Origin of the sequence: Candidatus Blastococcus massiliensis AP3 (assembly GCF_000582785.1) — a bacterium.
GTDB lineage: Bacteria > Actinomycetota > Actinomycetes > Mycobacteriales > Geodermatophilaceae > Blastococcus > Blastococcus massiliensis.
Window position 1 is genome coordinate 929,387 of record NZ_HG931173.1, and the last position, 56,581, is coordinate 985,967.

At 72.9% G+C, this 56,581-nt stretch carries 53 protein-coding genes, 1 other RNA gene and 1 pseudogene (1 of these 55 only partly in view); 19 read left to right on the forward strand and 36 right to left on the reverse strand.

The window, feature by feature from the left end; genetic code table 11:
- Positions 1–289, reverse strand: a pseudogene (locus BN344_RS20590) (M23 family metallopeptidase); the annotation flags it as partial.
- A 504-nt stretch (positions 290–793) separates the two neighbouring features.
- On the opposite strand from BN344_RS20590, the gene BN344_RS04605 reads away from it, so the two are divergent.
- From BN344_RS04605 to BN344_RS04620, 4 genes are all read left to right on the forward strand, one after another.
- Positions 794–2,329 (forward strand): mannitol dehydrogenase family protein, encoded by a 1,536-nt coding sequence (locus BN344_RS04605; protein ID WP_081788352.1) that lies wholly within the window; start codon positions 794–796, stop codon positions 2,327–2,329.
- Positions 2,330–2,364: 35 nt separating this feature from the next.
- Positions 2,365–3,120 (forward strand): HAD family hydrolase, encoded by a 756-nt coding sequence (locus tag BN344_RS04610; RefSeq protein ID WP_155858747.1) that lies wholly within the window; start codon positions 2,365–2,367, stop codon positions 3,118–3,120.
- Positions 3,117–4,244: a CDP-glycerol--glycerophosphate glycerophosphotransferase gene (locus BN344_RS04615; RefSeq protein WP_040337151.1), complete on the forward strand. Its 1,128-nt coding sequence runs from the start codon at positions 3,117–3,119 to the stop codon at positions 4,242–4,244. The genes BN344_RS04610 and BN344_RS04615 overlap by 4 nt, the downstream gene beginning before the upstream one ends.
- A gap of 79 nt (positions 4,245–4,323) precedes the next feature.
- On the forward strand, positions 4,324–5,055 hold the full coding sequence (locus BN344_RS04620; RefSeq protein WP_231486494.1) for a phosphocholine cytidylyltransferase family protein: 732 nt from the start codon (positions 4,324–4,326) through the stop codon (positions 5,053–5,055).
- 46 nt (positions 5,056–5,101) lie between these two features.
- Here BN344_RS04620 and BN344_RS04625 read toward each other — a convergent pair whose 3' ends face one another.
- From BN344_RS04625 to BN344_RS04640, 4 genes are read right to left on the reverse strand one after another with little or no spacing between them, the layout of a single operon-like run.
- On the reverse strand, positions 5,102–5,809 hold the full coding sequence (locus BN344_RS04625) for an SCO family protein (protein ID WP_231486495.1): 708 nt from the start codon (positions 5,807–5,809) through the stop codon (positions 5,102–5,104).
- A complete protein-coding gene (locus BN344_RS04630; RefSeq protein WP_040337152.1) occupies positions 5,806–6,537 on the reverse strand; it encodes a YcnI family protein in 732 nt (243 codons plus the stop codon). The genes BN344_RS04625 and BN344_RS04630 overlap by 4 nt, the downstream gene beginning before the upstream one ends.
- Before the next feature lie 37 nt (positions 6,538–6,574).
- The gene (locus tag BN344_RS04635; RefSeq protein ID WP_040337960.1) at positions 6,575–8,371 is read right to left on the reverse strand and encodes a copper resistance CopC/CopD family protein; all 1,797 of its coding nucleotides are present in this window, start codon (positions 8,369–8,371) and stop codon (positions 6,575–6,577) included.
- A complete protein-coding gene (locus tag BN344_RS04640) occupies positions 8,368–9,009 on the reverse strand; it encodes a zf-HC2 domain-containing protein (protein WP_040337153.1) in 642 nt (213 codons plus the stop codon). The genes BN344_RS04635 and BN344_RS04640 overlap by 4 nt, the downstream gene beginning before the upstream one ends.
- Positions 9,010–9,110: 101 nt before the next feature.
- Between BN344_RS04640 and BN344_RS04645 the strand changes: the two genes are divergently transcribed.
- The 3 genes from BN344_RS04645 to BN344_RS04655 all read left to right on the forward strand — a co-directional run bounded on the left by BN344_RS04645 (position 9,111) and on the right by BN344_RS04655 (position 12,490).
- A complete protein-coding gene (locus BN344_RS04645; protein ID WP_040337154.1) occupies positions 9,111–9,674 on the forward strand; it encodes a sigma-70 family RNA polymerase sigma factor in 564 nt (187 codons plus the stop codon).
- A gap of 156 nt (positions 9,675–9,830) precedes the next feature.
- Positions 9,831–11,246, forward strand: coding sequence for an MFS transporter (locus tag BN344_RS04650; RefSeq protein ID WP_040337155.1), 1,416 nt, complete (start codon positions 9,831–9,833; stop codon positions 11,244–11,246).
- A 236-nt stretch (positions 11,247–11,482) separates the two neighbouring features.
- Positions 11,483–12,490: a sulfite exporter TauE/SafE family protein gene (locus tag BN344_RS04655; RefSeq protein WP_040337156.1), complete on the forward strand. Its 1,008-nt coding sequence runs from the start codon at positions 11,483–11,485 to the stop codon at positions 12,488–12,490.
- On the opposite strand, the gene BN344_RS04660 is transcribed toward BN344_RS04655, so the two are convergent.
- The 5 genes from BN344_RS04660 to BN344_RS04680 all read right to left on the reverse strand — a co-directional run bounded on the left by BN344_RS04660 (position 12,487) and on the right by BN344_RS04680 (position 17,481).
- Positions 12,487–13,473 (reverse strand): NAD-dependent epimerase/dehydratase family protein, encoded by a 987-nt coding sequence (locus tag BN344_RS04660; protein ID WP_040337157.1) that lies wholly within the window; start codon positions 13,471–13,473, stop codon positions 12,487–12,489. The genes BN344_RS04655 and BN344_RS04660 overlap by 4 nt on opposite strands.
- A 58-nt stretch (positions 13,474–13,531) precedes the next feature.
- Complete coding sequence (locus BN344_RS04665) at positions 13,532–13,963, reverse strand: DUF5994 family protein (RefSeq protein WP_231486496.1); 432 nt, start codon at positions 13,961–13,963, stop codon at positions 13,532–13,534.
- A 308-nt stretch (positions 13,964–14,271) separates the two neighbouring features.
- Positions 14,272–16,164 carry a translational GTPase TypA gene (gene typA / locus BN344_RS04670; protein ID WP_040337159.1) on the reverse strand — a complete coding sequence of 631 codons (1,893 nt, stop codon included), beginning with the start codon at positions 16,162–16,164 and terminating at the stop codon, positions 14,272–14,274.
- A gap of 98 nt (positions 16,165–16,262) precedes the next feature.
- Positions 16,263–16,616 carry a hypothetical protein gene (locus BN344_RS04675; protein ID WP_040337160.1) on the reverse strand — a complete coding sequence of 118 codons (354 nt, stop codon included), beginning with the start codon at positions 16,614–16,616 and terminating at the stop codon, positions 16,263–16,265.
- Between the two features lie 304 nt (positions 16,617–16,920).
- A complete protein-coding gene (locus tag BN344_RS04680) occupies positions 16,921–17,481 on the reverse strand; it encodes a YceI family protein (RefSeq protein WP_040337161.1) in 561 nt (186 codons plus the stop codon).
- 86 nt (positions 17,482–17,567) lie between these two features.
- On the opposite strand from BN344_RS04680, the gene BN344_RS04685 reads away from it, so the two are divergent.
- Together BN344_RS04685 and BN344_RS04690 are read left to right on the forward strand one after the other, a co-directional pair.
- Entirely contained in the window at positions 17,568–18,080 is a 513-nt protein-coding gene (locus tag BN344_RS04685; protein ID WP_051515553.1) for a MarR family winged helix-turn-helix transcriptional regulator, read from the forward strand.
- An 82-nt stretch (positions 18,081–18,162) separates the two neighbouring features.
- On the forward strand, positions 18,163–18,819 hold the full coding sequence (locus tag BN344_RS04690; RefSeq protein ID WP_051515554.1) for a TetR/AcrR family transcriptional regulator: 657 nt from the start codon (positions 18,163–18,165) through the stop codon (positions 18,817–18,819).
- A gap of 4 nt (positions 18,820–18,823) precedes the next feature.
- Here BN344_RS04690 and BN344_RS04695 read toward each other — a convergent pair whose 3' ends face one another.
- A complete protein-coding gene (locus tag BN344_RS04695; RefSeq protein ID WP_040337162.1) occupies positions 18,824–19,675 on the reverse strand; it encodes a patatin-like phospholipase family protein in 852 nt (283 codons plus the stop codon).
- A gap of 95 nt (positions 19,676–19,770) precedes the next feature.
- Between BN344_RS04695 and BN344_RS04700 the strand changes: the two genes are divergently transcribed.
- Positions 19,771–21,510, forward strand: a complete 1,740-nt coding sequence (locus BN344_RS04700; protein WP_040337963.1) for a class I adenylate-forming enzyme family protein — start codon at positions 19,771–19,773, stop codon at positions 21,508–21,510.
- Positions 21,511–21,622: 112 nt separating this feature from the next.
- On the forward strand, positions 21,623–22,699 hold the full coding sequence (locus tag BN344_RS04705; RefSeq protein WP_081788354.1) for a potassium channel family protein: 1,077 nt from the start codon (positions 21,623–21,625) through the stop codon (positions 22,697–22,699).
- A gap of 36 nt (positions 22,700–22,735) precedes the next feature.
- Here the strand turns inward: BN344_RS04705 and BN344_RS04710 are convergent, their stop codons facing one another.
- Complete coding sequence (locus BN344_RS04710; protein ID WP_081788355.1) at positions 22,736–24,262, reverse strand: adenylate/guanylate cyclase domain-containing protein; 1,527 nt, start codon at positions 24,260–24,262, stop codon at positions 22,736–22,738.
- A 103-nt stretch (positions 24,263–24,365) separates the two neighbouring features.
- Here BN344_RS04710 and BN344_RS20130 point away from each other — a divergent pair, with 103 nt between their 5' ends.
- On the forward strand, positions 24,366–24,626 hold the full coding sequence (locus BN344_RS20130) for an amidase family protein (protein ID WP_040337163.1): 261 nt from the start codon (positions 24,366–24,368) through the stop codon (positions 24,624–24,626).
- 24 nt (positions 24,627–24,650) lie between these two features.
- Here the strand turns inward: BN344_RS20130 and BN344_RS04720 are convergent, their stop codons facing one another.
- Complete coding sequence (locus BN344_RS04720; RefSeq protein WP_040337164.1) at positions 24,651–27,041, reverse strand: ATP-binding cassette domain-containing protein; 2,391 nt, start codon at positions 27,039–27,041, stop codon at positions 24,651–24,653.
- A 113-nt stretch (positions 27,042–27,154) separates the two neighbouring features.
- Entirely contained in the window at positions 27,155–28,426 is a 1,272-nt protein-coding gene (locus tag BN344_RS04725) for a nucleotide disphospho-sugar-binding domain-containing protein (RefSeq protein WP_040337165.1), read from the reverse strand.
- A gap of 117 nt (positions 28,427–28,543) precedes the next feature.
- Here BN344_RS04725 and BN344_RS04730 point away from each other — a divergent pair, with 117 nt between their 5' ends.
- Positions 28,544–29,653, forward strand: coding sequence for an alpha/beta fold hydrolase (locus BN344_RS04730; RefSeq protein ID WP_155858751.1), 1,110 nt, complete (start codon positions 28,544–28,546; stop codon positions 29,651–29,653).
- Between the two features lie 28 nt (positions 29,654–29,681).
- Here the strand turns inward: BN344_RS04730 and BN344_RS04735 are convergent, their stop codons facing one another.
- From BN344_RS04735 to BN344_RS04740, 3 genes are read right to left on the reverse strand one after another with little or no spacing between them, the layout of a single operon-like run.
- Positions 29,682–30,347 carry an NADPH-dependent F420 reductase gene (locus BN344_RS04735; RefSeq protein ID WP_040337167.1) on the reverse strand — a complete coding sequence of 222 codons (666 nt, stop codon included), beginning with the start codon at positions 30,345–30,347 and terminating at the stop codon, positions 29,682–29,684.
- 48 nt (positions 30,348–30,395) lie between these two features.
- A complete protein-coding gene (locus BN344_RS19415; RefSeq protein WP_081788356.1) occupies positions 30,396–30,530 on the reverse strand; it encodes a methionine/alanine import family NSS transporter small subunit in 135 nt (44 codons plus the stop codon).
- Entirely contained in the window at positions 30,527–32,146 is a 1,620-nt protein-coding gene (locus tag BN344_RS04740) for a sodium-dependent transporter (protein WP_040337168.1), read from the reverse strand. Before BN344_RS04740 ends, BN344_RS19415 begins: the two co-directional genes overlap by 4 nt.
- Positions 32,147–32,243: 97 nt before the next feature.
- Between BN344_RS04740 and BN344_RS04745 the strand changes: the two genes are divergently transcribed.
- Together BN344_RS04745 and BN344_RS04750 are read left to right on the forward strand one after the other, a co-directional pair.
- Complete coding sequence (locus BN344_RS04745; protein WP_040337169.1) at positions 32,244–32,462, forward strand: hypothetical protein; 219 nt, start codon at positions 32,244–32,246, stop codon at positions 32,460–32,462.
- Between the two features lie 131 nt (positions 32,463–32,593).
- Positions 32,594–33,766 carry a serine hydrolase domain-containing protein gene (locus BN344_RS04750; protein WP_040337170.1) on the forward strand — a complete coding sequence of 391 codons (1,173 nt, stop codon included), beginning with the start codon at positions 32,594–32,596 and terminating at the stop codon, positions 33,764–33,766.
- Positions 33,767–33,795: 29 nt separating this feature from the next.
- Here BN344_RS04750 and pruA read toward each other — a convergent pair whose 3' ends face one another.
- From pruA to prfB, 15 genes are all read right to left on the reverse strand, one after another.
- A complete protein-coding gene (gene pruA, locus BN344_RS04755; RefSeq protein WP_040337171.1) occupies positions 33,796–35,424 on the reverse strand; it encodes an L-glutamate gamma-semialdehyde dehydrogenase in 1,629 nt (542 codons plus the stop codon).
- Between the two features lie 28 nt (positions 35,425–35,452).
- Positions 35,453–36,379: a proline dehydrogenase family protein gene (locus BN344_RS04760; protein ID WP_040337172.1), complete on the reverse strand. Its 927-nt coding sequence runs from the start codon at positions 36,377–36,379 to the stop codon at positions 35,453–35,455.
- A 164-nt stretch (positions 36,380–36,543) separates the two neighbouring features.
- Complete coding sequence (locus tag BN344_RS04765) at positions 36,544–38,634, reverse strand: M14 family zinc carboxypeptidase (protein WP_040337173.1); 2,091 nt, start codon at positions 38,632–38,634, stop codon at positions 36,544–36,546.
- Between the two features lie 226 nt (positions 38,635–38,860).
- Positions 38,861–39,236, reverse strand: a transfer-messenger RNA (tmRNA) gene (ssrA, locus tag BN344_RS19420).
- Positions 39,237–39,342: 106 nt separating this feature from the next.
- Positions 39,343–39,756 (reverse strand): protein-tyrosine phosphatase family protein, encoded by a 414-nt coding sequence (locus tag BN344_RS04770; RefSeq protein WP_040337174.1) that lies wholly within the window; start codon positions 39,754–39,756, stop codon positions 39,343–39,345.
- Positions 39,757–39,770: 14 nt separating this feature from the next.
- Positions 39,771–41,384, reverse strand: a complete 1,614-nt coding sequence (locus BN344_RS04775) for an SLC13 family permease (RefSeq protein ID WP_040337175.1) — start codon at positions 41,382–41,384, stop codon at positions 39,771–39,773.
- Positions 41,385–41,454: 70 nt separating this feature from the next.
- Positions 41,455–42,333 carry an SCO6745 family protein gene (locus BN344_RS04780; protein ID WP_155858752.1) on the reverse strand — a complete coding sequence of 293 codons (879 nt, stop codon included), beginning with the start codon at positions 42,331–42,333 and terminating at the stop codon, positions 41,455–41,457.
- A 10-nt stretch (positions 42,334–42,343) separates the two neighbouring features.
- Complete coding sequence (locus BN344_RS04785) at positions 42,344–43,342, reverse strand: GNAT family N-acetyltransferase (protein ID WP_040337176.1); 999 nt, start codon at positions 43,340–43,342, stop codon at positions 42,344–42,346.
- A gap of 20 nt (positions 43,343–43,362) precedes the next feature.
- Positions 43,363–43,740 (reverse strand): VOC family protein, encoded by a 378-nt coding sequence (locus BN344_RS04790; RefSeq protein ID WP_040337177.1) that lies wholly within the window; start codon positions 43,738–43,740, stop codon positions 43,363–43,365.
- Positions 43,740–44,639, reverse strand: coding sequence for an amidohydrolase family protein (locus tag BN344_RS04795; protein WP_040337178.1), 900 nt, complete (start codon positions 44,637–44,639; stop codon positions 43,740–43,742). Before BN344_RS04795 ends, BN344_RS04790 begins: the two co-directional genes overlap by 1 nt.
- A complete protein-coding gene (locus BN344_RS04800; RefSeq protein WP_040337967.1) occupies positions 44,636–45,559 on the reverse strand; it encodes an NADP-dependent oxidoreductase in 924 nt (307 codons plus the stop codon). Before BN344_RS04800 ends, BN344_RS04795 begins: the two co-directional genes overlap by 4 nt.
- Before the next feature lie 125 nt (positions 45,560–45,684).
- Positions 45,685–46,161, reverse strand: a complete 477-nt coding sequence (gene smpB / locus BN344_RS04805; protein ID WP_040337179.1) for an SsrA-binding protein SmpB — start codon at positions 46,159–46,161, stop codon at positions 45,685–45,687.
- 109 nt (positions 46,162–46,270) lie between these two features.
- Entirely contained in the window at positions 46,271–47,155 is an 885-nt protein-coding gene (gene ftsX / locus BN344_RS04810) for a permease-like cell division protein FtsX (protein WP_040337180.1), read from the reverse strand.
- 53 nt (positions 47,156–47,208) lie between these two features.
- Entirely contained in the window at positions 47,209–47,889 is a 681-nt protein-coding gene (ftsE, locus tag BN344_RS04815) for a cell division ATP-binding protein FtsE (protein ID WP_197022280.1), read from the reverse strand.
- 203 nt (positions 47,890–48,092) lie between these two features.
- Complete coding sequence (gene prfB / locus BN344_RS04820) at positions 48,093–49,202, reverse strand: peptide chain release factor 2 (protein ID WP_081788357.1); 1,110 nt, start codon at positions 49,200–49,202, stop codon at positions 48,093–48,095.
- A gap of 46 nt (positions 49,203–49,248) precedes the next feature.
- On the opposite strand from prfB, the gene BN344_RS04825 reads away from it, so the two are divergent.
- The gene (locus BN344_RS04825; RefSeq protein ID WP_040337182.1) at positions 49,249–49,536 is read left to right on the forward strand and encodes a DUF6343 family protein; all 288 of its coding nucleotides are present in this window, start codon (positions 49,249–49,251) and stop codon (positions 49,534–49,536) included.
- A 13-nt stretch (positions 49,537–49,549) separates the two neighbouring features.
- Here BN344_RS04825 and BN344_RS04830 read toward each other — a convergent pair whose 3' ends face one another.
- Positions 49,550–51,226, reverse strand: a complete 1,677-nt coding sequence (locus tag BN344_RS04830) for a putative bifunctional diguanylate cyclase/phosphodiesterase (RefSeq protein WP_231486497.1) — start codon at positions 51,224–51,226, stop codon at positions 49,550–49,552.
- A gap of 175 nt (positions 51,227–51,401) precedes the next feature.
- A complete protein-coding gene (gene cutA, locus BN344_RS04835; RefSeq protein ID WP_040337183.1) occupies positions 51,402–51,749 on the reverse strand; it encodes a divalent-cation tolerance protein CutA in 348 nt (115 codons plus the stop codon).
- 83 nt (positions 51,750–51,832) lie between these two features.
- Here cutA and BN344_RS04840 point away from each other — a divergent pair, with 83 nt between their 5' ends.
- Positions 51,833–52,069, forward strand: coding sequence for a hypothetical protein (locus BN344_RS04840; protein WP_040337184.1), 237 nt, complete (start codon positions 51,833–51,835; stop codon positions 52,067–52,069).
- 42 nt (positions 52,070–52,111) lie between these two features.
- On the opposite strand, the gene BN344_RS04845 is transcribed toward BN344_RS04840, so the two are convergent.
- Together BN344_RS04845 and BN344_RS04850 are read right to left on the reverse strand one after the other, a co-directional pair.
- On the reverse strand, positions 52,112–53,155 hold the full coding sequence (locus tag BN344_RS04845) for a hypothetical protein (protein ID WP_155858754.1): 1,044 nt from the start codon (positions 53,153–53,155) through the stop codon (positions 52,112–52,114).
- The gene (locus tag BN344_RS04850) at positions 53,152–53,607 is read right to left on the reverse strand and encodes a hypothetical protein (RefSeq protein WP_040337186.1); all 456 of its coding nucleotides are present in this window, start codon (positions 53,605–53,607) and stop codon (positions 53,152–53,154) included. The genes BN344_RS04845 and BN344_RS04850 overlap by 4 nt, the downstream gene beginning before the upstream one ends.
- A 188-nt stretch (positions 53,608–53,795) precedes the next feature.
- On the opposite strand from BN344_RS04850, the gene BN344_RS04855 reads away from it, so the two are divergent.
- A complete protein-coding gene (locus BN344_RS04855; protein ID WP_040337187.1) occupies positions 53,796–54,806 on the forward strand; it encodes a hypothetical protein in 1,011 nt (336 codons plus the stop codon).
- Positions 54,807–54,901: 95 nt separating this feature from the next.
- Positions 54,902–56,581 carry the 5' portion of an RNA polymerase recycling motor ATPase HelR gene (gene helR, locus BN344_RS04860; RefSeq protein ID WP_040337188.1) on the forward strand. It continues 462 nt past the right edge of the window, so only the first 1,680 of its 2,142 coding nucleotides appear in the window; it begins with the start codon at positions 54,902–54,904; its stop codon lies off the right edge, out of view.

A 56,581-nucleotide genomic window follows, 5' to 3' on the forward strand; every position in this document is an offset into this window, starting at 1 on the left:
CCTCGGCCTCGGCGACGGTCACGGCGGCCTGGGGCAGCACCTCGGGCTGCTCCTCCGCGCCGAGCATCTGCTGCTGGGCGACGAGGACCGACGTGTTGTCCGACGCGGCGCCCGCAGGGCCGGCGACGCCGAGCGCGGCGGCGGCGAGGCCACCGGCCAGCAGCGCACCGAGCAGCACTCCGGGGCGGCGGGCGGCTCCCCGTGGTGCCGCCGCGCGCCGGACGGCGGCGTGCCGACCGGACGGGGGGCCCACCGCGACCAGGAGATCGGTCGGGGCGTGGGAGCCCATCCGTGAATGCATGCATCTGCCCGTTCGCGCGAGGTGGTTCGGTCGCCGGTTCCGGCTCCGCCATCGAAACATTCCGTGACGTGTTCGTGACCGGCCGTCCGGCGGGTCGTCCGGGACACGCCGCGTGGGGCGCACCACTCGCCCCACGAGTCACAGGAGGAACTGACATCGATGTCATTCCGGACGCCACCACGCCCGTTCGAGCCCGCCGGCACAGGTCCCGCGAGGAGACCTTCAGCACTCCGGCGCGCGTGCGGAGCGTGGCACGGCCACACGAGCGGGCGACGCCGGTTTGGAGGAGTCCGATCCGGGCAACCATGCTCCTCTCGGCGTGGAACATCACGCGCCGGCCGAACGTCTTGAGATCCGGTTGCGACCTGGATACATCGACGCCGGAACCATTGCGCGGCTCGTGCCGCACCCGTGTACTGCAGCTTCAGCACCGGTCCTACGCGGGTCGGCCGCCGGAGTCGGCAGCACGGACGCAGACGTTGGAGGGGTGTGATGACGCAGGTCGAGATCCGCCCGCTCTCCACGACCGCTCCCAGCGTGCCGTCGGAGGAGATCCGCCCGCTCACCGAGCAGTCGCTCGGCCAGTACGGCGACCAGCTCGTCGTCCCCACCTACGACAGGTCGGCGCTGACACCCGCCGTCGTGCACTTCAGCGTCGGGGGCTTCCACCGCTCCCACCAGCTCCTGTACTTCGACGAGGTCGCCGAGCGCCGCATCAGCTCCGACTGGGGCGTCGTGGGCGTCGGCCTGCACAGCCGCACCATGAAGGACGCGCTGGCCCCCCAGGACCACCTCTACACCGTCGTGGAGCGCAGCCCCGACGGCGAGCGCGCCCGCGTCGTCGGGGTGATGATCGACTACCACTTCGCGCCCGACGACCCGGCACGCGTGCTCGACCTGCTCACCGACGAGCGCACCCGCATGGTGTCCCTGACGATCACCGGCAGCGGGTACCGGCTCTGCCCGTCCCGCGGCACCTTCGACGCCGACGACGTCGACATCCGGGCCGACCTGCGCTGCCCCGACCGCCCCCGCACCGTCTTCGGCTACCTCGTCGAGGCGCTCGACCGGCGCCGCCGCGCGGGCCTGCCGCCGTTCACCGTCGTCTCCTGCGACAACATGCACCGCAACGGCGACGCCGCCCGCGCCGCGGTCGTGGGCTTCGCCCGGCTGCGCGACGAGGTGCTCGCCCGCTGGATCGCCGACCGGGTGGCCTTCCCCAGCAGCATGGTCGACCGGATCACGCCGCACACCTCCCCGGGCGAGCGCGCGGCCGTGGCCCGGCGCTACGGCGTCGACGACCGCTGGCCGGTCATCACCGAGCCGTTCTCCCAGTGGGTCATCGAGGACACGTTCAGCAACGGGCGTCCGCCGCTGGACGAGGTCGGCGTCCGGTTCGTGCCCGACGTCGGTGACTACGAGCTGATGAAGACCCGGCTGCTCAACGCCAGCCACTGCGCGCTGGGCTACCTGGGTTCCCTCGCGGGCCTCCGCACTCTCGACGAGGTGATGGCCGAGCCGGTCTTCGCGCACTACGTCGAGCGGCTCATGGACGACGAGGTCACCCCGCTGCTGCCGCCACCCGACGGCATCGACCTGGCCGACTACAAGCGCACCCTGATGCAGCGGTTCGCCAACCCGGCGATCTCCGACGGGTTGGCCCGCCTGTGCCGCCGCGGCTCGACGAAGATGCCGCACCACCTGCTGCCCTCGCTGCGGGAGGCGCTGGACCAGGGCCGGCCGCACCGCCTGCTCACCCTCGGCGTCGCCGGCTGGCTGCAGTACCTGCGCGGCGTCGACGAGCACGGAGCGGCGCTGGTCGTCGACGACCCGCTCGCCGAGCGCCTGCAGGCCCTCGCCCGGGCCGGCGGCACCGATCCGCGCCCGGTGCTCGGCCTCCGCCAGGTCTTCGGCGACCTGGTCGACGACGACGGGTTCGTCGCCGAACTGCGCGAGGCCCTCGAACGCCAGCAGCGGGACGGCGTGCGGGCCGCGCTCGCCGCGAGCACCGCCGTCCCGCTCCGCTGACCACCACCATCCGACGACCGAAGGGACTCCTCCCTGTGCCGACCGTTGCGCCGACGCCCGTCGAGCGGGTGACGCACCTGCTCTGCGACGCCGACGGCAACCTCTTCCCGTCCGAGGAGCCGGCCTTCGACGCGTCCGTCGAGGTCACCAACGCCTTCCTCGCCTCGCTCGGGATCGACCGGCGCTTCACCGCGACGGAACTGCGGGCGGCAGCCACGGGGATGAACTTCCGGACGACGGCGCGCACCCTCGCCGAGCAGGGCGGGGTCCCCGACGCCGACGTCGAGCCGTGGGTCGCCGAGGAGCGCCGTGCGGTCACCGAGCACCTGGCCCGCACCCTGCAGCCGCACCCGCCGACGCAGGCGGCGCTGCGCACCCTCGCCGGCTCCCTGGAGCTGGCGGTGGTCAGCTCCAGCGCCCTCGCGCGGCTGGCCGCCTGCTTCACCGCCACCGGCCTGGACGAGCTGCTGCCGCCCGGGCGCCGGTTCAGCGCCGAGGACTCCCTCCCGACCCCGACCAGCAAGCCCGACCCGGCCGTCTACCTGCACGCCTGCCGGATGCTCGGCATCGCGCCGGAACAGGGGCTGGCCGTCGAGGACGCCGTCGCGGGGGTGCAGTCCGCAGTGGCGGCCGGCTGTCCCGTCATCGGCAACGTGCTGTTCGTGCTGCCCGAGGAGCGCGACGAGCGGGCCGCCGCGCTGCTGGCCGCCGGCGCACTGGCCGTCGTCGGCTCGTGGGAAGAGCTGGCCGACCTGGTCCTGCCGGCGCCGGCCGTGGGGGTGAGCCGGTGAACATCGTCTACGTCGCCTTCCGCGGCCACTTCTCCGACAGCCCCCGCGCGCTCTACGAGGAGCTGCTCGCACGGGGCATCGACGCCACCCACACGTGGCTGTCCGCCCCGCACACGCAGGACACCTTCCCGCCCGACGTGTCGACGGTGACCTTCGGCAGCCCCGAGTCGATCGCCGCCCTCGAGTCCGCGGACCTGGTCATCTCCAACGACCACATCCCGCTGGACTGGGAGAAGCGCCCCGGCACCACGTACCTCCAGACCTGGCACGGGACGATGCTCAAGCGCATCCACAACGACGTGCTGTGGGCGCCCGAGGGCCGGCTGGCCTACCTCGACCAGGACATCGCCCGCTGGGACCTGCTGCTCTCCCCCAACGCCGTCACCACCGACCGGCTGCGCAAGGCGTTCGGCTTCCGTGGTCCGATCCAGGAGACGGGCCTCCCCCGCAACGACCTGCTGTCCAGCCCCCGGCGCGACGAGGTGCGCGCCCAGGTGCGCGCGGACCTCGGCGTCAGCGAGGACCAGACGGTGGTCCTCTACACCCCGACCTGGCGCGACGACCTGGTCTTCGAGGGCAACCAGGGTCAGGACTTCGAGTTCCCGATCGACCTGGAGGCCTTCACCGAGCGCCTCGGCAGCGACCACGTGCTGCTGCTGCGGCTGCACAACATGGTGATGAGCCGGCTCGAGGTCGTCGAGGGCTCGGTGGTGCGCGACGTCTGCAGCCACCCGGACATCCGCGACCTCTACCTGGCCGCCGACCTCATGGTCACCGACTACTCCTCGACGATGTTCGACTTCGCCATCACCGGACGGCCGCTGGTCTTCTTCACCTACGACCTGGACCGCTACCGGGACGAGCTGCGAGGCTTCTACTTCGACCTGGAGGAGGTGGCTCCGGGCCCGCTCGTGCGGACCAGCCAGGAACTGGTCGAGGCGATCGCCGACATCGACCGGATCAGCGAGCGGAACGCCGGGCGGTACGCCCGGTTCCAGCAGATGTTCACCCACCTCGAGGACGGCGCCGCGACCCGGCGGGTCCTCGATCTCATCCTCCCGTCCGCAACCGCGTCCGGGCAGACCAGCAGAACCGAGGGAGATGATGTCCGTGCGCAACGGTGACCGCGTACTCAACCCCGTCCGGCGGGGTAGGGCACCCCTCTCGACGCGATCGACCGGCCGACGGGCCCTCGCCCCCTCGGTGCAGGTGATCATCCTGGCCGCGGGCATGGGCACCCGCCTGGGGCGACAGGACCCCAAGCCGCTCACCCCGCTGCGCGACGGCCGCAGCATCCTGCAGCGCCAGATCGACGGCCTGCGCTCCGTCCTCGGCGAGGACGTCAGCGTCACGGTCGTCGTTGGCTACCGCAGCAAGCGGATCATGAAGGCGGCCCCGGACCTGCTGTTCGCCTACAACCCCGACTTCGCCGTCACGAACACGTCGAAGAGCCTGCTGCGCGGGCTGCGCTCGACCCGCGAGGGCGGCGTCCTGTGGCTCAACGGCGACGTCGTGTTCGACCCCGCGGTGCTCGAGGTGGCCCTGCCGACGATGACGGCCGACCAGAGCTTCGTGTGCGTCGACACCAGCACCGTCGCCGAGGAGGAGGTCAAGTACACCCTCGACTCCGACGGTTTCGTGCGCGAGCTGTCCAAGACCGTCGTCGGCGGGCTCGGTGAGGCCGTCGGCATCAACTACGTGTCCTCGGCCGACAAGGCCACCCTCGTCGACCACCTGAGCGCGTGCGACGACCAGGACTACTTCGAGCGCGGCATCGAGACCGCCATCGCCACCGAGGGCCTGCGGGTCCGGCCGGTGGACATCTCGGCGTACAGCGCGGTCGAGGTCGACTTCGAGACCGACCTGGCGCGGGCCAACACGCTGTTCCCGGGGCCGCTGAACACCGTCGCCGACCTCGCCGCCGAGGTCGGCTGACCCCGCGGCCGGCCGGGATCCACGTCCCGGCCGGCCGCGGGCCCGATCAGCCCGCGACGATGGCCAGGTCGTGGGCGATGTCGCGGTTGGTGTTCCCGTCGTCGAACGCGACGTGCGCGGCGTCGTCGGCGCCGAAGAGCAGCATGAGGGCCGAGTGCGCCCGGCCGTTGTCCTCGGCGACCTCGATGCCCGAGGCCAGCTGCGCCTGCTCGACGGCCGCCACCTCGCCGGTGAGCCCGACGAACGGCCGGGGCAGGCCGCTGTCGAACCGCGCCAGGTACTCCCCCAGCACCTCGGGGGTGTCGGTGGCCGGGTCCGTCGTCACGAACACCACCTGGACCTGCTCGGCGATCGCCGGGTCCACCATCCGCAGCGCCGTCGCGACGTCGGCCATCGTGTTCGGGCACACGTCCGGGCACGTGGTGTAGCCGAAGAAGAGCAACGTGGGCCGCCCCGCGGTCTCCGCCTTGAAGTCGTACGGCGCACCGGTGGTGTCGGTCAGCGTGAACGGCGCCTTGCGGTACGGCTCGGCGAGGTCGAAGCCCGCGTAGACCTGGTCGGGGCCCTTCACCTCCGCGGGAGCGGCTCCCGAGTGGTCGTGCCCACCTGCGGCGCTGGGCGTCGCGTCGTCCGCCGACGACGACCCTCCACAACCGGCCAGCGCCAGGCCCGCGGCCAGCAGGACGGCCGGGGCCGCCCGCCACCGGGCCGGTGCCGGGCGGGAGCGGGCGCGGCGCAGGACGTCGGGAGTCACGAGCCCACGGTACGACGCCCGGCGCGGGCGGCCAGGACGGCGGCGGCGATCGCCCCGAGCAGCGCCAGGACCGCGACGAACAGCGCGAGACCCGCCGGAGCGTTGTCGACGTCGCCGTGCCCGGCGTCGGTGGCCGTGCCGTCGCTGTTCCCGGCGCTCGCGCCGTCCGCCCCGCCCGCACTGCTCGACGCGGTGCTCAGCGAGAGGACGGGCGCCGGCCGCTCGGGCTCCTCGCCGTCGACGGTCGGCTCGATCCACGCCGCCTCGCTGCCGTCGCTGTAGAGCTGCACGGACGGATAGGCGAACTCGGTGCTCTCGGGGAAGGGCCCGCCGGAGAGCGCGAACTCCTGGAACTCCCCCGGGGCGATGCCGGGACCCGTGGCCCGGAACTCCACGAGGGAGACGTAGGAGGTGATCTCCCGCCCGTGCGACTCCATCGGCTCCTCGAGCTCGGACTCGCTGAGCGTCGCGGTCCAGCCCGGCACGGGCTGCACCCGCAGGGACGCCAGCGCCGCCTCCTCGGGGATCTGGATGCGCAGGCCCACGGTGCTGGCGACGTCGCTCTCGTTGGGCACGCGGAAGGTGAGCTTCCCGTAGCCGCCGGGGGCGGCGTCGGCCGAGGAGACGGTGACGTGCGCGGACGCGGTCGCGGCGGTGGTCACCGACGCGGCGAGCGCGACGAGCAGCGCCACCAGCACGGTGGCGGCCCGGGATCGGGGGCGGGACATGTGGACGGGTCTCCTGTTCATCGGGTGAGTGGCACGTTCAGCGCACCTTCAGGTCGGTGCTCGCCGTGGTGGCGGTGAACTCGTCGAGACGGACGGTGACGGTGAGGGTCCAGGTGCCGGCGTTCGGGACCGGCATGGCCTCGGCGAGGTAGTGCCCGGGGCCGGCGGGCCGGAGCTGGACGTCGAGGGGGCCGATGTCCTGGCTCGGCTCGGTGAGGGACACCCCGATGTCGGCCGGCTGGGTGAGGCGGCCCTGGTCGTCGAAGAGGTAGAGGCGCAGCTCGTTGGGGCCCACCTTGCCCGGGGCGACCGACACCTGGACGCTCCCCACCTCACCTCCGGTGCCCTGCAGCGGGAGCAGCACGTCGATGGGCTGGGCGACGGTCGCGCGCGCCGGAGGTGTGCCGACCAGGACGGCCGACAGCACCAGGACGACGACGGCGCCGGCCACCTCGACCAGCATCGAGCGGCGCAACGACGGCAGGTGCGCGACCGCGTTCTCCGACTGCGCCCGGCCGCGGGAGACCGCGGTCCCGTCCTCGTCGTCGGGCCGGTCGTCCGCGCCGGTGGGGGCGGCGAAGGCCTGGGCGGTCACCCGGCGCACACCGCCCGGTCGGGGCCGGCGCACACCCAGCCGCTGCTGGACCCACACCCGTGAGACCCCGGCCGCCCCGAGCACCACCAGGACCACCGCGATCTTGGCCAGCAGCACGCCGCCGTAGGTGTTCCCGACCAGCGCCGACGGCGTGGCCACCTCCCGGACCGCCTGCACGACCCCGCTCACGACCAGGGCGACGACGGCGCCGAAGGCGACGCGGGAGAAGCGGGACATGGCCCGGGCCACGTCGTCGGCGTCCGGAGCCGGCCGCAGCAGCCCGATCAGGAGCCCGGCCAGCCCGCCGAGCCAGACGGACATCGCCGCCACGTGCACGGCGGCCACCGCGACGGCCAGCACCGGCCAGGAGCCGGCGACCGGGTGGCCGATCGCGGCGGTGGCGACCACGAGGCCGATCGCGAACACCGCCGCGGCCGCGAGCTGCGGGGTCCCGGGCGCGCGTCCCCGCCGCCAGGCGGGCGCGAGCGCGGCGGCCAGCGCCAGGGCCAGGGCCGCGCGGGCCAGCAGAGACCAGCCGGTGCCGGAGGAGGCGGTGGAGGAGAGCAGTTCCGGATCGAACAGCGCGCCCGGACCCCCGCCCGACGTGTACGGGCCCTGGAGCAGGAAGGCCAGCAGGGCGGTGCCGGCGGCGAGCAGCGCACCACCGACGGCGAGCCGGCGCAGCCGCGCCGACGCCCAGCCGGTCGGCCAGCACAGCAGCGCCAGCACGGGGATCCCGACGGCCAGGGCGATCCCGGCGAAGCCGAGGGCGCGCACCACCGGGAGGACCGCGGCGACGACGGGGTCGGCGTCGGCGTCCCCCGCGGTCGACCCCACCGGCACGAGATCACCGTCGCCGACGACGAAGGAGAAGGCGCCGGAGATGGGATGGGAGTCGGCGGAGACCACCCGGTAGGTGACGAGGTAGCCGCCGTCGTCCACGTCCGCCGGGAGCGGGATGCCGAGCACGCGGCCGTCCACCGAGGCGTCGTCGCCGGCCACCTGGTCGCCGTCGGCGGTGAGGACCCGGGCGTAGCCGGCGCCGAGGGAGACGCCCTCGCTGAACTCCAGCGTCACCTCCGCCGGCGCGCTCTCCAGGCGCGCCCCCTCCCCCGGATCGGTGGCAACGAGGGTGGCGTGCGCGGCCGCCGGCCCCGCGGTCGCGACCCCGCCGGCGAGCCAGGCGGACAGCGCGAGCAGGACGAGCAGGACGTTCCGGAGGGACGCCTGCCGGGTCACGCGGTCACCCGCCGGCCGACGACCCCGCCCGAGCGTCCCCGGGAGGCGCGCCACGCCACCACGGCAACCAGGACGACGCCGGCCAGGAGCAGCAGGTGGGCGGCCGCCCGTTCCGGGTGCACGTGACCGGACGACAGGTCGGCGACGGTGACCGGCACGAGCAGGACGCTGAGGGTGCCGAGGAAGGGAAGGGCGCCGGCCGCGAGCCGGGGCGCCGCGGCCACGGCGAGGAACGAGGCCCCGACGGCGAGGTTCCAGGCGCCGCTCTCGTGGGCCATGTGCACCGGCGCGCTCATCGCGCCGGCGCCGTGGACGAGCACCGGCCAGGCCAGCCCCGCCTGCGCCACGCCGACCGCGAGCAGTGCCAGCCGCAGGGCGGTGTCGAGCAACCTGGCGCGGGCGGCCGCGGCCACCCCGGGCAGTTCGCGCGGCAGCGCCGTCAGCACGGCGGCGGTCAGGTCGGGAACGGCGGGCGCCGGTGCCAGGCGGGCGCGGCGGGTCACCGCGGCGGCGTCGTCCGCCCAGCCGGCGCACGCCGGGCAGACGGACAGGTGGTCGTCGAGCGCGCGGGCGGGCATTCCGAGCGGCTCGTCGTCGAGACGTGCGGAGAGCGCCTCGCGGAACGGCTGGCAGGGCATGCTCCGTTGGTCGTCCGCGGGGGCCCGCTGGTTCCCGCGATCCGGGTCACACTTCCGGGCCCGGTCCCGGCCCGGCACCGCGGGACGACGAGGATGGAGCCGTGGACGACCTCCAGCGCGTCGCGGCCGACGCCGCCGAGGGCGATCCCCTGGCTGCCGCGGCGCTCGTGCGGGCGACCCAGTCCGACGTCTGGCGGCTCTGCTCCGCGCTGGGCGACCCCGGCTCCGCCGACGACCTGACGCAGGAGACGTTCCTGCGCGCCTTCGAGTCGCTGCACCGGTTCGAGGGGCGTTCGTCGGTCCGCACCTGGCTGCTGACCATCGCCCGCCGGGTCTGCGCCGACGCCGTCCGGTACCGGCGCCGCCGGCGGCTGACGCTCGTCGGTGACGACGACGCCCTGGCCGCGGTGCCGGCCTCCGGGGGCGCGGACCCGACCGGCGAGGGCGCCGCGGTGGCCGACCTGCTGGCCCGGATGGAACCCGACCGGCGGGAGGCCTTCGCCCTGACCCAGCTGCTCGGGCTGTCCTACGCCGAGGCCGCGGAGGTCGCCGGCTGCGCCGTCGGCACGATCCGCTCCCGGGTGGCGCGTGGCCGGGCCGACCTCATCGGCTCCCTCGGCGGGGTGGACGAGGGCGACGCGGAGGGCGACTCCGCTCGCAGGTGACGCCCAGGGGGTGCTGTCCGGAGGGCGACCTATGCTGCCGTCGGCCATGCCACCGCTCCGGGCGGTGGCCGCCGACCGAACCGAGAAGGAGCCCCGCGTGCCCTTCGACCTGACACCCGAGGACTCGCGCTCCTCAGGGATCGGCTAGCCGCCGCGATGACCGGCGCCGGGGATCCCGCTCCCGCCTCGGTCGCGCTCGGCACCGCCGGCGGGCGGTGGCTGCTCACCGCCACGGTGCTCGCCTCCGGGATGGCGTTCCTGGACGCCACCGCCGTCCAGGTCGCGCTGCCGACGCTGGGCCGCGAACTCGGCGCCTCGCTGTCGGACCTGCAGTGGATCGTCAACGGCTACCTGCTCCCGCTGGCCGCGCTCATCCTGCTCGGCGGCTCGCTCGGTGACCGCTACGGCCGGCGCCGGGTCTTCCTGATCGGCGTCACCTGGTTCGCGGCGGCGTCGCTGCTGTGCGGGCTGGCCCAGACCCCGGGCCAGCTCATCGCCGCCCGGGCGCTGCAGGGGATCGGGGGCGCGCTCCTGACCCCCGGCAGCCTGTCCCTCATCCAGTCCTCGTTCCGCCCCGGCGACCGGGCACCCGCGATCGGGGTGTGGTCGTCGCTCTCGGGCGTGGCCGGGCTCGTGGGCCCGTTCCTCGGCGGCGTGCTGATCGACCTGGTCAGCTGGCGGCTGGTCTTCCTGCTCAACGTGCCGCTGGCCGTCCTCGTGGTCGTCGTCGCCGGGCGGCACGTGCCGGAGAGCCGCGACCCGGGGGCGCATGGTCGCTTCGACGTCCCGGGCGCGGTGCTGGGCGCGGTCGCCCTGGGGGCGCTCACCTACGCGCTGATCACCGCCGGGGAGGGCGGCGGGTCCGCCGTGGCGTTCGCGCTGGCCGGAGCGGCCGGGGCCGGCGTGCTCTTCGTCGTCCGCGAGCAGAGGACGCCCGCCCCCGTGCTGCCGCTGCGGTTGTTCGCCGACCGGCAGTTCACCGGCGCCAACCTGGCCACCTTCGCCGTCTACGGAGCACTCGGGGGCAGTTCGCTGTTCCTCGTGCTCCAACTGCAGGGGGTGCTCGGCTACGGCGCGACGGCGGCGGGTGCGGCGACGCTGCCGACCATCCTGCTGATCACGCTGCTCTCGCCCCAGGCCGGCGCGCTCGCCCAGCGGATCGGGCCACGGCTGCCGATGAGCGCCGGACCGCTGACCGTGGCCGTCGGCACGGTCCTGCTCGTCGGCGTGGACGGCGGAGCCCCCTACTGGGTCGAGGTGCTGCCCGGCACCGTCCTGCAGGGCCTCGGGATGGCGCTCACGGTGGCGCCGCTGACGGCCAGCGTCCTGGGCGCCGCCCCCGACACGCTGGCCGGCGTCGCCAGCGGCGTGAACAACGCCGTGGCCCGCTCGGCCCAGCTGCTGACCGTGGCCGCGCTGCCCGTGACGGTGGGGCTCTCCGGGGACGACTACGCGCTGCCGGACGCGCTGACGGAGGGGTACCGCGCGGCCATGCTGCTCTGCGCCGCGATGTTCGCGGCGGGCGGCGCGGTGGCGTGGGCGACGATCCGGAACGACGTCCTGCGCTCCTGATCCCACTGGGTGGACCGGCTTTGTCGTATAAGCGCATCGGTCTGGTAGACATATCGCCGTGACGCGGACGACGACGCTGCTCCTGGTGAGCCGCCTGCACGTCGACCTGCTGCGCGTCTGCACCGCCGCCTGTCCGGGCTGCTGATCTCCGCGCCGTCCCCGGCGCCCTCTCGTCTCACCCCTTCTCCGCGGGCCCCGTGCGCCCGCGCCTCTCCTGAGACCCGGAGTCAGTCCCCGTGAAGACGCTCGTCCTGCTCGCCCTCGTCGGCCTGGGCGCCCAGCTCGTCGACGGCAGCCTCGGCATGGCCTACGGCGTCACCTCGACGACGCTGCTGCTGGCCATCGGCACCAACCCGGCGCTCGCCTCGGCCACCATCCACCTCGCCGAGATCGGGACGACCCTGACCTCCGGGCTGTCCCACTGGAAGTTCGGCAACGTCGACTGGAAGGTCGTCGCCAAGATCGGCATCCCCGGCGCGGTCGGGGCCTTCGCCGGCGCGACGTTCCTGTCCGGCCTGTCGACCGAGCTGGCCGCCCCGGTCATGTCCCTGATCCTGGTGACGCTCGGCGTCTACCTGCTGGTCCGGTTCACCCTGCGCGGCATCGACCGGCGCAACCTGGGCAAGCCCGTCCGCAAGCGCTTCCTCGGCCCGCTGGGCCTGGTCGCCGGCTTCGTCGACGCCACCGGGGGCGGCGGCTGGGGTCCGGTCGGCACGCCGGCGCTGCTGGCCAGCGGGCGGATGGAGCCCCGCAAGGTCATCGGATCGGTCAGCACCGCGGAGTTCCTGGTCGCCCTGTCCGCCAGCCTCGGGTTCCTGGTCGCGCTGGGTTCCCAGGGGATCAACTTCGCGTGGGTGACAGCCCTGCTCGTGGGTGGGTCCATCGCCGCACCGATCGCGGCCTGGCTGGTGCGGCACATCCCGCCGCGCATGCTCGGCTCCTTCGTCGGCGGCCTCATCATCCTCACGAACTCCCGGACACTGCTCCGGAGCGACTGGATCGACGCCGGCGACGCCACTCGCTACGCCGTCTACGCGGCCATCGCGGCGGTGTGGGTGCTGGCGGTCGTGCACTCCTTCCGCGCGTACCGCAGGGACCGCGCCCTGGAGTCGGCCGAGGCGGTCGCCGAGCAGGTCGAGCAGGTCGAGCAGGTCGAGCAGGTCGAGCGCAACGTCGTCGCCGAGCTGCCGCAGCCCGTCGCCGGGCCCGTCCCGGCCGGCCGCCCGAGCGCCCCCCGCGACTAGGAACGAGTGTGTCCGGAGGCGAGCAGGTGCGCCTCCAGGTCCTCCGGCAGGCCGGGCCCCGGCTGCGCCGCCGGCGGGCGTCCGTGCTCCTGCAGCCACGTCCAGGTGTCGGCCACCGACTCGCGCAGCGGTCGGCCCGGCAGCCCCAGCTCCCGGGCACGGGTGGTGTCCACGTCCCAGGCCGTGACAGCGACGTCGCGCGGTAGCCACAGCGGCAGGTGCGTCCACGGCTGCACACCGGCGCCGAGCAGTTCGGCCTCGGGCAGCGGCACCCACTCCGCGTCGCTGCCGGTGACCTCCCGGCAGGTCTCGAGGAGGCCGCCGAGGGTGGTCATGCCGACCGGGCCGGTCGCGTTGACCGCCCCGGAACGCCCCTGCTCGGCCATCTCCACCAGCCAGCCGGCGAGGTCGCGGGCGTCGACCAGCGCGATCGGCTGGGCGAGGGCGTCCGGCACGACGACACGCCCGCCACGGGCGATCCGCTCCAGCCACCAGCCGAGCCGGTGGACGGGGTCGGAGGGCCCGACCAGGAGACCCGCGCGGGCGGTGAGGAACCGGTCGCCGAGCGCCCCGGCGAGGGTCCGCTCGGCGTCGGCCTTGATCGGCCCGTACTCGTCGTCGTCGCCGTCCCACACGGGCTCGGAGTCCTCGGGCCCGATCGGCCCTGGGGGCCAGTTCCGGTAGGCGTTGAGGCTGCTGACGAAGGCGTAGCCGCGCACCCCGGTCAGCGCCGCGGCGGCGTTCCGCCCGGCCTCCCGCGTCTGGCAGGAGGTGTCGACGACGAGGTCCGGCGGCCCCCACGACTCCAGCGCACGCGGCAGCGCGTCGGGGTCGTCCCGGTCGCCGTGCAGCGGCAGCGCGCCCTCGGGCGGCCCACCGGAGATCCCGCGGGTGAACGTGGCGACGTCGTGGCCGCGCTCGAGCGCCGCCGTCGCCACGTGCCGGCCGAGGAAGTGGGTGCCACCGAGGACCAGGAGCCGCATGGGCCCACCTCAGCCGACCCGCTCCCCCGTCGTCCAGCCGGTTCGCGGCCGGCGCAACTCACACCGCGCGGCGGTACTCCGGCACCTGCGGCAGCGGCGTCGACCGGGCGGCGGCCAGGACCATCTGCGGCGAGCGCGGCAGGCCACGGCGGGTGCACAGCCGCAGCGCCCGCGCCCCGGTCAGCACGTCGGTCTCCGGCGGGACGACCAGCAGGTCGGCGCGCGCGTTGCCGCCGTTCCAGGTCAGGCAGACCACCTGCGGATCCATGCTGCGGAACCCGCCGGTGCGCACCACGCGGTCGGCGACGACGAGCTTGCGCTCCGCCGGCTGCCAGGCCTCCAGGGAGTAGGTGAACCGCTCGACCCGGACACCGCGCCGGTCGAGCTCCGCGATCAGCTCCGGCAGTTCGACCTGCAGGTCGCGGCTGCGCGGGAACCAGGCGCCGTCGAACGCGGAGTTCCCGTCGCCGGCGCCGTCCCGCAGGCTCACCCGCACATCGATGCCGCCCCGGAACCTGTTCTCCACCGGAGCCGTACGGGTGATCGTCGTCAATGCGCTCGGCCGCCTCTCGTGCTCTCGTCCCCCGGGGTCATGACCCATGACCCCGGCGAGAACGTAAGCGGGCCACCGCGCGTGTCCCGGGGAGCGTCGGCCCCGCGCGCCGGGCCCTTCCGGCCGGTCGTCACGACCCGTGCGCGGCTCGCCACCCGCCAGAAAAGGGCGAGATCTGCACAGTGGCCCCCATCCGAGGCGCTGATGAGGGCCACTGTGCAGATCTCGTCGTGCGGGAGTGTGGGTCAGGAGGGCTTGGGCTTCTTGTTCTTGGCCTTGCCGCGCTCGGTCTGGTCGAGGATCACCTTGCGGATGCGGACGGTGGCCGGGGTGACCTCGACGCACTCGTCCTCGGCGCAGAACTCCAGCGCCTGCTCCAGGTTCAGCACCCGCGGCGGGATCAGCCGCTCGAGCTCCTCGGAGGTGCTCTTGCGCATGTTGGTGAGCTTCTTCTCCTTGGTGATGTTCACGTCCATGTCGTCCGGACGGGAGTTCTCACCGACGATCATGCCCTCGTAGACCTCGGTGCCCGGCTGCACCATGAGCGAGCCGCGCTCCTGCAGCGAGAACATCGAGTACGTCGTCGCCACGCCCTGGCGGTCGGCGACCAGCGAGCCGGTCGGCCGGGCACGCATGTCCCCCAGCCACGGCTCGTAGCCCTCGAGGTTGTGGTTGAGGACGCCGGTGCCGCGGGTCTCGGTGAGGAACTCGGTGCGGAAGCCGATGAGGCCGCGGGACGGGACCATGTACTCCATCCGCGCCCAGCCGGTGTCGTGGTGCACCAGGTTCTCCAGCCGCGCGCGACGGGTCGCCAGCGCCTGGGTCAGCGTGCCGACGTACTCGCCCGGGGTGTCGATGGTGACGCGCTCGACCGGCTCGTGCAGCTTGCCGTCGATCTCCTTGGTGACGACGGTCGGCCGGCCGACGGTGAGCTCGAACTCCTCGCGGCGCAGCTGCTCGACGAGGATGGCCAGCGCCAGCTCGCCGCGGCCCTGCATCTCCCACGTGTCGGGGCGGTCGGTGGGCAGCATGCGCACCGAGACGTTGCCGACCAGCTCCTGGTCGAGGCGGTTCTTGATCAGGCGGGCGGTGAGCTTCTTGCCCGACTTGCCGGCCAGCGGCGCGGTGTTGATGCCGATGGTGATCGAGATCGACGGCTCGTCGACGGTCAGCGGCGGCAGCGGGCGCGGGTCGTTCGGGTCGGCGAGCGTGTCGCCGATCATGACGTCCTCGATGCCGGCGATCGCGACCAGCTCACCGGGACCGGCGCTCTCGGCCGGCGTGCGGGTGAGGCCCTCGGTGACGAGCAGCTCGGTGATCTTGACGTTCTTGATCGTGCCGTCGGTGCGGCACCAGGCGACCTGCTGGCCGCTCTTCATGGTGCCGGAGTGGATGCGCAGCAGCGCCAGGCGGCCGAGGTAGGGCGAGGCGTCGAGGTTGGTGACCTGCGCGCGCAGCGGCTCCTCGGCGTCGTAGACCGGCGCCGGGATGGTGTCCAGCAGCGTCTTGACCAGCGGACCGAGGTCCTCGCTGTCGGGCTCCGAGCCGTTCTCCGGGCGGGTCAGCGAGGCCTTCCCGCTGCGACCGCTGCAGTAGACGATCGGGAACTCGAGGGCGTCGGCGTCGAGGCCGGCGTCCTCCATGAGCTCCATGAACAGCTCGTAGCACTCGTCGACGACCTCGGCGATGCGCGCGTCGGCGCGGTCGGTCTTGTTGACCGCGAGGATGACCGGCATCCCCTTGGCCAGCGCCTTGCGCAGCACGAAGCGGGTCTGCGGGAGCGGGCCCTCGGAGGAGTCGACGAGCAGGCAGACGCCGTCGACCATCGACAGGCCGCGCTCGACCTCGCCACCGAAGTCGGCGTGACCGGGGGTGTCGACGATGTTGACGACGACGGGGTTGCCGTTCTCGTCGGCCAGGTGGATCGCGGTGTTCTTGGCGAGGATGGTGATGCCGCGCTCACGCTCGAGGTCCATCGAGTCCATGACGCGGTCCTGCGTGGAGTCGTTGTCCGTCCCCTCGCCCTTGGCGCGCCCGAGGGCACCTGCCTGGCGGAGGAGGGCGTCGACCAGGGTCGTCTTGCCGTGGTCGACGTGAGCGATGATCGCCACGTTGCGCAGGTCGTCGCGAGTGGGCATGCGGAAGGGCACCTCAGGGTGTTCGGGGAAACCGCTGCGTCGGCTCGCGGCATCTCGTGAAACGGCCGCCGGCCCGGCGACCTTCCCAATCTACGCGCTCAGACCGCGTCGACGGTCTCCGCGGACCGATCTGCCACCCCGAACGTCACTCCTGCGGCGGTGAGGGTGACCAGACTCACCGCCAGCCAGGCCGGCATCCCGACGCCGATGGCCAGGACGTGGGCCAGCACGAAGGCACCGACGTAGAGGGCGGCGAGCGCGACGGCGGTGGCCGGACCCCGCCGGCGGAGCCAGAGCACGCCGGCCGCCAGGCCGGCCGCCGCGAAGACCGCACCGCCGAGCGCGCGGATGCCGGTGCCCTGCGCGATGCCGAACCCGGCGGCCAGGCCGACGGCGACGAGGACGGCGGAGGGGAGGCGGGTGCGGGCGCGGGTCAGCGTGGAGCTCGACATGTCACCCAGTCTCCCCGACCCCCGTTGCTGGGATCAGGTCACCTGATCATGGCGCCTCCTCCCTCACGGTGGGCGGCGAGGGAGGACGCGCTGGGGCGAGGGAGGACGCGCTGGGGCGAGGGAGGACGCGCTGCGACGAGGGAGGACGCGCTGCGACGAGGGAGGACGCGCTGGGGCGAGGGAGGACGCGCTGCGACGAGGGAGGACGCGCGAGAGGCCCCGGACGGTTCTTCGTCCGGGGCCTCTCTGCCTCGTCCGAGGGCCCGCCCTGAGCGTGCGAAGGGTGGGGAGGACGAGGTGTTTCTCAGGCAGTGCGGAGCACGGCCTCGATCTCGAGCTCGACGGTGACCTTGTCGCCGACGACGACGCCGCCGCCGTCCATCGGCATGTCGATGTCGACGCCGTACTCCTTGCGGGAGATCTCGGTCTTGGCGCTGAAGCCGGCACGCGTGCCGCCGTAGGCGTCGGGGCCGAAGCCGTTGAGCTCGAGCGCCAGGGTGACCGGCTTGGTGATGCCCTTGATGGTCAGGTCGCCCTCGACGGCCCAGTCCTCGCCCTTGGCGACGACGGCGGTCGAGCGGAACGTCATGACGGTGTGGTTGCCCACGTCGAAGAAGTCGGCGGAGCGGATGTGCGCGTCACGCTGCTCCTGACGGGTGTCGATCGAGTCCATGTCGATCGTGGCGGTGACCGACGACTGCGACGGGTCCTCGGCGGTGACGAGCTCGCCGGAGAACTCACGGAAGTAGCCGCGGACCTTGCTGACCATCATGTGGCGGACCGAGAAGCCGACGGTCGAGTGCGAGGCGTCGATGTCCCAGGTGCCGACGACGTAGCCGGGGATCTGGCGGAGGGTGCTGGTCATGGGATCTCCAAATGGTTGAGCGTTTGACCTTCTCGTCGAGCCTAGCGTAGTTGAGCGCTGAACTATTCCGCCAGTAGGATGCAGACATGACCGCGCACGTGTCCCCCGCCCCCACCGGTGCCCCGGCGTCCGACGAGACCCGCTGGCTGGACGCCGACGAGCAGGCGGCGTGGCGCGCGTGGCTCTACAGCGCCCAGCTGCTGATGGACCGGCTCGACCGCGAGCTCACGCACCGCACCGGGATCTCGCACGCGTACTACGAGATCCTGGTCGCGCTCTCCGAGGCGGACGACCGCCGGATGCGGATGAGCGAGCTCGCCGACCGCTGCCTGTCCTCCCGGAGCCGGCTCTCGCATGCGGTCTCCCGGCTGGAGGAGCGCGGCTGGGTGCAGCGCCAGGTCTGCGCCGAGGACGGCCGGGGCCAGCTCGCCGTCCTCACCGACGTGGGCTTCGCCGCGCTCGAGGCAGCCGCGCCCGTCCACGTCGAGGGGGTGCGGCAGCACCTGTTCGACCAGCTCACGCCCGAGCAGGTCGGGAACATGCGCGATCTCGGCGAGACGCTGCTGACCCACCTCGACCCCCACCGCGGGCGGCGCTAGGGGCACCCGACCCGGTCCGGAACGACGCCGCGACGGTCAACTGTGACTGTCGCGACGTGCGGTTCCGCTCTACGCTCCGCCGGTGACCGCTGCCCCTGACTCCCCGCCGGCCGAGCCCCAGCCGCGCTCGCGGGCGCAGCGGACCGCCGACAGCCGGCTGCTGATCCTCGACGCGGCCGTGGCCTGCCTCGTCGAGGACGGGTACGCCGGCGCCTCCACCCTCGCCGTCCAGGCGCGGGCCGGGGTGTCACGCGGGCGGCTGCTGCACCACTTCCCCTCGCGCGCCGAGTTGCTGGTGGCCGCGGCCGAGCACCTCACCACGACCGTGCTCGAGGAGGTGCGCCACCGCGCGGCCGCGCTCATGGACGACGGGCCGACCGGTCGGGAGCGCGTCGACCGCGCCATCGAGCTGATCTGGGCGACGTTCCAGGAGCCGCCGTTCTGGGCGGCGATGGAGCTGTGGACGGCGGCCAGGACGGACCCGGAGCTGCGGACCGCGCTGCGCAGCGTCGAGCGCCGGCTGCGCGCGGCCATCGCGGCCGTCGCGCACGCCATCTGGGGTCCGGCGATCACGGACGCCCCGCTCTACACCGACCTGGCGGAGCTGCTCTTCACCAGCATGCGCGGCGTCGCCCTGGCCTACGCCTTCGAGGACCGCCCGGCCGCCACCGACCCGCACCTCGCGCTGTGGAAGCGGCTGGCCGCCCGCATGCTCGGCCTCGACGGCGAGGACGGCTGACCGGTCACCCGATCCAGGCGTCGGCGACCCGGTCGACCACCGTCGCCGCCTGCGCCCGGCCGGCACGCGCCGACGGCGCCCGTGCGGCGGGGTCGAGCACGTTGCGGCCGATGGCCGCGCGGGCGCCGTCGTCGGGGGTGACGACGGCGACGCGGGCGAGCATGCCGGTGACCTGGGCGTCGACGCTGGCGATCGGCCCCACCCCGCGCGGGATGGGCGCCAGCACCACGAGCCGGTCGTAGCCCTGCGCGAGGTCGGCGTTGGCCGCCGAGCGCATCCCGCCGTCGACGTAGCGCTCGTCGCCGATGGTGACCGGCGGGTAGACCCCCGGGACGGCGCAGCTCGCCGCGACCGCCTGGAGGAGGGAGACGCCCGAGGTGCGGTCGAAGGGGCGGAACTCGCCGGTGTGCGCGTTCACCGCGGTGATCGTGAGATCGCGGTCGGGCCAGTCGCGGCCCACCAGCCGGGAGCCGATGACGTCCAGCCGCTCCTGCTCCGACGGCGTCAGCCCCGCCTTCTCCGCGGCCAGGGCGATCTGCCCGACCCGGCGGCGGAAGTCGACGTCGCGGCCACGGCTGACCAGCATCGCCCACGCGTAGCGGGCGAGGTTGGACCGGGACATCCGCGCCACCTTCTCCTGCGCGGGGGGCTCCAGCTGCCGCTGGAACATGGCCTCGAGCTCGGCACCGCTGGTGACCTGCGCCCCGACCACCGAACCGGCGGAGGTGCCGACGACGAGGTCGGCGCCGGTGAGGTCGACGCCGGCATCGGCGAGCCCGGCCAGGACACCGATCTCCCACGCGATACCGGTGATCCCGCCGCCGCCGAGGACGAGGGCCGTGCGCTGGTCGCTCATGACCACATCGTCACAGACCCTCGACAGCGCGTGTGGTCTGGGCCACGCTGACGGGCGAACGTCTCGACGGAGAGACGACGACACGAAGGATGGGCATGACCGCCACACAGCAGACCACGACGTCCGCGGCCGCCAGCTGGCCGCCGGGGCTGCCCCGGTCGCTGGAGTACCCCGCGGTGCCGGTCGGCTCGATCCTCCGCGCGGCGGTCCGCAGGTGGGGCGACGAGGAAGCGTTCATCGACCACGACCTCCCGCTCACCTACACCGAGATGGGCGCCCGCGCGCACGCGGTCGCGAACTGGCTGGCCGACCACGGCATCGGCCGCGGCGACGTCGTCGCCGTGCACATCCCGAACTGCCGCCAGTACGTGCCGGTCTACTACGGGATCCTGCTGGCCGGGGCCACCTTCTCCCCCACCAACCCGCTCCTGCCGGCGGCCGAGCTGGCCGCCCAGCTCACCGACGCGGGCGCCACCGCCGTCGTCACCTGGGACCTGGTGCTGCCGCTGGTGCGGACCGCGCTGGACGCGACGCCGGTGCGGACCGTCATCGTCACCGGTGAGGCGCACACCCTCGACTTCGCCGCCCGCCTCGACGTGCAGGACGGCGACGTCGACCTCGCGGACCTGCTGACCGGCGACCCGACCGACCGGCACCTGGACGCCGGCATCGACGTCGACAGCGATCTGGCGCACCTGGCCTACACCGGCGGCACGACCGGCGTCAGCAAGGGCGTGGAGCTCCTGCACCGCAACGTGATCACCAACGTGCTGCAGTCGGTCTGCTGGACCACCGGCAGCGTGCCCGAGCTGGACGAGCACGGCGACGTCACCATCCGGAAGGTGGTGGGCGACGACGAGTACCCGCTGGCCCCGGGCGAGGGCCGGCTCATCAACCTCACCCCCTGGTTCCACGCGATGGGCGTCGTCGGCTACCTCAACGGGATGGTCATGGGCGGCACGACCGTCGTGATCCACCAGCGGTTCGACCCGGTCAGGTACGTCGAGGACATGCAGCGCTACCAGGTCACCTCGATCGGCGGCGCGCCCCCGGTCTTCGTGGCCCTCCTGCAGGTGCCGGCCTTCCTCGAGGGCGATTGGTCGGGCATCCGCGGCGTGTCCAGCGGCGCCGCTCCGCTGCCGGTCTCCCTCATCGAGCGGCTGGGGAAGCTGCTGCCCAACGCCACGATCGGCGAGGGCTACGGCCTGACCGAGGTCACGATGATGGCCACGAGCAACCCGTCGTTCCTCTCGGGCACCCGCAAGCCCGGGACCGTCGGCGTGCCGTGCTTCGACACCGAGATCAGCATCCAGCCGCTGGGCGGCGGCGAGCCGCTTCCGCAGGGCGAGCGGGGCGAGGTGTGCATCCGCGGTCCGCAGGTCATGCGCGGGTACGCCCACCGCCCCGAGGCGACGGCGGAGGTGATCGACGCCGACGGCTGGTTCCACACCGGCGACGTCGGGATCATCGACGAGGACGGCTACCTGGCGATCGTCGACCGCACCAAGGACATGCTGCTCTACAAGGGCTACAACGTGTTCCCCCGCGAGCTCGAGGAGATCCTGTTCGGCGTCCCGGGCGTCGCCGGTGCCGCCGTCGTCGGTCGTCCCGACGAGGAGGCCGGGGAGCTGCCGGTCGCCTATGTCGTCCGCAAGGGCGACGACGCGGGCGCCGCGCTCACGGTCGAGTCGGTCATGGCGACGGTCAACGACAAGGTCACGCACTACAAGCGGCTGCGGGACGTCGTCTTCATCGACGCCATCCCGGTCTCGGCCGCCGGCAAGGTGCTCAAGCGCGAACTGGCCGCCAAGGAGCGGGAGAAGGTCGGCGGCTGACGCTCCGCACCTGATCGCACGCCCCGATCCACCCCAGCCGCCCCGCCGGGTCGGATGACCCGATCGGGGCGGCTGCGCGCGCAGGCGGCTCCGCCTCACTACTGTCCGCGCCGTGGAGAACGACTGGGAGAGCGCCGACGCCGAGCACAGCGGGGTCCGGATCGCCCACGTCGAGCAGTCCCCCGTCCGGCAGGTGCTGCGGCGGGTGGTGATCGCCGCCATCGTGCTCGTCGTCGTCATCCTCGTCGTCTACATCGACCGGGACGGCTACGAGGACAGCAGGGGTGGCCCGATCTCCCTGCTCGACGCCGCCTACTACGCGACGGTCACCCTCTCCACGACCGGCTACGGCGACATCACGCCGGTCACCGACGAAGCGCGGCTCATCAACATCGTGCTCATCACGCCCCTGCGGATCATGTTCCTGATCGTCCTCATCGGGACGACCCTCGAGGCGCTGACGGCGCGCTCGCGGGAGGAATTCCGCATCCGACGCTGGAGGTCCCGCGTGCGCCAGCACGTCATCGTGTGCGGCTACGGCACCAAGGGCCGTAGCGCCATCCGCTCGCTCATCGCCAGCGGCACGCCGGCGGACAAGATCGTCGTCGTCGACCCCGAGACGCGGGCCATCGACGAGGCCAACTCCATGGGCCTGACCGGCATCGTGGGCGACGCCGGTCGCACCGAGGTGCTGCGGCGGGCCTCGGTGGAGCGGGCCCGGGCCGTGATCGTGGCGGCCAACCGTGACGACGCCGCCGTCCTGATCACGCTGACCGTGCGGCAGCTGAACCCGAGCGTGCCCATCACCACGAGCGTCCGGGAGGAGGAGAACGCCAACCTCCTCCGCCAGTCCGGCGCCGACACCGTCATCACGACGTCGGCGACCTCGGGCCGGCTGCTCGGCCTCTCCACCGACGCCCCCCGGGTGGTGGCCGTGGTCGAGGACCTGGTCACGGGCGGCCAGGGGCTGGATCTGCACCAGCGGACGGTGACCGCCAGCGAGGTCGGCCTCGGCCCGCGCGACCTGCGCGACATCGTGCTGTCGGTGACCCGCGGGGGCCGGACGCTGCGCTTCGACGACAAGCTCATCGGGACGCTGCAGCCGGAGGACGTCCTCGTCGTGGTGAAGGCGCACGACCCGGGCAAGCCGAACCGTCCCCCCTCGCAGCCGTCGTCGGTGCAGGCGTAGCTGTACGGAGCCGGGGTCGCCTGAGCCCGGGACCCCTCAGCCGATCCGGCGCACCCAGGTGGTGGTCGGCTCGCCGCGTCCGCGGAGCTCGACCTCGACGTCCCGGACCCACCGCGTGCGCTCCTCCTCCGCCGCGGCGAGCACGGTCGACTCGCTGGCCACCGCCCGGCCGGGATGGTCCTTGGACAGCTCGGTCAGCCGCGCCGCCTCGTTCACCGGGTCGCCGATGACGGTGTACTCCAGCCGGCTGGCCGCCCCGACCTGGCCCGCCCACACCGGGCCGCACGCCACCCCCACGCCGACGTCGACCTCGCCGGCTTCGGCGACCGCCGCGCAGATGCGGCGAGCCGCCCGCAGTGCCGCCCCCGCGGGATCCGGGTGGTCGGTGGGCGCACCGAAGACGCACAGGGCGGCGTCGCCCTCGAACTTGTTGACCAGCCCGCCCTCCTCCTCGACGGTGTCGACGACGACGGCGAAGAACCGGTTGAGCAGTCCGACCATCTGCTCCGGCCCGGTGCGGCGGACCAGCGAGGTGGAGCCGGCGATGTCGACGAACAGCGCGGCGACCGTGCGTACCTCGCCGCCGAGGCTCACCCCCGTGCGCAGCGCCTCCTGGACCACGGTCGCGCCGACGTGCCTGCCGAAGAGGTCCCGCAGCCGCTCCCGCTCGGCGAGTCCGGCGGCCATCGTGTTGACGCCCTCCTGCAGCAGCCCGATCTCGCCGGCGTCGTCCACCACGACGTCGACGTCGTAGTCGCCCTCCCCCACCCGCTGCACCGCCTGGCGCAGGTCGCGCAGCGGCTGCCCGACGGCGCGGGCGATGAGCAGGGTGGCCAGCCCGCCGACGAGCAGCGCGACCACGACCAGGAAGACCACCGCCGACTCGCCCGGGCCGTCGGGGTTGCTGGGGTCCAGGAACAGCAGGACCACGCCGAGCAGCGGCACCCCGCTGGTCAGCGCCCACGTGAGCAGCAGGCGCGGCCGGACGCCCAGGACCAGGGTGCCGACCGGTGGGTGGGCCGCCAGCGCCCGGGCGGTCACGGCACGGGCGGCGCGGGCGGTGAGCAAGTAGGTGACGCCGGCGGTGGCGATGCCGCCCAGGGTGACGGCGACGCCCACCCGGAGTCCGACCAGCGGCTCCGGGAAGATCATGGCGGAGGCCACGGCCATCAGCACCGCCCCGACGAACCAGACCGAGGCGGCGAGGAGCGCGGTGTCGAGGGGCAGGCGCAGCGCGTGGGCAGCCTCCGCCCCGGTCGGCTCGCGGCCGGCCATCAGCCAGTCGTTCGTGGTCCGCTGGCGGCGGAGCCCGGCGACCGTGGCGACCGGCAGCGCGACCACCAGGTACGCCGCCGCGAACCAGAGCACCTGGGTCCGCCCGGTCTGCCCGCTGCCGTCGTCGACGCCGAGGAGCAGCAGGGCGACGGTGGCGACGCCGACGAGGTTGGCCAGGATCACCAGCAGGACGATGAAGGGGACGGCGATGCGGTCGCTGGGCGCCCAGCCCGCCCACACGCCCTCCCGGGCGACCGTGGTCGGCCGCGTCCCGCCCTCCGAGGTCATGATCAGCGCAACGAGACCGGGTGGGCACCGGTTCCGCGGGCTCGCCCGATCGTGGTCACCCGGTCATGATGGCCCGGATCCAGCGGCCACGCGGACGACCGGGGTGCTGCGGCGGATCGGGATCGTCGACCAGATGGTGGAGGCGAACCTCGGGTGGGTGCCCTACACGCAGCTGGCGAACGTCACCGGCCGCCCGGCGATCAGCCTGCCGCTGTACCGCACCCCCGGCGGCCTCCCGATGGGCGTCCAGTTCGTCGGCCGGCTGCGCAGCGAGGACCTGTTGCTGCGCCTGGCCCGACAGCTGGAGCTCGCCGCCCCGTGGGCCCAGCACCTCCCGCCACCGGCGGTCGCCGCCGCGGTGTGACGCGCCCGGCCGGGGCGCACCTCGTCAGGCGCCGACGTAGTCGGCCAGGTGCTGGCCGGTGAGCGTGGAGCGGGCGGCGACGAGGTCGGCCGGGGTGCCCTCGAAGACGATCCGGCCGCCGTCGTGGCCGGCGCCGGGGCCGAGGTCGATGATCCAGTCGGCGTGCGCCATGACCGCCTGGTGGTGCTCGATGACGATGACCGACTTCCCGCTGTCGACCAGCCGGTCGAGCAGGCCGAGCAGGTTCTCGACGTCGGCCAGGTGCAGCCCGGTCGTCGGCTCGTCGAGGACGTAGACGTCCCCCTTCTCCGCCATCTGCGCGGCCAGCTTGATCCGCTGCCGCTCCCCGCCGGACAGCGTGCTCAGCGGCTGCCCGAGCGTGAGGTACCCGAGCCCGACGTCGACGAGCCGGTCGAGGACGGTGTGCGCTGCGGGGGTCTTCGCCTCGCCCGCGGCGAAGAACTCCTCGGCCTCGGTGACCGGCATGGCGAGCACCTCGGCGATGTTGCGGCCGCCCAGCGTGTACTCGAGCACCGCCGCCTGGAAGCGCCTGCCCTCGCACGTCTCGCAGGTCGATTCGACCGTGGCCATGACGCCCAGCTCGGTGAAGATCACGCCGGCACCGTTGCAGTCGGGGCAGGCGCCCTCGGAGTTCGAGCTGAAGAGCGCCGGCTTCACCCCGTTGGCCTTGGCGAACGCCTTGCGGATCGGCTCCAGGAGTCCGGTGTAGGTCGCCGGGTTGCTGCGCCGCGAGCCACGGATGGCCGCCTGGTCGACCATCACCACGCCCTCCCGCTCCGCCACCGAGCCGTTGATCAGGGAACTCTTCCCCGACCCGGCCACACCGGTGAGGACCACGAGGACGCCGAGCGGGATGTCGACGTCGACGTCCCGGAGGTTGTGGGTGCTCGCGCCGCGGATCGAGAGCGCACCGGAGGACGTGCGGACGGGGTCCTTGAGCCGCGCCCGGTCGTCGAGGTGGCGGCCGGTGACGGTGTCACTGGCCCGCAGCCCGTCGACCGTGCCCTCGAACATCACCTCGCCACCCGCGGAGCCGGCGCCCGGCCCGAGGTCGACGACGTGGTCGGCGATCGCGATCGTCTCGGGCTTGTGCTCGACGACGAGCACGGTGTTGCCCTTGTCCCGCAGCCGCAGCAGCAGGTCGTTCATCCGCTGGATGTCGTGGGGGTGCAGGCCGATCGTGGGCTCGTCGAAGACGTAGGTGACGTCGGTGAGCGACGAGCCGAGGTGCCGGATCATCTTCGTGCGCTGCGCCTCGCCGCCGGAGAGCGTGCCGGCCGGCCGGTCGAGGGAGAGGTAGCCCAGCCCGATCCCCACGAACGAGTCGAGGAGGTGCTGGAGCCCGGCGAGCAGCGGCGCCACCGCCGGTTCATCGAGCTCCCGGACCCAGTCCGCGAGGTCGGTGATCTGCATGGCGCAGACATCGGCGATGTTCCTGCCGGCGATCGTCGACGACCGTGCCTCGGCGCTGAGGCGGCTGCCGTCGCACTCGGGGCAGGTGGTGAACGTGACCACGCGCTCCACGAAGCGCCGGACGTGCGGCTGCAGCGCCTCGACGTCCTTGGAGAGCATCGACTTCTGGACCTTCGGGATGACGCCCTCGTAGGTGAGGTTGACGCCCTCGACCTTGATCTTGGTCGGCTCCTTGTAGAGGAGGTCCTGCATCTCCTTCTTGGAGAACTTCCCGATCGGCTTGTCCAGGTCCAGTCCGACGCCCTGGAAGAGGCGGCCGTACCAGCCCTCCATGCTGTAGCCGGGCACCATCAGGCCGCCCTCGTTGAGGGACTTGGTCTCGTCGTAGAGCGCGGTGAGGTCGAAGTCGTTGAGCGAGCCCATGCCCTCGCACTTCGGGCACATCCCGCCCTGGTAGACCGCCTCGCGGACGACGTTCTTCTCGATCCGGCCGCCCTTCTCGGTGCTCATGACACCGCTGGCCTTCCGCGTCGGCACGTTGAACGCGAAGGCGGTCGGGGGGCCGATGTAGGGGTTGCCGAGCCGGCTGAACAGGATGCGGAGCATCGCGTTGGCGTCGGTGGCGGTGCCGACGGTGGAGCGGGGGTTGGCGCCCATCCGCTCCTGGTCGACGAGGATCGCCGTCGTGAGCCCTTCGAGCAGGTCGACCTCGGGGCGGGCGAGCGACGGCATGAAGCCCTGCAGGAAGGCGCTGTAGGTCTCGTTGATCAGCCGCTGGGACTCGGCGGCGATCGTGTCGAAGACCAGGGAGCTCTTGCCGGACCCGGAGACGCCGGTGAACACGGTGAGCCTGCGCTTGGGCAGCTCGACGCTGACGTCCTTGAGGTTGTTCTGCCGCGCGCCGACCACCCGGATCAGGTCGTGGCTGTCGGCGGCGTGCGGGGTGCTCGCCCGCCCGTCCGCTCGGGTACCTGCGCTCATGCTGCGGTGCCTCCATCCGTGCGGGCCGTCCTCGCCGACGGTCCGTTGTCTACCAGCGGGATCCGACAGGAGTGACCGCGCGGGGCCCGGATTCTCAGCGGCCGGCCGGGGGCTCAGCCGAGGAGCAGCGCCTCGGCCCGATCGGCCGCGCTCGGTCGCGTGCGCGCCTCCTCGGCCAGCGTGCCGGCGAACCGGCGCGCAGCCGCACCGTAGGCGGGATCGTCCAGCACCTCCCGGACGGCGTCCGCTATCCGCTCCGGGGAGGCGTCCTGCGGCACCCGCACGCCCGCGCCGAGACGCAGCACCCGCGCGGTGTTGTCCTTCTGGTCCCGTCCCATCGGCATGCAGACCAGGGGCACACCGGCGGCCAGCGCCTTGAGGACGCTGCCGTGGCCGGCGTGCGTGAGGGCCACGGCCGTCTCGGCCAGTACGGCGCGGTGCGGGGCTGCCCGGACCACCCGCACGTTGCCCGGAGCCGGGATCTCGGCCGGGTCGACCGCCCGGCCTGTGGTGATCAGCCCCCGTACCGGGAGCCGGCCCAACGCGTCCGCCACCCGGCGCAGGAGGCCGACCTGGTCCTGGTAGATCGAGCTGGTCGCGACCAGCGCGAGGGGCTCGTCCCCCGGCGGCCGCCAGTCCACGCCCAGGGCCCAGTCCGGATCGCCCAGGTGGGGCCCGACGAAGTGGACGTTGGCCGGGATCGCGGGGGCCGGGAAGTCGAACGAGGGGCTGGTCATCACCAGCACCGCGCGGCAACGGTCGAACAGCTCGAACAGATCGCGCACCGGGGCCAGCTCCTGGGCGGCGAGCACGGCGTTCACGCCGGGGACGATCCGGTCGGTCACCGCTCGCACCGCGCGCCGGGCGACGGCGTCGCGGGCCCGACCCACGACACCCCGACCGGGCTGCCATCCCGACATCATCACCGGCAGCCCCGGCGTGGGACGCGGGTAGACGTTCGCCACGAGTGCGGCCGTGGGCAACCCGGTCGCCTGGGCGCCGATCAGCAGCCCCGGCAGGGTGTCGGCCAGCACGGCGTCCACCCGGTGCGCCCTGGCGGCGGCGACCACGTCGTCGGCGAACCGCCCGGCGGGTCCCAGGAGCACGCGGTCGCGAGCGGTCCGCAGCTGGCGCAGCGGGCCGCCGCTCTCGAGGTCGGTGATCATGGCGGTCTGGTCGGCGACCGTGTCGAGGCGCGGCGCCGTCGACCAGGCGGTAAACCCGCAGCCGGCGGCGCGCGCGGAGTCCGCCGTCATCGGATCGCCGACCACCTCGACGTCGTGTCCCCGCCGCACGAGCTCGCCCGCCAGACCCAGGTTGGGAGGCAGCGTGCCACCGACGTCGATCACGGCCAGCAGGAATCGGCCGCGGCGCTGTCCTGCCATGTGCCTGCGTCCTGGTCTCGGGGCGGGCCGTCAGCATCCCGCCCGCGTGTTCCGCTGTGAAGACGGTCGGACCCGGAAGAGCGGCGCCGTCGTTCAGTCCGCTGGCACCATGGCGGGATGAGGGCGGCGCCGCGGGTCGCACAGGTGGTGCTGACCCTCGTGCTCCCCCTGCTGCTCGTCACGGCCCTCGTGGCCGCCGCCGTGGCCGTCGTCCCGGGGTGGCGGGCGGCGGCCAAGGCCCCGGCGGTGCTCGGCGAGGCCTTCGGTTTCGACCCGCCGCGGCCGCTGGCGCCCGACGTCGAGCGGATCGACGACGAGATCGCCGGTGTGCCGGTCGACCGCTACTCCCCCGGCCGGGCCGCGCCCCCGCTCCTCGTCGTCCCGGGTGCGGCGGAGGAGGGCCGCGACGACGACCGGGTCATCGATCTGGCCACATCACTGGCCCGCGCGGACCGGGAGGTCGTCGTCCCGGAGCTCGCGTTGTACGGACAGACGCTCGACACCGAGGACGTCGAGCGGGTCGTGCGGATCGCCGAGCACCTGTGCGAGCGGGACGGCGGGCTGGTGCTGTTCGGCTTCTCGTTCGGCGGCTCGCTGGCTCTGCTCGCCGCCGCCGACGAGCGGGTCGCCGGATGCATCGACCTGGTGGCCTCGTTCGGCGCCTACGCCGACCTCGTGGGCGTCGTCCAGGCGGCGGCGACGGGGGTGTCGCTGGTGGAGGGGCAGGAGCATCCCTGGACGGCGGCGGACGAGGACACGGTCCGGGACGTGCTCGACGCCGCCGCCGTCGACCTGGTGCCCGCACGGGAGCGCGCACCGCTGCGCGCGGCGCTCGACCGCCGGGATCCTGCCGGCCTGGGCCCCGCCGCGCTGGCCGTCTACCGGATGGTCACGACCGAGGACCCCGCCGAGGTCCCCGACCTCGCCGAGCGGTTGCCGGCCGAGCAGCGCGCACTGCTCGAGGACCTCTCCCCGGTCACGGTCGCCGGCGGCGTCTCCGCACCGATCATCGCCGTGCACGCCCGGGACGACCCGACCGTTCCCCACGCCGAGCTGCGGCGGCTGCAGCGGGCGTTCCCGGACGCCCGCACGACGACGGTCGAGTCGTTCCAGCACGTCGACCTCGAGGCCGGCGCCGACACCGTCGCGCTCGTGGGGGACCTGATCGCGGCGTGGCAGTTCATGGCCGCGGTCCTGCGGCCCCAGGAGCGGTGGCCCTGGGAGTAGGCCGGGGGCACCGGCACCCCGCGTCCGCTCACATGTCGCGGTAGCGGACGGCCGCCTCGAGCCCCTTGCGCAGCCAGTCCTCCTTGACCGGCCGACCCGGCTGGGAGAAGACGGCGTAGGCCTTGGTGTCGCGCTGGTAGCGCCAGCCCTCGGCGAGCGGGCCCACGTCGTAGGCGTCGTAGCCGATCGCGTCGAGGAAGTCGGTCACCGTCTCCTTGGCCCCGGCGTCGTCCCCCGCGATGGCGAGGACGGACCGGTCGGGGTCACCGGCGGGCTCGGCCAGCGGGACCATCCCCGCGGCGGGGACGTTGTTGAAGCACTTGACCACCCGCGACTCCGGCAGGTGCGCCTGCAGCAGCTCGCTGACCGTCGTCGACTCGTCGTCGAGCTCCGGGATCTGGCCGTCGCGCTGCGCGTAGTAGTTGTTGGTATCGATGACGACCTTGCCGCGCAGCGGCTCCACGGGAACCTCGCGGTAGGCCTTCAGCGGCACCGAGACGACGACGAGGTCGCCCGCTTCGGCTGCCTCGGCCGGGGTCGCCGCCCGAGCGTTCGGGCCGAGCTCCGCGACGAGGTCGGCGAGGGTCTCCGGCCCGCGGCTGTTGCTGAGCACCACGTCGTAGCCGGCCGCGACCGCCAGGCGCGCGATCCCGCTGCCGATGAGTCCGCTGCCGATGAGCCCGAGAGTCGTCATGCCCCTCGCAAGCCGGGCGTGACGCAGGCCATTCCCGGGCCGCCGTGCTCAGCGGCCGGGCGGCCGATTCTCGGACCGTCCCTCGACGGCGCCCTGGCTCACCAGGCTCGCGATGGCCGTGGCCAGGCCGCCCCAGATCACCACCATCGCGACGACCATCATGACGATCGCACTGGCGCTCATCGCTGACCTCCTTCGACGTGGCCGGTGTCAGGGGCCGCCGGCGCAGACGCACCCAGCGGCACGGCCGGATCGGACCCTGGTGGCGGACCGTCCAGGTGGGTGCCCGCCCGCCACGGCAGGCGGGCGAGGACGAAGGCGACGATCGGCAGTGCCAGGACCATCAGCCAGCCGAACGTCAGCAGCAGCCAGGTGGGGTAGCCCTCGTAGGGCTCGGCGAGGTCGTCCCGCAACGCGAAGACGAGCACGATGGCCAACCCCAACGGGGCGACGACGCTGATGAGCACGCGCCAGCCGGTGCCCAGCCGTGGCCGGCCGTGGACGTTGAGGTGCTCGGCAAGGGCGGGCAGGGCCCGGAGCACCCAGGCGACGACCAGCATGCTGATCAGCGCGACGACGAGGATGCCGTACTGGTTGACGAAGCGGTCGACGACGTCGAGCACGTAGATGCCGCTCGTCGTGCTGAACAGCACGAGGCTCAGCACCGCCGTCGGGATCACGACCGCGAGGGTCGCGGTGAGCCGGCCGGTGTCGAGCTTGTCGCGGACGGCGGAGATCACGACCTCGATGACGCTGATCAGCGAGGTGATGCCGGCGATGACCAGGGACCCGAAGAACAGGACGCCGATGAGGGCACCGCCCGGAGCCTCGCTGATGATCGTCGGGAACGCGATGAAGGCCAGCCCGATCCCGTCGCTCGCCACCTCGTCGACCGCGACGCCATTGGCCTGGGCCATGAAGCCCAGCGCGGCGAACACCCCGATGCCGGCCAGCAGCTCGAAGCTGGAGTTCGAGAAGCCGACGACGAGACCGGAGCCGGTCATGTCCTCCCGGCGGCGGACGTACGACGCGTACGTGATCATGATGCCGAAGCCGATGGACAGCGAGAAGAAGATCTGGCCGAATGCGGCGGCCCAGACCGAGGCCGAGGTGAGCGCCGACCAGTCGGGTGTGAACAGCGCGTCCAGTCCGGAGCCCGCCCCCGGCAGGAACAGCGCCCGCACGACGAGCGCGACGAAGGCGAGCACCAGCACGGGGATGAAGACGAGCGAGACCGCGCCGATGCCCCGCTGGACGCCCAGGGCCATGACCGCCAGCACGACCAGCCAGACGATCAGGAGAGGCACCAGCACCCCGGCGACGACGTCGGTGGTGACCTCGACGTCGTCGCTGAGCTGGAGGAACTCGCCGAAGAAGAAGGCGTCGGGGTCGTCGCCCCAGGCTTCGTCGAGCGAGAAGAAGGTGTAGCGCAGCGCCCAGGCCAGCACCGCGGCGTAGTAGACCGCGATGACGAAGCAGATGCCCACCTGCCACCAGCCGAACCCCTCGCTCCCGCGGCGCAGGCGGGCGAACGAGAGCGGCGCGGACCCCCGGTGCCGGTGCCCGAGCGCGTAGTCCAGCAGCAGGAACGGGATGCCCGCGGTCAGGAGTGCGACCAGGTAGGGCAGCAGGAAGGCGCCCCCGCCGTTCTCGTAGGCGACGTAGGGGAAGCGCCAGATGTTGCCCAGCCCTACGGCCGAGCCGATCGCCGCCAGGATGAAGACCCTGCGGGAGCTGAAGCCGCCCCGCCGTTGCTCCTGGGTCTCCTGGTCGTTCGCCCGCCCTGCCGTCGCGCTCATGCGGCCTCCCGCGTCCCGACTCGCACAGTCGAGGACGAGGATGACAGGACTCGCGCGCTCCGGCAGACCGGAAGCCGGCGCTGGCACGATGCAGGCCATGACGCACTCGCCGGGAGGCTTCGCCTACGAGGTCCTCGGGGACGACGTCGTCATCACCCACCACGCCCGCCGGGCGACGACGCTGCGCTCGGCAGCGGCGCGGAAGTTCCTGGCCGACGTCGAGGTGGAGGACCCGCAGCACCTCATGGCGAGGCTGACCGGCAACTACAAGCGGGGCAACGAACGCGTCGCCAGGCAGCACCCGAGGAACCGGTAGCGGCCCTCGCGCGCCCCGGAGGCCGCCGGCGCACTCCGCTCACCCGCAGCGAGTCGCGACTCACCATCGGCGACGTCCTCCTGGCATGGTGAGGCCGCTCCCGCGGCCCCCCACCCAGCGAAAGAGACCTCGTGACCTCCACCCGCACCCAGTCCCTGCGCGCGCTCGCGGCTCTCGCACTGCTCGGATCCCTCGTGGCCGGCTGCTCGAGCGAGGACTCCGCGCAGGCCGACGACTCGGCGCAGACCTCGTCGACCCCGGAGCGCGAGTACGACTTCTCGGCGGTCGAGCCGATCATCGAGGCGTTCATCGCCGAGCACGGCCTGAACGGCGCCGGTCTGGTCGTCGTCGAGAAGGACGACGGGATCGTGGGCGAGCAGTACTTCGGCGACGTCGACGCCGACCGGGTGTCGCTGGTCGCCTCGGCGTCGAAGATGGTCACGGCCGGGGTGCTCGTCCGCCTCGCCGACCAGGGCGTGCTCGACCTCGATCAGCCGATCGCCGAGTACGTCGACTGGGCGGAGGGGCACAACCCCGAGGTCACCGTCGCCCAGCTGCTCTCGAGCAGCTCCGGCCTGGTGGGGCTCATGCCCAACCCCACCTACGGGCCCTACATCTGCCAGTTCGTCCCGACGGCGAAGATGCAGGACTGCGCGGGCACCGCCTGGGCGACGCCCGACGACGACGCCGACATCGTGGCGCCGGACACCGAGTGGCGCTACGGCGGCGTGCAGTGGCAGATCGCCGGGGCCGTGGCCGAGACGGTCTCGGGCAAGCCGTGGTCGGAGCTGCTCGAGGAGACCTACATCGAGCCGTGCGGCGTCGAGTCGCTCGGCTACAACAACCACTGGGCCCAGATCGGCGACGGCCTGTCGGGCTACCCGGACGAGTTCGGGGGCGACCCGGGCACGCTGGCGCCGACCGAGAACCCGCACATGGAGGGTGGGCTGTACATCGACCCGGTCGACTACGGCGAGCTGCTCCTTCTGCACCTGCGCGAGGGGCGGTGCGGCGACACGCAGGTCCTGGAGCCGGAGTCGGTCGAGCGGATGCACGCCGACCGGGTCGGGGAGACGTACGGCGGGGAGACCATGACCGGCGCGGGCTACGGCTTCGGCTGGTGGGTCGACCGCGACGACACCGGCCGCATCACCGACCCCGGCGCGTACGGGACCCTGCCGTGGCTCGACCTCGACGACGACTTCGGCGCCTACCTCGTGCTCGAGGCCGAGGCGGAGCTCGGCCTGATGCTGGCGGCGCAGCTGTACGACGAGGTCGAGGCCGCCGTCGCCGCCGCGCGGTGACACCGCAGGCGCCGGCAGCGCGGCCGTGATCAGGACATGTGGGGGTAGGCGTAGTCCTTCGGCGGGACGAACGTCTCCTTGATCGACCGCGGCGAGACCCAGCGCATCAGGTTGGCCGCGGCTCCGGCCTTGTCGTTCGTGCCGGACGCCCGGCTGCCGCCGAAGGGCTGCTGTCCGACGACCGCGCCGGTCGGCTTGTCGTTGACGTAGAAGTTGCCGGCGGCGAACCGCAGCTCCTCGCTCGCCCACGCGATCGCGGCCCGGTCGCGTGCCAGGACGGCGCCGGTGAGTGCGTAGGGCGCCACGCTCTCCAGCTGGCGGGTGACCGTCTCGAAGTCGCCGTCGTCGTAGACGTGCAGGGCGAGGATCGGACCGAAGCACTCGGTGCTGAACATCTCGTCGGTCGGGTCGACCCCCTCGACGATCGTCGGCCGGACGAACCAGCCGACCGAATCGTCGGTCCGGCCGCCCACGAGGACGTCGAGGGAGTCGGTCGACCTGGCACGGGCGAGAGCGGTCTCGTGCCGGGCGAACGCGCGGTCGTCGATGACCGCACCCATGAAGGTGGACAGGTCGGTGACGTCGCCCATGGGGATCGCCTCGATCTCACCCAGCAGGTCGTCCCGCATCCGGTTCCACAGCGAACGGGCGACGTAGGCGCGCGAGGCGGCCGAGCACTTCTGCCCCTGGTACTCGAAAGCCCCTCGGATGAGCGCCGTGCGGACGACGTCGGGATCGGCGGAGGCGTGCGCCAGCACGAAGTCCTTGCCGCCGGTCTCCCCCACGATGCGGGGGTAGGACCGGTAGCCCGCGATGTTGCGGCCGACCTCGCGCCAGAGGTGCTGGAACGTGGCCGTGGAACCGGTGAAGTGGATGCCGGCCAGGTCGGGCGAGGCGAGCGCGACCTCGGAGACGGCGAGCCCGTCGCCGGGGAGCATGTTGATGACCCCCGGCGGCAGGCCGGCCTCCTCGAGCAGTTCCATGGTCAGCGAGGCGGCGAGCTGCTGCGTGGGCGACGGTTTCCAGAGCACCGTGTTGCCCATGAGCGCGGGCGCGGTCGGGAGGTTCCCGGCGATCGCGGTGAAGTTGAACGGCGTGATCGCGTAGACGAAGCCCTCGAGCGGGCGGTGGTCCGTGCGGTTCCACGTGCCCGTGCTGTTCGCGATGGGCTGCTCGGCGAGGATCCGGGCCGCGTAGTGGACGTTGAACCGCCAGAAGTCGACGAGCTCGCAGGCGGAGTCGATCTCGGCCTGGAAGGCGGTCTTCGACTGCCCCAGCATGGTGGCGGCGTTCAGCCGTTGCCGCCAGGGACCGGCCAGCAGGGCGGCGGCCTTCAGGAGGACCGCGGCGCGCTCGTCGAACGGCATCGCCCGCCACGCCGGTGCGGCGTCGACCGCGGCACGGACGGCGGCCTGCGCGTCGGCCTGGGTGGCGGCCGTGAACGTGGCCAGGACGTGTCGGTGGTCGTGCGGCTGGACGACGACGGTCTCCTTCCCGCCGCCCGCCCGCCAGGAACCGCCCACGTACGCGGTGAGCGTCCGTTGGGTGGCCTCCTGCTCCGCCAGCTCGGCGAGCAGCGCCTCGCGCTCGCGAGTGCCGGGTGCGTAGGTCAGCTGCGGTTCGTTGACCGGGGCCGGCGGGGTCGTGGTGGCGTCCATGATTGCTCCAGAGACGGGGTCGTGAGAGTCAGCGACCGGCGAGGGCGCGGAGGAAGAAGACGACGTTCGCGGGGCGCTCGGCCAGCCGGCGCATGAGGTAGCCGTACCAGTCGGTCCCGAACGGGACGTACACGCGCATCGTGTCCCCGCGGTCCCGCACCTGCCGCTGGAGGTCGGTGCGGACCCCGAAGAGCATCTGCACCTCCCAGTCGCCCGGTGCGCGCCCGTGCCGGGCGGCGCTCGCCCGTGCGTGCTCGAGCATCGCGGGGTCGTGGGTAGCGATCATCGGGTGGCAGCCAGAGGCCATGAGCGCCTCGATCTGGCGCGCGTAGGCCCGGTCGACGTCGCGCTTGCGCTCGTGGGCGACGGTCCCGGGCTCGCGGTAGGCCCCCTTGACCAGACGCACCCGGGCCGGGGGGTCGGCGACGGCCGCGATGTCGCCGTCGGTCCGCCGCAGGTTCGACTGGAGGACGGTGGCGACCCAGGGGAACGTCGCGCGGAGCTGCTCGCCGATGCGCAACGTCGAGTCGACCGTGGTGTGGTCCTCCATGTCGAGGGTGACCGTGCTGCCCACGCTGGCGGCGACCTCGCAGATGCCGTGGGCGTGCTCGGCCGCCATGGCCTCGCCTCCCTGGGGCAGCGCCCGCCCCAGGGCGGAGAGCTTGAGCGAGACGTCGGCGCCGCTCGCCAGTCCCCGCTCGTCCAGCAGCTGCAGGAGGTCCACGTACGCCTGGCCGGTCCGTCGGGCGCCCCCGCCGTCGACGACGTCCTCGCCCAGAACGTCGATGCTCACGCGCATGCCGCTCGCGGCGAGAGCGGCCGCGACCTCGACCGCGTCACGGCTGGTCTCCCCCGCCACGAACCGGTCGACGACCCGCCGGGTGAGCGGGAAGGTCTCGACCAGGTGCCGGCTGCGAGAGCTCCGCGAGGCGCGGTCGAGGAGAGCACTGATCACGCTGACTCCTGAGCGGGTGCGGTCCGGCGGCTCATCGTCGGCTCCGCGCCCGCCGACGGCAAGAGCCGGGGACACCGCGGTGCGCGGTGTCCCCGGCTCCTGCCGGACGGCACGGGAGCCGGACGCCGGGTCTGCTCGGCGTCCCGCTCCCGCACACCCTGCGGTCAGCGCCTGCCGCAGGCGGAGAGGTCGACCCGAAGCTGCTGCCCGCGGTCGACGACCACCGGCACCCGCTGGACGACGCGGCCGTCGCGCTCGCAGGTGAGCGTCCACGCCTCGACCAGCCCGGGCACCGTCGACGACTCCGCCTGGAACAGCGCCGCGGTCAGCGTCCAGCTCGGGGCCACCGAGGCGAAGTTGATCGCCCGCAGGACGTAGGTGCCCTGCTCCGGGTCCTGCAGGAGCACCCGCTCCTTGTCCCCGATGAAGTTGCCCGAGCTCCCCACCTGGGTCAGCGACCCGTCGGCGGCCTTCCGGTACACCTCGAGGTCCATGTCGTCCGGCGTCGGCCAGTCGAGGGTGATCTCGAGCAGGTCGGCGTCCTGGGCGACCGTGAACTCCCGGTCGGCGGACTGCAGCGGCGCCGTCGTCCCCGTCCACGTCTCCCGCGCCACCGGCTCGCCGGAGAGCGTCTCCACCTGCCGGTCCATGACCACCGGCCGGGTGGACGGGTTGACGTGCCAGGTGAACTTCCCGTTCTGCCCGACCGTCATCGTGGTGTCGAGGGTGTCCTGGATCGACCCGTCCCACGTGGGCGTGGCGAAGGTCTTCTTCAGCCGCAGGGTCGCGCCGGCGGGGGCCTTGCCGGTGAGCACCGAGTGCGTCTCCGGGTTGACCGCGTTCTCCAGCGCGACCAGGTAGGCCTCGCGGTTGCCCTTGCCGGCGTACTCCTCGGCCCCCAGGTACTCGTCGACGACCTCGGGGAACGGCGGGTGGAACTCGTGCTCGCCGATCTCGAAGGTGTAGCCGAATCCGCCGGTGGCGTTGTACGACCAGTCCTCGGTGGAGCCGGTGGTGTCGTACAGCTCCCAGGCGTGCTGGCTGGTGTAGCCGTTCTGCGCGGCCATCGCGTCACCCAGCGCCTTGAGCTCCGCCTCGTCGTGCGGGTCACCGAGCGGGATGCCCTCGCTGCCGGGCACGAGATCCGGGGCCGCGCCGTTGGGCCGCAGCACCAGGTTGGAGAAGGTGTGGTTGGTGATGAGCGTCGTCACGTGCCGGCCGCTGACCAGCTCGCGGATGTTCTGCGTCTCCGGCTCGGAGAACGGCGCCGCCCCGCGGTAGGTCGGGTCGGCGAACAGGTCCGATGCCCCGGGACCGCCCCAGTACCCGCCGTAGTTGCGGTTGAGGTCTACGCCCGTGCCATACCCGCCGGGGCTGGTCAGGCTGCCGACCCGGCAGGTGCCGTCAGGGGTGTCCTGGCCGTCGACGAGCCGGCAGTTCTTGCGCTTGTAGGCGTTCCCGGGCGTGCCCAGGATCGTCGCGGTGCCGCCGCGGTCGGCCTCGCGCAGGTCGATCACACCGCCGTCGGTCCGCGACAGGTCGAACCCGTCGGGGTTGACCACCGGCACCACGACCACCCGCGACCGGTCCACCAGGTCGGTGATCCGGCGGTCGGTGCCGTAGTTCTTCACCAGATCGACGGCGAACTCCATGGCGTGCTCACCGGAGGGCCACTCCCGGGCGTGGTGCACGCCGAGCATGAGGAACACGGGCAGCCCACGGTCCGGGCCGGTCACGTCCTTGCCGATCTCCAGACCGAAGATCTCCCGCCCGTCCATCGACCGGTGCGGGAGGGCGAAGCGCTTCACCAGGTCGGGCCGCTGGGTCTCCAGCGCCGTCATGTCGGCGTTGTAGTCCTCGAGCGTCCGGTAGCTGTCCCGGCCCGACGGCAGCGGCGAGGTGTCGGTGGCCGCCGCGTAGGCGGCGTTGAGCTCGTTGATCTCTGCTCCGCGCGCCACCAGGTCGGGGATGCGGACGTCGTAGTCGAGCCCGGCGCCGACCAGCGCGGTGAGGTCGGCCGGGGTGTGCAGCACCACCTCGACGTAGTCGTGGCCGGCGTGCTCGGTGAGGTCCAGGCCGAGGGTCTGCAGGAGCTGCTTGTCCTCGCGCATCGGGGTGTCGACGGTCACCAGTTGCGGGCGGAACGCCTCGTCCTCGGCGGCGGCCGGCACGGTGAGGCCAGCGGTGGTGAGGCCGATCAGCACTGCGGTGCTGATCGCCGCGAGGGCGGTCCGTCTGCGGCGCGCAGGAAGCATGGGTGTGCCTCTCGGTCTGGACAGCGAATCTGTCGCGTTGCCGAGAGAACGAGCGCTCTGCCGGGAGGTCACGCGGCGGGCGGCAGGCCCAGTGGACCGCGCGGCGTGCGACAGCTGCACCCACGGGATGAGCGTGTCGTGGGCAGACGACGAAGCCGGGACCACCGCTGTCCGCGGTGGCCCCGGCTTCTCGCCAACTTGGGGGCCGGCATTTCGCCGAGACCCCTGGTGGAGGTGGCGGGAATCGAACCCGCGTCCTTCGACGCACAACCAGGGCTTCTCCGAGCGCAGTCTGCGTTGCCTCTGCTCGACCCCGTCGATCATGCAGACAAGTCGACGTGACGGGCCCAGTCGCTGTGTGGTGTCCCGCACGCACCCGCGACCGGCACGTGCGGTGAGTCATCTAGCTGATGCCAGGATCCGGGCCGATGACGAACCCGGGCTGACAGACTCGCCTAGCTGCTATCAGGCAGCGAGAGCGAAGTCGCGCTGATTGGAATCGGCGCTTGTGTTTTTTGCAACGGATCGTTAACGAGATGATCGTTGCCTTCCTCGGCTCGCTTCCCCTGGTCCAACGACCGAAGTCGAGACCATTCACCCCCTGTGTAGTTGTGCACCCAGCCTAACGGCAGGCGCCCCCGGCGTGTTCCCCCTGACGGGGGGCGTCGCCCGTGGCGACTCCAGGCGCCCGGGTCAGCGGACCAGCACTCAGCAGACGCGGCGCAGCCACCACCGCTGCCACGGCGTCTCCACCGCCCGCCGGTGGTACGCCGACCGCACCCATGCGACGGCGGCGGCAGGCTCCATCCCGTCGAGCACGGCCAGTGCCGCCAGCGCCGTCCCGGTGCGGCCCACTCCCCCGGCGCAGGCCACCTCGACCCGCTCACCGGCGAGCGACCGGTCCCGCGCCTCCCGCAGCGCGCCTAGGAGGTCGTCGCCATCCCGCGGCAGCCCGAAGTCGCGCCACTCCACCCGGCGGAACGGCCACGGCGGCGTCGGCCCCTTGCCGAGGACGACCGTGAAGTCGGCCGGACTCGGGGCGTCGCCCAGTCGCCGGCCGCGCACCAGGGCGCCGCCGGGCAACCGGACGACGCCGTCCTCACCTGCCCAGTGCGTGGTCATCCGTGCGGCTGCGCTCAGCCGACGCTGCCGAGCACCAGGTCGACCAGGACCGGCAGGAGCAGCACGATCAGCAGGGCGCCGAGGACGTCGAAGGAGATGCCGCTGCGGATCATCTTCGTGATCGGCACGACGCCCGAGCCGTACGCGATCGCGTTCTGCGGCGTCGACACCGGCAGCATGAACCCGAACGACGCCGCGAACGTCGCCGCCAGGGCCGGCACGAACGGGTTGATCCCGGCGGCCACGGCCACCGGGATGATGATCGGGACGACGACGGCCGCCGAGGCGGTGTTGCTCGTCGTCTCGCTGATGATGATCGCCAGGATCACCGCGAAGACCGTGATCGCGAGCGTGCTCGTGAGGCCCAGCGAGTCCGCCGACGCCTCGCCGATCGTCTCGGCCAGGCCGGTGCTCGCCAGCAGCGAGCCGAAGATGATCCCGGTCCCGAACAGCAGGATCGTGCCCCAGTCGATCTTCGCCGCGTCGCTCCAGTTGAGGGTGAACTCCCGCGACTTCCAGTCGGTGGGCAGCAGGAAGAGAAGGGAAGCGCCGAGGACGGCGACGATGCCCTCGTCGAGCCGGTCGCTGATGGTCGCGTAGAGGTCGGACTCGGTGCCGGCGGTCAGCGCGATGATCCCGGGGAAGATCCACAGCGCGACGGTCACGCCGAAGGCGATGAGGGTGTTCCGCTCGGCACCCGAGAAGGGCCCGATCTCCGCGCGCTCCTTCGAGACGTACTCGTGCACGCCCTCGATCCGCTTGATCTCCGGCTTGTTGAGCAGCAGCAGGATGATCGTCAGCGCGACGAACATCAGCGCGCAGATCGGCAGGGCCATCAGCATCCAGTCGAGGAAGCCGATCCGCTCACCGGTCGCCTCCTCGATCAGCCCGCGGCCGATCAGGTTGGGCGGGCTGCCGACCGGCGTGAGCAGGCCGCCGACGCCGGCGCCGTAGGCGAGCATGAGCATCAGGGCGACGCCGACGCGCAGCCGCAGCGGGTCGAAGTCCGGCTTCACCAGCTCCTTGTCCTGCAGCAGCTTGGCGATGACCGACAGGATCCCGATCGCCGTCGGCAGCAGCATGGCCACGGTGGCGGTGTTGGACACGAACGCCGACAGCACCGCGGTGATGAACCCGAACGCGATCACCACCCGCGCGGTCGAGGCCCCGACCCACGTCAGCGACAGGATGAACATCGCGAACCGCCGGGCCACCCCGTGCTTGAGCATCGCCGCGGCCAGGATGAACGCGCCGATGAAGGTGAAGACGGTCGTCGACCCGAACGGCGCCAGCGCGTCGTCCGCGGGCACCACCCCGAGCACGACGATCGCGCCGACGCCGATCAGGCCACCGATGGGGATCGGGACCGGTTCGGTGATCCACAGGACGATGACGCCCAGCAGGACCGCCGCCAGGAGGTGCTGGTCGCGCGGGAGGTCGACCGGCAGGAGGGCGAAGACGGTCGTGACGACCGGCGCGAGGAAGAGCCCGATCGTGCGCCGCGCCTTCTCGAACCGCTCCTCTGCCGGGCTGAGCTCCTGCTCCCCCAGACTGCGATAGGTGGCGCTCCCCTGGAAGGCGGCGTCGACGTCGGTGCGCTTGCCTGGCTGCCGCTCGGTCGCGGTCATCACGCCTCCCGATGTGGGGAACGATGCGACCCTAGGCAGCGCGGTGACCTGCGGCGACCGCTGGCGGCGGTCAGCCCTTGGCGAGCCCCGAAGCGTTCAGCGCTCCGTTGGCGACCAGCCGACGCGAGAGGTCCTTGGCGATCTCGACCACCCGGGCGGTGCGCTCGGGCCCGAGGTACAGCCACGGGTCCGCGGAGAGCGCGTCGGTGTGCACCTCGAGTCGCGCCCGGAGCTCGACGCCCTCCTCGGTCAGGCCGGCGTCGTCGAGGAGCCCCCGGTCGGCCAGGGCCTTCGCGCCGGCCGCCCACTCCTCGTCGCTCCAGCCACGGGTCGCCTTGGCCGCCTCGGGCGTGAACCCGCGACCCATGGCGGTGTGGGTGACCAGCGCCTCCAGCCCGGAGAGCCCGGAGTGCAGCAGCGCGGCGATGTGCCCGTCACCGCGGTGCTCGCGCAGCAGCGTGGCGCCGTGCCACAGGACCAGCACCGGCTCCTCGGGCCAGGGCAGGTCGGCGTGGCCGGCGTAGAGCGCGCGGCCCTCCGGCGTCAGGACCGTGGTGGCCTCGCGGAGCAGCTCACCGAGCTCGGCGACCTCCGGGGAGGACGCCGCGTCGCCGAGCAGGCGGGTGAGCGACGCGCGGGCGGCGTCGAGGCGGGCAGCGAGCACCTGCTCGGGGGTGGCCAGGGTCCACGCCTCGGGGATCGTGCGGGCGACGAGGGCGGGCGAGAAGTTGTAGAACGTCGCCGTCACCGTGCCCGCACCGACCGCGCCCATGGCCGCGGACCGGCCGGCGAAGTAGCACATCCGGCCCGGGCGCAGCCCGGCCCCGGTCAGGTGCTGCTCGGTCTCCGGGGCGAAGTAGACGTGCGAGTGCAGGAGCTCGACGGCGCGGTGCGCCCGGGCGATCTGCCGGGGGTCGAGGGCGGCGGTGGACGGATCGGCGCTGACCATGTGCCGCACCCTAGCCACCCGCGGCCGGGGGCAGAGCGGTCGACCAGGCGACGCGGGAGCGCACGGTGCGGAACCCGAGTCCCTCGTAGAGCCGCAGCGCGCCGGTCACGTTGTCGCTGTCGACGTCGAGCGCGGCGGTGGCGCACTCGTGCGCGGCCGCTTCGCGCAGTGCGGCGGCGATCATGGCCGAGCCGAGCCCCCGGCCCCGGCCCGCGGGCAGGACGCCGATCTGGCCGTAGTGCACCTCGCGGTAGCCCCGGGCCGCGGTGTCGGCCTCGAACACCGACGCGAGCACGAAGCCGACGACGCCGTCGTCCCCGATCGCGAGCACCGAGAGGTCGGGGCGGAAGGAGCGCGTGCCGGTGTAGAGCCGCCGCCACGATTCGGCGTCCCGCTCGCTCGTGCCGTGGTGCTCGGCGAACGCCACGTTGTAGGTCCGCCGCACCTCGTCGTCGAGCGCCGGGTCGAAGGGCACCAGCCGCACGCCGTCCACGGCGCGCGGGTCGGGCAGCGCGTCCAGCGGGCGCACCATCTGGCGGTACCAGCGCTCGGCGGTCAGGCCGGCACCGGCGACCAGCCGCTCGAGCGCGGGCAACGTGGCGTGGACCTCGACCATCAACCGGCCCGGCACCTCCGGGTGCCGCTCGCGGTGCAGCTCGCCGCCGCGCGCCAGCTGCCAGCCCAGCAGCGCCCGCCCGATGCCTCGCCCGCGGACGTCCGGCCGCACCCGGCCCTCGAGGTAGACGTAGTACACGTCGCGGAAGGTCGGCGAGGCCATGACCGTCGCGAAGCCGGCCAGCCCGCCGTCCGCGTCGACGACCGCCAGGGCGTCGCGGCCGAACTCCAGCCCCCAGCCGGTCCACCACTCGCGGACGTCGTCGGCGTCGGGGAACTCACCGGTGTCGTCCTGCGCCTCGGCGGCGGCCAGCAGCTCGGCCACGGCCGGGACGTCGTCGGAGGCGAGCGGGCGGACGGTGTAGCCCTGGGCGAGGGTCGACAGCGCGGGCACGGGCGGCAAGATTAGGCGAGTCAGGTACGGACGAACAGGCAGAAGACGTGCCCGGCGGGATCGGCGAAGATGCGCACCAGCTCGCGGGGGTCGTCGTACCCACCGATCTGCTCCGCCCCGGCCTCCAGCGCGGTGGCCGTCGCGGCCGCCAGGTCCTCGACCAGGAAGTCGAGGTGCTGCTGCATCTGCTGGGTGCCCGGCTCGGGTGGCCACACCGGCCGGACGTGGTCGCGCTCCAGCTGGAAGGACAGCCCGGTACCGCCGTCGGCCGGCCGCAGCGTCGCCCACTCGTCGGTGTCGTCGCGCAGCGGCCAGCCCAGCATCCGCTGGTAGAAGCGGGCCAGACCGCGCGGGTCCGGCGTCCCCAGGACGGTCGCGGTGAACGTGAAGCCGGGCATCAGCCCTCCAATCCGAACAGGCGGGCGCCGTTCTCCCAGAGGACGGCGCGCAGCCACTCCTCCCCCAGGTCCAGCCGGTGCAGCGCCTCGAGCTGGTGGGCGTACGGGTACGGGATCGAGGGGAAGTCGCTGCCGAGCAGCACCTTGGCCCCCAGGTCCGACAGTCTCGGCAGCTCGGTCCGGTCGAAGGCGTTGCTCCCGCGCTCGGTGAAGTCGGTCGCGAACATCGTGGTGTCCAGGTGCACCCGCTCGTACCGCTCCGCCAGATCGAGGAACTCCCCGTACTCGGGCATCCCGAGGTGAGCGATGACCAGTTGCAGGCGCGGGTACCGCTCGAGCAGGCCCTGCATCGGGACCGGCCCGGTGTGCTCGCCGGCCAGCGGCCCCGAGCCGCAGTGGATGACCACCGGGGTGCCGGTCTCCTCCAGGCGGGCCCAGACGTCGTCGAGCTGCCGGTCGCGTGGGTCGAAGGCGCCCACCTGGACGTGCACCTTGAACAGCCGGGCGCCACGGTCGAGCGCGTCCGCCACGTACTCCGTCACCCCGGGCTCGGGGTAGAACGTCGCGGACTGCAGCACCTGGGGGCGCCCCTGGGCGAACTCGGCCGACCACTCGTTGAGCCATGCGGCCATGCCCGGCTTGTGCGGGTAGGGCAGCGTCGAGAACGCCCGGACACCCAGCCGCTCGAGGACGGCGAGCCGCTCCTCCACCGACAGCTTGTAGGTGATGGGCCAGGTGGCGGTGCCGTAGTGGTCGCGGGCCATCCCGAAGTAGTCCCAGACCTTCGCCTGCACACGCTCGGGCAGGAAGTGCACGTGCACGTCGATCAGCCCGGGCAGCCCGAGCTCGCGCCAGAAGCGGGGGACGTCCTCGTCGTCCGCGGGTGGCCGGAGGCTCATCGGAGGGTGACCACGACCTTGCCCCGCACGTGTCCCTCGCCGACCAGGCGGTGCGCCGCGACCAGGTCCTCGAGCGGGAAGGCCTTGGCGATCGGGACCCGCAGCTGTCCGGCGTCGGCCATCCGGCCGAGCTCCTCGAGGTCGTGCTGCTCGGGGCGCACGAACACGTAGCGGCCGCCCATCCCGTTCACCGCCGGGTCGACCACCGAGGCGATGCGCGAGACGTCCCGCACCTGCTTCGGCGCGTCCGCGAGGGTGGCCCCGCCGACCAGGTCGAGGACGGCGTCGACCGGCTCGGACAGCTGCGCGCTGATCGGCCCGGCCGAGTAGTCGATCACCTCGGCGCAGCCGGCGTCCCGGAGGAACCCGTGGTTGCGCGGGCTCGCCGTCCCGATGACGTGCGCGCCGAGGGCCACGGCGATCTGCACGGCGTTGAACCCCACTCCGCCGGAGGCGCGGTGGACGAGCACCCGGTCGCCCTCGCCGACGTCGAGCGCCTCGGTCAGCGCCTGGTAGGCGGTCAGCCCGGCGAGCGGGAGTGCGCCGGCCTCCGCGAAGGAGAGCGATGCGGGCTTGTGCGCCAGACAGCGCTGGGGCGCAGGGACCAGTTCCGCGGCCGTCCCCCACTGGACGTCGTCGCGGCGGACGTAGCCGAACACCTCGTCGCCGGGGGCGAACGCGACCACCGCGGGGCCGACCGCCTCGACGACGCCGGCGACGTCCCAGCCGGGGATGATCGGGAAGTTGTGCGGGAAGAAGTTCGCCAGCCCGCCGGCCCGGATGCCCAGGTCGACGGGGTTCACTCCCGCCGCGTGCACGCGCACGAGCACCACGTCCGGCCCGACGGGCGGCTCCGGAAGGTCGTCGCGCAACGCCAGGACGTCGTCGTCCCCGAACCGGTCGTAGGCCATTCCCCGCATGCGCTCACCGTAGGCGTCGCCCACCGGAGCCGCGGCGCGGCAGCAGAGCCGGCGCACACCGCGGCTGCGCTGCTGCACGGCGGCTGCGGTCAACGGACGGGATGCCCGACGCGTTCACCGCAGGATCAGCGGCGGCCCTTCACGTACCGGCCGAACGCCTTCTGGATCTCGCGGCGCGAGTCGCGCTCGGCGAGGTCGTGCCGCTTGTCGTAGGACTTCTTGCCCTTCGCGAGCGCGAGGGTGGCCTTGACCTTGCCGTCCTTGAAGTACAGGTCCAGCGGGACGAGCGTGAGCCCGCCCTCCTTGATCTTGCCGAGCAGCTTGTCGATCTCGCTGCGGTGCATGAGCACCTTGCGCTTGCGGCGAGGGGCGTGGTTGGTCCAGGTGCCCTGCACGTACTCGGGGATGTGGACGTGCTGGAGCCACACCTCGCCGTCGTCGATCGAGGCGAAGCCGTCGACGAGCGAGGCCCGGCCGGCCCGCAGGCTCTTCACCTCGGTGCCGGTGAGCACCAGGCCCACCTCGAAGGTGTCGAGGATCGAGTAGTCGTGCCGCGCCTTCTTGTTCTGGGCGATGAACTTGCGCCCCTGTTCCCGCGGCATGGCCCCAGGTTACTTGCCATGCCGATCTTGCCCCCGCGGAACGACGAGATCTGCACACTCGCCCGCATCAGCGGCCGGATGAGGGCGAGTGTGCAGATCTCGACCGGAACTACAGGCGGACGTACAGGCGCAGCGTCACGTAGGCGGCGACGCCGGCCAGGCCGACACCGGCGGCGGCGATGATCGGGCTGATGAGGGCGATCTGCCCCCAGTCGACCGGCGGGATGATGCCGGCCTTGATCGGCCCGGACAGCGTCCGGTCGACGAACAGGATCTTGGTCAGCACCAGTCCGCCGACGGCGAGCAGCGCGCCGATCAGGCCGGCGACGGCGGCCTCGAGGATGAACGGCAGCTGCGTGTACCAGCGCGAGGCGCCCACCAGCCGCATGATGTTCGTTTCGTTGCGGCGGTTGAACGCGGCCAGCTGGATGGTGTTGGAGATCAGCAGCAGCGCCGCCAGCGCCTGGACCACCGCCACGGCGATGGTGGCGTTGCGGGCCCCGTTGAGCAGGCTGAACAGGCGGTCGAGGAAGTCACCCTCGTCGCGGACCTGGTCCACGCCGTTCTCGCCGTTCGGGAACTGCTCGGCGATGACCGGGTAGCGCTCGGGGTTGATCAGCTCGACGCGGAAGCTCTCCGGCAGCGCGTCCGGCGGCGTGTTCTGCACCAGCTCGGGCTGCTGGCTGAACTGCTGCTGGAAGCGCTCGTAGGCCTCGTCCTTGTTCTCGTAGATGTAGCTCTTCACCTCGGACGAGGCGTCCAGCTTGGTCTCGATGGCGAGGCGCTGCTCCTCGGTCACACCCTCGGCGAGGAAGATGGAGACCTGGACCTTGTCGTAGTAGATCTCCTTCATGTCGGAGATCATCCCGGCGATGAGCAGGCCGGTGCCCATGAGACCGAGCGAGATGGCCGTCGTCAGGATCATCGCGACCGTCATGGTCAGGTTGCGACGCAGCCCGGTGGCCACCTCGGAGAGCACGAAGTTGACGCGCATGGATCTCCTGTCGTGGAGGTCGGAGGAAGGCTGTCAGCGGCGGGCCAGGCCGCTCATCGACCCACGCCGTAGACGCCGCGCGACTGATCGCGCGTCAGCTGTCCCCCGTTGAGCTCGATGACGCGGCGGCGCATGGAGTCGACGATGTGGTAGTCGTGCGTCGCCATGATCACCGTGGTGCCGGTGCGGTTGATCCGCTCGAGCAGCAGCATGATGCCCTCGCTGGTCTCCGGGTCCAGGTTGCCGGTCGGCTCGTCGGCCAGCAGCACCAGCGGACGGTTCACGAACGCGCGGGCGATCGCCACCCGCTGCTGCTCACCACCGGAGAGCTCACCGGGCAGCCGGTTGGCCTTGCCCTCCAGGCCGACCATCTCCAGCACCTCGGGCACCACCCGGCGGATGGTGCGCTGGGGCTTGTTGATGACCTCCAGGGCGAACGCCACGTTCTGGGCCACCGTGCGGTTGCGCAGCAGGCGGAAGTCCTGGAAGACGCAGCCCATGGTGCGCCGGAGCTTGGGCACGTTCCACTTGCTCATGGTGTTCAGCGCCTTGCCGTTCACCTTGATCGTGCCGGAGGTCGGCTCCTCCTCCTTCAGCAGCAGCCTCAGGAACGTCGACTTGCCCGAACCCGAGGAGCCGATGAGGAAGACGAACTCGCCTTTGTCGATCTCCGTCGACACGTCGTCCAGGGCCGGCCGGCCGCTGGCCGGATAGAGCTTGGTGACGTGTTGCATTTCGATCACGAGGCGCCACGGTACTAGCAAGAGGGCCCTCGACCGGGCGTTCGCCACGGAACTCGCGAGGCTCGTTCTCGCCGTCCGTGACCGTCCCCGGCAAAGCCGCAGGACACCGGTGACGCTGGGTCGAGATCCGGCCCGGATCAGCCCGCCGGAGTGACGTCTCCTACAGCCACTGCAACGACCACCTGGAGGCGCCGCTAGGCGGCGGGGGCCTCCTGCTGGCGGCGCCAGCGGATGCCGGCCTCGATGAAGGCGTCGATCCCGCCGTCGAGCACGTCCCCGGGGTTGCCGCTCTCCTGCTCGGTGCGCAGATCCTTGACCATCTGGTACGGGTGCAGCACGTAGGAGCGCATCTGGTTGCCCCAGCTGGAACCCTCGCCCTTGAGCGCGTCCATCTCCGCCTTCTGCTCCTGCTGGCGGACGACGAGCAGCCGGGCCTGGAGCACTCGCAGTGCGGCGGCACGGTTCTGGATCTGCGACTTCTCGTTCTGGCAGGAGACGACGATGCCGGTCGGGATGTGCGTCATGCGGACGGCGGAGTCGGTGGTGTTCACGCTCTGCCCGCCGGGACCGGACGAGCGGAAGACATCGACCCGGATCTCGTTCTCGGGGATCTCGACGTGGTCGGTCTGCTCGACGACCGGCAGCACCTCGACCCCGGCGAACGACGTCTGCCGGCGGCCCTGGTTGTCGAACGGCGAGATGCGCACCAGCCGGTGGGTGCCCTGCTCGACCGAGAGGGTGCCGTAGGCGTAGGGCACCTTCACCGCGAAGGTCGCGGACTTGATGCCCGCCTCCTCGGCGTAGCTGACGTCGTAGACCTCGGTGGGGTACTTGTGCCGCTCGGCCCAGCGCAGGTACATGCGCATGAGCATCTCGGCGAAGTCGGCGGCGTCCACGCCGCCGGCCTCCGAGCGGATGGTCACCAGCGCCTCGCGGGCGTCGTACTCGCCGTTGAGCAGCGTGCGGACCTCGAGCTCGTCGATGACCGAGCGGATGCTGTCCAGCTCCCGCTCGGTCTCGGCGAGGGTGTCGTCGTCGCCCTCCTCGGCCGCCATCTCGTGCATCAGGGCGACGTCGTCGAGTCGGCTGCGCAGTTCCTCGACCCGGCGCAGCGTGCCCTGCAGGAAGGACAGCCGGGAGGTGAGCGCCTGAGCTGCCTCGACGTCGTTCCAGAGGTCGGGCGCGGCGGCCTGCTGCTCCAGGTCGGAGATCTCCTGGCGGAGGTCGTCCACGTCGAGGACGGCCTCGATGGACTTCAGTGTCGTGTTGAGTTCGTCGAGTACGACGGAGAAGTCTGCGGCCACGTCGACCCAGGGTAGTGCGCTCTCCTCCCGGGTAGGCATCCGTGGCATGAGCGAGCCCCGTGAACCCCGATCCCGGGAGGACTACGCCCGGGGACTGCCCGACCACCACGACCCGACGGCGGGCTTCGCCGGTGCGGCACCGGCGCAGTCCGCGCTCACCCTGCGGCTGATCCTGGCCCTGTTCGGCCTCGTCGTCTGCACGCTGGGCGGGATCGGCTGGCTGCTCACCGACCTGCCGGTGTGGCCGGCGATCGTGCTGCTCTTCTTCGCGGCCGTGGCGGTCGTGGACATCGGCGTCATCGTGCGCCGCAAGGCGCGCGGCGAGCCCGGCTGACCGAGCCCGTCCGTCAGTGCACGCCGACGAGCGCCCGGGCGTGCAGCCAGTCGGCCAGCTCGCCGGCCGGCATCGGCCGGGCGATGAGGTAGCCCTGCGCGAACGAGCAGCCGAGCTCGGTGGCGACGGCGAGCTGCTCCTCCGTCTCGACACCCTCGGCGAGGGTGCGCATCCCGAAGGCCGAGGCGAGGCTCACGACCGCCGCGATGGCTGCCGCCGCCTCGCTCATCCGGCCGTCGACACCGACGACCAGGCTGCGGTCGATCTTGAGCACCCCCACGGGCAGCGAGATCAGCTGGCTGAGCGAGGAGTAGCCCCGGCCGAAGTCGTCGATCGAGACCTCGACCCCGGAGATCCGCAGCCGGGCGAACTGGGCGGCGGCCAGCGCGGGGTCCTCCGCCACGCTGGTCTCGGTGAGTTCCAGGACCAGCCGCTCCGGGGGCAGCCCCGAGACCGCCAGGGCGTGGGCGACGTCCTGCACCAGCGTGCCGGCGGGAAAGTGGTGAGCGCTGATGTTGACGCCGACCACCAGGGGCAATCCGGCGGCGTCCCAGGCGGCGGCCTGCCGGGTCGCGGTGGCGAGCACCCACCGGGTCAGCGGCACGATCAGGTCGTGCTCCTCGGCCAGGGGCACGAACTCCGACGGCGGCAGCAGGCCGCGCTCGGGGTGCTGCCAGCGCACGAGGGCCTCGACGCCGGTGCACTCGCCGGAGGGCAGGTGCAGAACCGGCTGGTAGTGCAGGACCAGCTGGTCGCCCTCGATGGCCTCGCGCAGCTGGGAGGCCAGCTGCATCCTCTGCTGCGCGGCCGACCTCAGATCCGGGCTGAAGTGCCGGACGCGGTTGCGGCCGGCCGCCTTGGCCGCGTACATCGCCAGGTCGGCGTCGCGGACGAGGTCGGTCGAGCGGACCGACGGTCCGCCGGACCGCCCGACGGCGGCGATGCCGATGCTGGCGCTGAGCCGCACCGCGTGGCCGCCGAGTTCGAAGGGCTGGTCGAAGGTGCTCTGGAAGCGCTGGGCCAGCATCTCGGCGCCGTCGACGTCGCAGTCACGGCACAGGACGACGAACTCGTCGCCGCCGAGCCGGCCGACGGTGTCCTCGGCCCGCGTGCCGTCCGTGAGCCGGCCGGCCAGCTCGCGCAGCAGCTGGTCGCCGACGTCGTGGCCGAGGGAGTCGTTGACGGCCTTGAAGCCGTCGACGTCGAGGAAGAGGACGGCGACCGGCGGGCCCTCGGGCCGCTGCAGCTCCGCGTCGATCAGTTCGTGCAGGTAGGCCCGGTTGGGCAGGTTGGTGAGGTGGTCGTGCCGGGCCCGCCACGACGAGGCGCGCTCGGCCCGCACGCGGGAGGTCACGTCGGTGTGGGTGACCACGATGCGGCCGCTCTCCCCCACCCGGGACGCCTGCAGGTGGAACCAGATGACCCCGTCGCTGTAGGGCAGCGCGTAGTCCGAGGACACCCATCGGCGCTCGCCGCGGGAGAGCTCGTTCAGCGTGCTGATGAGCGTGCGGTTGGTGGCGTCGTCCTTCATGTCGAGCACCATCGCGAAGTAGTTGCCACCGACCCGGACGAGCAGGTCGCCCCCGACGAGGTCGGCCATCGCGTCCCACGCGGAGTTGGTGAGGAGCAGGGTGCCGTCCTCGTCGATGAGGACGGTCGGCGAGGGCAGCGCGTCCAGCACCGATGCCACGAGGGCGGCGTCCCGTGCGTCGTCGCGTTCGTGCCGGGGCGCAGCGAGGGTCGGGTCGTCACCACCCGGTTGTGGGCGCACTGGGACCTCCCGCTGTCGTGGACGCACCCCGCGGCGTCCCTGCACTGCAGCATCGACACCGGTGACCCGCGCCACACCACGACGGCGGGGGCGGTCACCCCGAATGGGGGGCCGCATCCGCGGCCCGCGTCTCCTCGCGGATCCAGCGCAGGTACGCGGGGTTGCCTCCGACCACCGGCAGCGCCAGCACGCACGGCACGTCGTACGCGTGCAGCTCGATCGCCCGGGCCACGACGGCGTCCACCAGCGAGCGCCGGGTGTGCAGCGCCACCCGCGCCTCCGGCTCGTCGTGCACGGCGCCGTCCCAGCGGTAGATGGACCGGATCGGCGCGACCTGCTGGCCGCAGGCCACGAGCCGTTCCTCCACCAGCGTGCGGGTGAGCGCCACCAGCCGCTCCGGGTCGGCGTCGGTGATCACGATCTCGCAGCACTCCTCGTCCACGGGGGCATCCTGGCGCACCGGCCGGCCGGGCGAGTTCCGGCCCGACGGCATAGGAACGGCGCCCGCAGGGGTAGGGGGCGGTCATGACCGACGACATGACGATCGATATCGACGGCGAGCAGTACGTGCTGCGCCGTGACGGTGACGGCCTGCAGGTGGGTCAGCGCGTCGACGAGAACGTGACCTGGCTCGACACCGTGGACGGCAGCCTGCTGCCCGAGTCCGCGCGCACCGCGCTGGAGTCGGGCAACACCTCCGACGAGGCTCTCCGGACCGCGGTCCGGGGCGTGGTCGAGGCCCAGGTGAACCGGGGCGGCTGACTCCTGGGCGGGTGGCCGCGGGACTCCCGCGGCCACCCGTGCTCATCCGCCGTTCCCGCGGCCCTTCCCGTTGCCGCCGCCATTGCCACGGCCGTTGCCGTGGCCCCGGTCCGCGTCCCGGTCCCGGTCGTCGTCCCGGGTCTGCTGCTGGCGGTACCACTCGACCCAGTCCTGCCAGTCGCCCCCCGTCGCCGCCCGCTGCTGGGACGGAGCCGGGGCGGGAGCTGGAGGAGGCGGAGGCGCGGGAGCTGGGGCCGGCGCGTGGGTCCGGGTCGGCGCGGGAGCCGCATCCGTTCCGGCAGCCGGCGTCGGCGTGCCCGCCGCCGGCGCGGGCAGGACGGGCGGTGCGGGCACGGGCGCCGGCAGCTGCCACAGGGTGCCCTCGGGCGCATCGGGCCAGTCGGGATCGACCGCCGCCCACTCGTCCCAGGCCTCGGCGTCGAGCAGGGCGGGCAGCACCTCCCCGGCGGTGGCACGGTCGAGGCGGGCAGCCGTGGCCGCGCCGATCGCGGTCGCCGCCGCCACGTCGCAGGCCGTCGTCCCCAGGAAGTTGCGACCCTCCGTGCACGCCTCCCGCGCGCGCAGGGCCGCCTGGACGTCACCGACCAGCCCCGCGACGGACCGCCGCAGCGTTCCGGCCGCCGGCTCCTCGCGGACGTCGTCGAGCACCTCGCGCAGGCGGCCGGCCATCTCGGGCGCGGCCGTGACGGGCATCGGCCCGACTGTCAGGAAGCCGGTGCCCGCCCCCAGCGGCCAGCGGGCGACCTCGCCGGGCAGCAGCACCTCCGGCCCGCCGGAGGTCAGCCGGACGACGGCGGCGACGGCGCTGTTCTCGCTGCGCAGGCGGACAGGGGCACCGACGTCGCCGAGCGGCCGGACGACGACCGGCCGGCTCCGGTCGTTGTGCAGCGTCATCGCGGAGCCGTCGACGCAGGCCCGCACCGGGAACGTCACGGGCACTCCGCCGCGGACCGGGTCGAACGCGCACAGCGCCGTTCCGCCCTCCGCAGGCGCGGCAGCGGCTCCGGGGATGCCGAGCAGCGACAGCAGGAGGAGCGCCACCGGCACGAGGGACCAGCGCGTCATGTCGGGAACCCGCACACCGGCTGCGCCGTCGCGCCGACCTGCTCGAGTCCGCTGGTCACGGCGGCGCGCACCTGGTCGGTCGCCTCGCCCTCGATCACCTGACCGAGCGCGGTGACGACGCCGTCGAGCGCCGCCGCCAGGTCGTCGTGGTCGCCGTCGTCCCGGATGTCGGAGAGCACGTCGCGCAGTTCCCGCACCGCGCGGCTGACCTGGGTCCGCGCCTCGACGTCCGGGCCGGCCGCCAGGGCACCCATGGACGTCGGCAGGGCGCCGAGCTCACGGGTCGACGCGAGGTCGGCGCAGAAGCCGGGTGCGCCGTCGGGCGGGTCGTAGGAGGGGAGAGCGACCTCCACCCCCGCCTCGGGGCGTGCCTCGTCGTCGGCACCGCAGCCGACGATCGCGGCCAGGACGAGTGCCGGCAGGCCGAGAAAGGCGGCGGCACGGTTGCGCACCTCCGCAACGTAGAGGCGCAGGTCGACGCGCAGCGACGCGGAACCGTCCCGCCACCCGACCGGGTGACACCCGGTCGTGCGCGGAGGTCACGCGCGGTGGTCGGGGTCGGAAACGGCGCGTCGCGGCCGACTCACCCCGAGGGGTGAGACCTCGTCAATCCGGGGGGCCCGCGTCCCGATGGGAAGGCGTGACCCCCGCCCCGCGCGTCCGCCGTCTCCGGACCACCGCCGTCGCCGCCGCTGCGCTCGCCGCCGTCGTGCTGACGACCGGTTGCGACGCCGACGCCCAGCCCGCCCTGCCGGACAAGGGCCAGGCGAAGACCGCACTGCCTGCCGTCGCCGCTCCGGCGGACGGGACCGCCTCCTCCACCGGGACGGTGGACTGGAAGGGCGCGGCGTACGGAGCGCTCGACTGCTACCCCCGCGAACAGTGGGTCGCCGACGGTTTCCCCGCCGAGGCGTGGGACGCCGAAACCGTGCAGACCACCGCCGTCGACGTGACGGGCGACGGCGCCGGCGAGGTGCTCGTGCAGGTCATCTGCCCCGCGCCGACGTCGACCCGCGCGAACCACGTCGTCGTCTTCGACGTCACGACGCCGCAGCCCCGGCTGCTCGGCGTCCTCGGGGACGACCTGTTCCACCCCCAGGCGGACGTGACCACCGAGGGGACGACGGTCACCCTCAGCGGCCCGACGGTCGCCGGGGACGACCCGTACTGCTGCCCCGGCCACTGGGGCACGGTGACCTACGAGTGGACGGGCTCCCGGTTCGTCGTCGCGTCGATGGACGAGGTCCGCGGCACCCGGCCGGCAACCGCGCAGCGGCTGGCCGACGGCGAGTACGTCGGCATGCTGCACTCGGTCGGGCACGACCGCTTCACCGTCGACCTGGTCGAGTGGTTCGAGGGCGAGGACGCCGCGGCGGCCTGCCGCCAGGACGGCGTCCCGAACGACGGCTACGCGTGGTGCAACGACTACTACGTGCGCAATCCCGACCGGCAGGCCCTCGGCCTGCACGTCGCCGGCTCGGCGACGGTGAGCTACCTGGACCTCATGACGATGGAGACCGTGGAGGTCGACGACGTCGCCGAGCTGGGCGGCACGTACTGGGTCTCGACCGACGCGGACGTCGCGGGCTACACCCGGTTCCGGAGCGATGACGGCGTGGTCACCGAGCTGGAGAGCATCTACACGCCCTGACCTCTCGCCACTCTCTTTGTAGCAGTTCTGGTCAAGCCTCATGAGGTCGAATTTTTCGTTCTAGGGTCGCGCTCCTCCAGATGGGAGCTGATGCCGTGGAACCGCTGACCACCAGCACGTTCACCCTTCCCGACACCCTCGCCGCCAAGGCCGATCCGGCGCTGATCGCCGCCGACGAGCAGCACTTCGCCGCCATCGCCGGGAGCCTCGCCCACTCCATCGCCGAGCTCTCGGGGCGCCTCGACGCCGAGCGCCGCTCCCCGGGCGGTGACGGCCAGGCCGCGCTCGACCGCGACCTCGAGATCCACCGGCTGACCGCCCGGCTGCGCACCCTGCGCCGCTTCGGCCTGGACCTGTGCCTGGGGCGGATCGTGGCCACCGACGACGAGCCGGTCTACGTCGGCCGGCTCGGGCTGACCGACAGCACGGGGCGCCGGCTGCTGGTCGACTGGCGCTCCCCCGCGGCCGAGCCGTTCTTCGCCGCGACCCACGCGAACCCGATGGGGCTGGTCAGCCGCCGCCGGTATCGCTGGACCCGTGGCCGGATCACCGACTACTGGGACGAGGTGTTCACTCCCGACGGGCTCGAGGGGCACGCCGCGCTGGACGACCAGTCGGCGTTCATCGCGTCGCTCGGCGGCAACCGCTCGCCGCGGATGCGTGACGTGCTCGGCACCATCCAGGCCGACCAGGACGCGATCATCCGCGCGGACTCGCCCGGGGCGCTCGTGGTGGACGGCGGCCCGGGCACGGGGAAGACCGTCGTCGCGCTGCACCGCACCGCGTACCTGCTCTACGCCGATCCCCGCGTCGGGCACGACCGGGGCGGCGTGCTGTTCGTCGGGCCGCACGAGCCGTACCTGGCCTACGTCTCCGACGTGCTGCCCAGCCTCGGCGAGGAGGGGGTGCGGACGGCGACGCTGCGCGACCTCGTCGCCGAAGGAGCGGCGGCCGGCGCCGAGACCTCGGCCGAGGTAGCCCTGCTGAAGGCGACGGCGCGGGTGGGTGAGGTGATCGAGGCGGCCGTCCGCTTCTACGAGGAGCCACCCAGCCGGGGTCTCACGGTCGAGACGCCGTGGTCGGACCTCCGGATCACCGCGGACGACTGGGCGGAGGCGTTCGAGGCTCCCGACCCCGGCACTCCGCACAACGAGGCGCGCGAGCGGGTCTGGGAGGAGCTGCTCGCCATGCTGCTCGACCAGGTGGACGACGAGGACGCCTCCCCCGACGAGGTGCGGGTGTTCCTGGACCAGGAGCGGGAGCTGCGGGCGACCTTCGACCGGGCCTGGCCGCTGATCGAGGCGACCGATCTGGTGGCTGACCTGTGGTCGGTGCCGGCGTACCTACGGCGGTGCGCGCCGTGGGTCTCGGCGGACGAGGTGCGGGCGCTGCAGCGGGCCGACGCCGCCGCGTGGACGGAGTCGGACCTCCCGTGGCTGGACGCCGCGCGGCAGCGGCTCGGGGATCCGGGGGTGGAGCGACGGCGACGAGCGCAGCGGGCGGCCGACGCCCGGGAGCGGGAGCGGATGTCCGGGGTGATCGACGAGCTCATCCAGGCCGACGACTCGGAGCTGCTGCTGATGACGTCGCTGCGGCACGGCGACCTGCGCGATGCCCTGGTGGACGAGGGTGCGCTGCCCACCGCCGAGCGGGATCCGCTGGCCGGGCCGTTCGCGCACGTCGTGGTGGACGAGGCGCAGGAGCTGACCGCCGCGGAGTGGCAGATGCTGCTGCTCCGCTGCCCGTCGGGGAGCTTCACGATCGTCGGGGACCGG

Excerpts from the sequence above, each read along its gene's own strand:
- BN344_RS04605 (WP_081788352.1), top strand. The coding sequence starts at position 794 with ATGACGCAGGTCGAGATCCGCCCGCTCTCCACGACCGCTCCCAGCGTG.
- BN344_RS04630 (WP_040337152.1), bottom strand. The coding sequence starts at position 6,537 with ATGTCCCGCCCCCGATCCCGGGCCGCCACCGTGCTGGTGGCGCTGCTC.
- BN344_RS04640 (WP_040337153.1), bottom strand. The coding sequence starts at position 9,009 with ATGCCCTGCCAGCCGTTCCGCGAGGCGCTCTCCGCACGTCTCGACGAC.
- BN344_RS04650 (WP_040337155.1), top strand. The coding sequence starts at position 9,831 with ATGACCGGCGCCGGGGATCCCGCTCCCGCCTCGGTCGCGCTCGGCACC.
- BN344_RS04660 (WP_040337157.1), bottom strand. The coding sequence starts at position 13,473 with ATGCGGCTCCTGGTCCTCGGTGGCACCCACTTCCTCGGCCGGCACGTG.
- typA (WP_040337159.1), bottom strand. The coding sequence starts at position 16,164 with ATGCCCACTCGCGACGACCTGCGCAACGTGGCGATCATCGCTCACGTC.
- BN344_RS04675 (WP_040337160.1), bottom strand. The coding sequence starts at position 16,616 with ATGTCGAGCTCCACGCTGACCCGCGCCCGCACCCGCCTCCCCTCCGCC.
- BN344_RS04680 (WP_040337161.1), bottom strand. The coding sequence starts at position 17,481 with ATGACCAGCACCCTCCGCCAGATCCCCGGCTACGTCGTCGGCACCTGG.
- BN344_RS04685 (WP_051515553.1), top strand. The coding sequence starts at position 17,568 with ATGACCGCGCACGTGTCCCCCGCCCCCACCGGTGCCCCGGCGTCCGAC.
- BN344_RS04695 (WP_040337162.1), bottom strand. The coding sequence starts at position 19,675 with ATGAGCGACCAGCGCACGGCCCTCGTCCTCGGCGGCGGCGGGATCACC.
- BN344_RS04700 (WP_040337963.1), top strand. The coding sequence starts at position 19,771 with ATGACCGCCACACAGCAGACCACGACGTCCGCGGCCGCCAGCTGGCCG.
- BN344_RS04710 (WP_081788355.1), bottom strand. The coding sequence starts at position 24,262 with ATGACCTCGGAGGGCGGGACGCGGCCGACCACGGTCGCCCGGGAGGGC.
- BN344_RS04720 (WP_040337164.1), bottom strand. The coding sequence starts at position 27,041 with ATGAGCGCAGGTACCCGAGCGGACGGGCGGGCGAGCACCCCGCACGCC.
- BN344_RS04725 (WP_040337165.1), bottom strand. The coding sequence starts at position 28,426 with ATGGCAGGACAGCGCCGCGGCCGATTCCTGCTGGCCGTGATCGACGTC.
- BN344_RS04730 (WP_155858751.1), top strand. The coding sequence starts at position 28,544 with ATGAGGGCGGCGCCGCGGGTCGCACAGGTGGTGCTGACCCTCGTGCTC.
- BN344_RS04735 (WP_040337167.1), bottom strand. The coding sequence starts at position 30,347 with ATGACGACTCTCGGGCTCATCGGCAGCGGACTCATCGGCAGCGGGATC.
- BN344_RS19415 (WP_081788356.1), bottom strand. The coding sequence starts at position 30,530 with ATGAGCGCCAGTGCGATCGTCATGATGGTCGTCGCGATGGTGGTGATC.
- BN344_RS04740 (WP_040337168.1), bottom strand. The coding sequence starts at position 32,146 with ATGAGCGCGACGGCAGGGCGGGCGAACGACCAGGAGACCCAGGAGCAA.
- BN344_RS04745 (WP_040337169.1), top strand. The coding sequence starts at position 32,244 with ATGACGCACTCGCCGGGAGGCTTCGCCTACGAGGTCCTCGGGGACGAC.
- pruA (WP_040337171.1), bottom strand. The coding sequence starts at position 35,424 with ATGGACGCCACCACGACCCCGCCGGCCCCGGTCAACGAACCGCAGCTG.
- BN344_RS04765 (WP_040337173.1), bottom strand. The coding sequence starts at position 38,634 with ATGCTTCCTGCGCGCCGCAGACGGACCGCCCTCGCGGCGATCAGCACC.
- BN344_RS04770 (WP_040337174.1), bottom strand. The coding sequence starts at position 39,756 with ATGACCACGCACTGGGCAGGTGAGGACGGCGTCGTCCGGTTGCCCGGC.
- BN344_RS04775 (WP_040337175.1), bottom strand. The coding sequence starts at position 41,384 with ATGACCGCGACCGAGCGGCAGCCAGGCAAGCGCACCGACGTCGACGCC.
- BN344_RS04780 (WP_155858752.1), bottom strand. The coding sequence starts at position 42,333 with ATGGTCAGCGCCGATCCGTCCACCGCCGCCCTCGACCCCCGGCAGATC.
- BN344_RS04790 (WP_040337177.1), bottom strand. The coding sequence starts at position 43,740 with ATGCCCGGCTTCACGTTCACCGCGACCGTCCTGGGGACGCCGGACCCG.
- BN344_RS04795 (WP_040337178.1), bottom strand. The coding sequence starts at position 44,639 with ATGAGCCTCCGGCCACCCGCGGACGACGAGGACGTCCCCCGCTTCTGG.
- BN344_RS04800 (WP_040337967.1), bottom strand. The coding sequence starts at position 45,559 with ATGCGGGGAATGGCCTACGACCGGTTCGGGGACGACGACGTCCTGGCG.
- smpB (WP_040337179.1), bottom strand. The coding sequence starts at position 46,161 with ATGCCGCGGGAACAGGGGCGCAAGTTCATCGCCCAGAACAAGAAGGCG.
- ftsX (WP_040337180.1), bottom strand. The coding sequence starts at position 47,155 with ATGCGCGTCAACTTCGTGCTCTCCGAGGTGGCCACCGGGCTGCGTCGC.
- ftsE (WP_197022280.1), bottom strand. The coding sequence starts at position 47,889 with ATGCAACACGTCACCAAGCTCTATCCGGCCAGCGGCCGGCCGGCCCTG.
- BN344_RS04825 (WP_040337182.1), top strand. The coding sequence starts at position 49,249 with ATGAGCGAGCCCCGTGAACCCCGATCCCGGGAGGACTACGCCCGGGGA.
- BN344_RS04840 (WP_040337184.1), top strand. The coding sequence starts at position 51,833 with ATGACCGACGACATGACGATCGATATCGACGGCGAGCAGTACGTGCTG.
- BN344_RS04845 (WP_155858754.1), bottom strand. The coding sequence starts at position 53,155 with ATGACGCGCTGGTCCCTCGTGCCGGTGGCGCTCCTCCTGCTGTCGCTG.